The 57,540-nt window shown below is 50.3% G+C and carries 51 protein-coding genes, 7 tRNA genes and 1 rRNA gene (2 of these 59 cut by a window edge); 33 read left to right on the plus strand and 26 right to left on the minus strand.

Annotated features, from left to right (window positions below; genetic code table 11):
• From HCN83_RS00910 to HCN83_RS00965, 12 genes are all read left to right on the plus strand, one after another.
• Nucleotides 1–230, plus strand: the 3' end of a protein-coding gene (locus HCN83_RS00910; RefSeq protein ID WP_168004552.1) for an Mrp/NBP35 family ATP-binding protein. The gene continues 826 nt to the left of window position 1, outside the view; 230 of the gene's 1,056 nt are visible here — the last part of the coding sequence; its start codon lies beyond the left edge, outside the window; the stop codon is at nt 228–230.
• 152 nt (nt 231–382) lie between these two features.
• Entirely contained in the window at nt 383–1,069 is a 687-nt protein-coding gene (locus HCN83_RS00915) for a KinB-signaling pathway activation protein (RefSeq protein ID WP_168004421.1), read from the plus strand.
• A 177-nt stretch (nt 1,070–1,246) separates the two neighbouring features.
• Nucleotides 1,247–1,363 (plus strand): 5S ribosomal RNA (gene rrf / locus HCN83_RS00920).
• Between the two features lie 86 nt (nt 1,364–1,449).
• Nucleotides 1,450–1,524 (plus strand) — tRNA-Asn (locus tag HCN83_RS00925).
• Nucleotide 1,525: 1 nt separating this feature from the next.
• Nucleotides 1,526–1,601, plus strand: a tRNA-Thr gene (locus HCN83_RS00930).
• A 4-nt stretch (nt 1,602–1,605) separates the two neighbouring features.
• Nucleotides 1,606–1,680, plus strand: a tRNA-Glu gene (locus HCN83_RS00935).
• 21 nt (nt 1,681–1,701) lie between these two features.
• Nucleotides 1,702–1,777: transfer RNA gene (locus HCN83_RS00940), tRNA-Thr, on the plus strand.
• Between the two features lie 6 nt (nt 1,778–1,783).
• Nucleotides 1,784–1,858: transfer RNA gene (locus HCN83_RS00945), tRNA-Gln, on the plus strand.
• A 378-nt stretch (nt 1,859–2,236) separates the two neighbouring features.
• A tRNA-Lys gene (locus HCN83_RS00950) sits at nt 2,237–2,312 on the plus strand.
• 16 nt (nt 2,313–2,328) lie between these two features.
• A tRNA-Ala gene (locus HCN83_RS00955) sits at nt 2,329–2,404 on the plus strand.
• A 461-nt stretch (nt 2,405–2,865) separates the two neighbouring features.
• Complete coding sequence (gene sigW, locus HCN83_RS00960) at nt 2,866–3,429, plus strand: RNA polymerase sigma factor SigW (protein ID WP_168004422.1); 564 nt, start codon at nt 2,866–2,868, stop codon at nt 3,427–3,429.
• Nucleotides 3,430–3,451: 22 nt separating this feature from the next.
• Nucleotides 3,452–4,087 carry a zf-HC2 domain-containing protein gene (locus tag HCN83_RS00965; protein WP_168004423.1) on the plus strand — a complete coding sequence of 212 codons (636 nt, stop codon included), beginning with the start codon at nt 3,452–3,454 and terminating at the stop codon, nt 4,085–4,087.
• A 595-nt stretch (nt 4,088–4,682) separates the two neighbouring features.
• On the opposite strand, the gene HCN83_RS00970 is transcribed toward HCN83_RS00965, so the two are convergent.
• A complete protein-coding gene (locus HCN83_RS00970) occupies nt 4,683–4,835 on the minus strand; it encodes a hypothetical protein (RefSeq protein ID WP_168004424.1) in 153 nt (50 codons plus the stop codon).
• Between the two features lie 150 nt (nt 4,836–4,985).
• Between HCN83_RS00970 and cdaA the strand changes: the two genes are divergently transcribed.
• From cdaA to glmM, 3 genes are read left to right on the plus strand one after another with little or no spacing between them, the layout of a single operon-like run.
• The gene (gene cdaA, locus HCN83_RS00975) at nt 4,986–5,804 is read left to right on the plus strand and encodes a diadenylate cyclase CdaA (protein WP_168004425.1); all 819 of its coding nucleotides are present in this window, start codon (nt 4,986–4,988) and stop codon (nt 5,802–5,804) included.
• Nucleotides 5,797–7,230: a CdaR family protein gene (locus HCN83_RS00980; RefSeq protein WP_168004426.1), complete on the plus strand. Its 1,434-nt coding sequence runs from the start codon at nt 5,797–5,799 to the stop codon at nt 7,228–7,230. Before cdaA ends, HCN83_RS00980 begins: the two co-directional genes overlap by 8 nt.
• A 12-nt stretch (nt 7,231–7,242) precedes the next feature.
• Entirely contained in the window at nt 7,243–8,607 is a 1,365-nt protein-coding gene (gene glmM, locus HCN83_RS00985; RefSeq protein ID WP_168004427.1) for a phosphoglucosamine mutase, read from the plus strand.
• A gap of 99 nt (nt 8,608–8,706) precedes the next feature.
• On the opposite strand, the gene HCN83_RS00990 is transcribed toward glmM, so the two are convergent.
• The 4 genes from HCN83_RS00990 to HCN83_RS01005 are packed head-to-tail and all read right to left on the minus strand — an operon-like array spanning nt 8,707 to nt 13,815.
• A complete protein-coding gene (locus HCN83_RS00990) occupies nt 8,707–9,855 on the minus strand; it encodes a mannitol-1-phosphate 5-dehydrogenase (RefSeq protein ID WP_168004428.1) in 1,149 nt (382 codons plus the stop codon).
• Nucleotides 9,856–10,293: a PTS sugar transporter subunit IIA gene (locus HCN83_RS00995; RefSeq protein WP_168004429.1), complete on the minus strand. Its 438-nt coding sequence runs from the start codon at nt 10,291–10,293 to the stop codon at nt 9,856–9,858. It abuts the gene before it with no gap.
• Nucleotides 10,294–10,314: 21 nt separating this feature from the next.
• A complete protein-coding gene (locus HCN83_RS01000) occupies nt 10,315–12,366 on the minus strand; it encodes a BglG family transcription antiterminator (protein WP_168004430.1) in 2,052 nt (683 codons plus the stop codon).
• A gap of 18 nt (nt 12,367–12,384) precedes the next feature.
• Entirely contained in the window at nt 12,385–13,815 is a 1,431-nt protein-coding gene (locus HCN83_RS01005) for a PTS mannitol transporter subunit IICB (protein WP_168004431.1), read from the minus strand.
• A gap of 690 nt (nt 13,816–14,505) precedes the next feature.
• Here HCN83_RS01005 and glmS point away from each other — a divergent pair.
• Complete coding sequence (gene glmS, locus HCN83_RS01010; RefSeq protein ID WP_168004432.1) at nt 14,506–16,308, plus strand: glutamine--fructose-6-phosphate transaminase (isomerizing); 1,803 nt, start codon at nt 14,506–14,508, stop codon at nt 16,306–16,308.
• A 265-nt stretch (nt 16,309–16,573) separates the two neighbouring features.
• Here glmS and HCN83_RS01015 read toward each other — a convergent pair whose 3' ends face one another.
• The 6 genes from HCN83_RS01015 to HCN83_RS01040 form a co-directional block, all read right to left on the minus strand.
• Nucleotides 16,574–17,428, minus strand: a complete 855-nt coding sequence (locus HCN83_RS01015; protein ID WP_168004433.1) for an EamA family transporter — start codon at nt 17,426–17,428, stop codon at nt 16,574–16,576.
• Nucleotides 17,429–17,550: 122 nt separating this feature from the next.
• Nucleotides 17,551–18,405: an alpha/beta fold hydrolase gene (locus HCN83_RS01020; RefSeq protein WP_168004434.1), complete on the minus strand. Its 855-nt coding sequence runs from the start codon at nt 18,403–18,405 to the stop codon at nt 17,551–17,553.
• A gap of 98 nt (nt 18,406–18,503) precedes the next feature.
• A complete protein-coding gene (locus HCN83_RS01025) occupies nt 18,504–19,670 on the minus strand; it encodes a hypothetical protein (RefSeq protein WP_168004435.1) in 1,167 nt (388 codons plus the stop codon).
• Nucleotides 19,663–21,051 carry a vWA domain-containing protein gene (locus HCN83_RS01030; protein ID WP_168004436.1) on the minus strand — a complete coding sequence of 463 codons (1,389 nt, stop codon included), beginning with the start codon at nt 21,049–21,051 and terminating at the stop codon, nt 19,663–19,665. Before HCN83_RS01030 ends, HCN83_RS01025 begins: the two co-directional genes overlap by 8 nt.
• Nucleotides 21,052–21,206: 155 nt before the next feature.
• Entirely contained in the window at nt 21,207–21,731 is a 525-nt protein-coding gene (locus HCN83_RS01035) for a GrpB family protein (RefSeq protein WP_168004437.1), read from the minus strand.
• 323 nt (nt 21,732–22,054) lie between these two features.
• Complete coding sequence (locus HCN83_RS01040) at nt 22,055–23,329, minus strand: IS4 family transposase (RefSeq protein ID WP_168004438.1); 1,275 nt, start codon at nt 23,327–23,329, stop codon at nt 22,055–22,057.
• 606 nt (nt 23,330–23,935) lie between these two features.
• Here HCN83_RS01040 and HCN83_RS01045 point away from each other — a divergent pair.
• Nucleotides 23,936–24,475 (plus strand): GNAT family N-acetyltransferase, encoded by a 540-nt coding sequence (locus HCN83_RS01045; protein ID WP_168004439.1) that lies wholly within the window; start codon nt 23,936–23,938, stop codon nt 24,473–24,475.
• Nucleotides 24,476–24,578: 103 nt separating this feature from the next.
• Here HCN83_RS01045 and HCN83_RS01050 read toward each other — a convergent pair whose 3' ends face one another.
• The 4 genes from HCN83_RS01050 to HCN83_RS01065 form a co-directional block, all read right to left on the minus strand.
• The gene (locus HCN83_RS01050; protein ID WP_205774437.1) at nt 24,579–26,021 is read right to left on the minus strand and encodes a catalase; all 1,443 of its coding nucleotides are present in this window, start codon (nt 26,019–26,021) and stop codon (nt 24,579–24,581) included.
• A gap of 384 nt (nt 26,022–26,405) precedes the next feature.
• Nucleotides 26,406–28,607, minus strand: coding sequence for a catalase/peroxidase HPI (gene katG / locus HCN83_RS01055; RefSeq protein WP_425483575.1), 2,202 nt, complete (start codon nt 28,605–28,607; stop codon nt 26,406–26,408).
• Between the two features lie 234 nt (nt 28,608–28,841).
• Entirely contained in the window at nt 28,842–29,150 is a 309-nt protein-coding gene (locus HCN83_RS01060; protein WP_168004441.1) for a hypothetical protein, read from the minus strand.
• Between the two features lie 108 nt (nt 29,151–29,258).
• Complete coding sequence (locus tag HCN83_RS01065; protein ID WP_168004442.1) at nt 29,259–30,026, minus strand: PAS domain-containing protein; 768 nt, start codon at nt 30,024–30,026, stop codon at nt 29,259–29,261.
• Between the two features lie 144 nt (nt 30,027–30,170).
• Here HCN83_RS01065 and HCN83_RS01070 point away from each other — a divergent pair, with 144 nt between their 5' ends.
• From HCN83_RS01070 to HCN83_RS01095, 6 genes are all read left to right on the plus strand, one after another.
• Complete coding sequence (locus HCN83_RS01070; RefSeq protein WP_168004443.1) at nt 30,171–30,881, plus strand: class I SAM-dependent methyltransferase; 711 nt, start codon at nt 30,171–30,173, stop codon at nt 30,879–30,881.
• Nucleotides 30,881–31,429: a hypothetical protein gene (locus HCN83_RS01075; protein WP_168004554.1), complete on the plus strand. Its 549-nt coding sequence runs from the start codon at nt 30,881–30,883 to the stop codon at nt 31,427–31,429. The genes HCN83_RS01070 and HCN83_RS01075 overlap by 1 nt, the downstream gene beginning before the upstream one ends.
• Nucleotides 31,430–31,597: 168 nt before the next feature.
• A complete protein-coding gene (locus tag HCN83_RS01080) occupies nt 31,598–32,251 on the plus strand; it encodes a vitamin K epoxide reductase family protein (RefSeq protein WP_168004444.1) in 654 nt (217 codons plus the stop codon).
• Nucleotides 32,252–32,629: 378 nt separating this feature from the next.
• Entirely contained in the window at nt 32,630–33,814 is a 1,185-nt protein-coding gene (locus HCN83_RS01085) for an iron-containing alcohol dehydrogenase (protein ID WP_168004445.1), read from the plus strand.
• A gap of 50 nt (nt 33,815–33,864) precedes the next feature.
• Nucleotides 33,865–35,385 carry an aldehyde dehydrogenase gene (gene adh / locus HCN83_RS01090; RefSeq protein ID WP_168004446.1) on the plus strand — a complete coding sequence of 507 codons (1,521 nt, stop codon included), beginning with the start codon at nt 33,865–33,867 and terminating at the stop codon, nt 35,383–35,385.
• A gap of 41 nt (nt 35,386–35,426) precedes the next feature.
• Nucleotides 35,427–35,756 (plus strand): carboxymuconolactone decarboxylase family protein, encoded by a 330-nt coding sequence (locus tag HCN83_RS01095; RefSeq protein ID WP_168004447.1) that lies wholly within the window; start codon nt 35,427–35,429, stop codon nt 35,754–35,756.
• Nucleotides 35,757–35,862: 106 nt separating this feature from the next.
• Here the strand turns inward: HCN83_RS01095 and HCN83_RS01100 are convergent, their stop codons facing one another.
• Genes HCN83_RS01100 through HCN83_RS01110 form a run of 3 tightly spaced genes read right to left on the minus strand, consistent with a single transcriptional unit; the run spans nt 35,863 to nt 40,062 of the window.
• Nucleotides 35,863–37,281, minus strand: a complete 1,419-nt coding sequence (locus tag HCN83_RS01100; protein ID WP_168004448.1) for a sigma-54-dependent transcriptional regulator — start codon at nt 37,279–37,281, stop codon at nt 35,863–35,865.
• The gene (locus HCN83_RS01105) at nt 37,274–38,908 is read right to left on the minus strand and encodes an ATP-binding protein (protein WP_168004449.1); all 1,635 of its coding nucleotides are present in this window, start codon (nt 38,906–38,908) and stop codon (nt 37,274–37,276) included. Before HCN83_RS01105 ends, HCN83_RS01100 begins: the two co-directional genes overlap by 8 nt.
• Nucleotides 38,909–38,919: 11 nt before the next feature.
• A complete protein-coding gene (locus tag HCN83_RS01110; protein ID WP_168004450.1) occupies nt 38,920–40,062 on the minus strand; it encodes an iron-containing alcohol dehydrogenase in 1,143 nt (380 codons plus the stop codon).
• A 191-nt stretch (nt 40,063–40,253) separates the two neighbouring features.
• On the opposite strand from HCN83_RS01110, the gene HCN83_RS01115 reads away from it, so the two are divergent.
• The gene (locus tag HCN83_RS01115; protein WP_246238045.1) at nt 40,254–41,066 is read left to right on the plus strand and encodes an aminoglycoside N(3)-acetyltransferase; all 813 of its coding nucleotides are present in this window, start codon (nt 40,254–40,256) and stop codon (nt 41,064–41,066) included.
• A 461-nt stretch (nt 41,067–41,527) separates the two neighbouring features.
• Here HCN83_RS01115 and HCN83_RS01120 read toward each other — a convergent pair whose 3' ends face one another.
• From HCN83_RS01120 to HCN83_RS01135, 4 genes are read right to left on the minus strand one after another with little or no spacing between them, the layout of a single operon-like run.
• Nucleotides 41,528–42,910, minus strand: coding sequence for an ABC transporter substrate-binding protein (locus tag HCN83_RS01120; RefSeq protein ID WP_168004451.1), 1,383 nt, complete (start codon nt 42,908–42,910; stop codon nt 41,528–41,530).
• A gap of 28 nt (nt 42,911–42,938) precedes the next feature.
• The gene (locus HCN83_RS01125) at nt 42,939–43,742 is read right to left on the minus strand and encodes a carbohydrate ABC transporter permease (protein WP_168004452.1); all 804 of its coding nucleotides are present in this window, start codon (nt 43,740–43,742) and stop codon (nt 42,939–42,941) included.
• The gene (locus HCN83_RS01130) at nt 43,742–44,674 is read right to left on the minus strand and encodes a sugar ABC transporter permease (protein ID WP_343033636.1); all 933 of its coding nucleotides are present in this window, start codon (nt 44,672–44,674) and stop codon (nt 43,742–43,744) included. Before HCN83_RS01130 ends, HCN83_RS01125 begins: the two co-directional genes overlap by 1 nt.
• 26 nt (nt 44,675–44,700) lie before the next feature.
• Nucleotides 44,701–45,816 carry an ABC transporter ATP-binding protein gene (locus HCN83_RS01135; protein WP_168004453.1) on the minus strand — a complete coding sequence of 372 codons (1,116 nt, stop codon included), beginning with the start codon at nt 45,814–45,816 and terminating at the stop codon, nt 44,701–44,703.
• A gap of 150 nt (nt 45,817–45,966) precedes the next feature.
• Here HCN83_RS01135 and HCN83_RS01140 point away from each other — a divergent pair, with 150 nt between their 5' ends.
• The gene (locus HCN83_RS01140; protein ID WP_168004454.1) at nt 45,967–46,437 is read left to right on the plus strand and encodes a GNAT family N-acetyltransferase; all 471 of its coding nucleotides are present in this window, start codon (nt 45,967–45,969) and stop codon (nt 46,435–46,437) included.
• Here the strand turns inward: HCN83_RS01140 and HCN83_RS01145 are convergent.
• On the minus strand, nt 46,430–47,131 hold the full coding sequence (locus tag HCN83_RS01145; RefSeq protein ID WP_168004455.1) for a class I SAM-dependent methyltransferase: 702 nt from the start codon (nt 47,129–47,131) through the stop codon (nt 46,430–46,432). The two genes, HCN83_RS01140 and HCN83_RS01145, sit on opposite strands and share 8 nt — an antisense overlap.
• Before the next feature lie 81 nt (nt 47,132–47,212).
• Between HCN83_RS01145 and HCN83_RS01150 the strand changes: the two genes are divergently transcribed.
• A complete protein-coding gene (locus HCN83_RS01150) occupies nt 47,213–47,764 on the plus strand; it encodes a GrpB family protein (RefSeq protein WP_343033633.1) in 552 nt (183 codons plus the stop codon).
• Complete coding sequence (locus HCN83_RS01155; RefSeq protein WP_168004456.1) at nt 47,761–48,183, plus strand: cytidine deaminase; 423 nt, start codon at nt 47,761–47,763, stop codon at nt 48,181–48,183. Before HCN83_RS01150 ends, HCN83_RS01155 begins: the two co-directional genes overlap by 4 nt.
• Before the next feature lie 3 nt (nt 48,184–48,186).
• On the opposite strand, the gene HCN83_RS01160 is transcribed toward HCN83_RS01155, so the two are convergent.
• Nucleotides 48,187–48,621, minus strand: a complete 435-nt coding sequence (locus HCN83_RS01160; RefSeq protein WP_168004457.1) for a small multi-drug export protein — start codon at nt 48,619–48,621, stop codon at nt 48,187–48,189.
• Nucleotides 48,622–48,700: 79 nt separating this feature from the next.
• On the opposite strand from HCN83_RS01160, the gene HCN83_RS01165 reads away from it, so the two are divergent.
• From HCN83_RS01165 to HCN83_RS01175, 3 genes are read left to right on the plus strand one after another with little or no spacing between them, the layout of a single operon-like run.
• Nucleotides 48,701–49,288, plus strand: coding sequence for a TetR/AcrR family transcriptional regulator (locus HCN83_RS01165; protein WP_168004458.1), 588 nt, complete (start codon nt 48,701–48,703; stop codon nt 49,286–49,288).
• On the plus strand, nt 49,285–49,857 hold the full coding sequence (locus tag HCN83_RS01170) for a GNAT family N-acetyltransferase (protein WP_168004459.1): 573 nt from the start codon (nt 49,285–49,287) through the stop codon (nt 49,855–49,857). The genes HCN83_RS01165 and HCN83_RS01170 overlap by 4 nt, the downstream gene beginning before the upstream one ends.
• A 38-nt stretch (nt 49,858–49,895) precedes the next feature.
• The gene (locus tag HCN83_RS01175; RefSeq protein WP_168004460.1) at nt 49,896–50,555 is read left to right on the plus strand and encodes a hypothetical protein; all 660 of its coding nucleotides are present in this window, start codon (nt 49,896–49,898) and stop codon (nt 50,553–50,555) included.
• Nucleotides 50,556–50,645: 90 nt separating this feature from the next.
• Here HCN83_RS01175 and HCN83_RS01180 read toward each other — a convergent pair whose 3' ends face one another.
• Together HCN83_RS01180 and HCN83_RS01185 are read right to left on the minus strand one after the other, a co-directional pair.
• The gene (locus HCN83_RS01180) at nt 50,646–52,448 is read right to left on the minus strand and encodes a YecA family protein (RefSeq protein ID WP_168004461.1); all 1,803 of its coding nucleotides are present in this window, start codon (nt 52,446–52,448) and stop codon (nt 50,646–50,648) included.
• Between the two features lie 362 nt (nt 52,449–52,810).
• The gene (locus HCN83_RS01185) at nt 52,811–54,589 is read right to left on the minus strand and encodes a bifunctional metallophosphatase/5'-nucleotidase (RefSeq protein ID WP_168004462.1); all 1,779 of its coding nucleotides are present in this window, start codon (nt 54,587–54,589) and stop codon (nt 52,811–52,813) included.
• Nucleotides 54,590–54,881: 292 nt separating this feature from the next.
• Here HCN83_RS01185 and HCN83_RS01190 point away from each other — a divergent pair, with 292 nt between their 5' ends.
• The 3 genes from HCN83_RS01190 to HCN83_RS01200 all read left to right on the plus strand — a co-directional run.
• Nucleotides 54,882–56,375, plus strand: a complete 1,494-nt coding sequence (locus HCN83_RS01190) for a diguanylate cyclase (RefSeq protein WP_168004463.1) — start codon at nt 54,882–54,884, stop codon at nt 56,373–56,375.
• A gap of 242 nt (nt 56,376–56,617) precedes the next feature.
• Nucleotides 56,618–56,824: a hypothetical protein gene (locus HCN83_RS01195; RefSeq protein WP_168004464.1), complete on the plus strand. Its 207-nt coding sequence runs from the start codon at nt 56,618–56,620 to the stop codon at nt 56,822–56,824.
• Nucleotides 56,825–57,102: 278 nt separating this feature from the next.
• Nucleotides 57,103–57,540, plus strand: partial view of a hypothetical protein gene (locus tag HCN83_RS01200; protein ID WP_168004465.1) — the 5' portion only. The gene runs 240 nt beyond the window's last position; the window shows 438 of its 678 coding nt (coding positions 1–438); the start codon lies at nt 57,103–57,105; the stop codon falls past the right edge of the window.

A 57,540-nucleotide genomic window follows, 5' to 3' on the forward strand; every position in this document is an offset into this window, starting at 1 on the left:
ATTTTGAAAGTAAAACGACTGGTGAAAAAGAGTATGTGTTCGGACAGGGCGGAGGCGACAAGCTTGCTGAAGAACTGAAGACAACTGTACTCGCACAGGTGCCGCTTGGTCAGCCGGATATGGACCGTGGTGTTTTTGCTCCATCGGTTTACGAAGAAGATCACCAGATCGGCAAGATCTACAGCGAGATCGCTTCAAAAGTAATCGAGCAGACAAAAAAAGACAGCTGATCTACCCCGGTGTGAGGGCTCCCTCATACCGGTTTTTCTCTGTAGAAAGGTTTTGACCGTCAGATTGTGACAAGGCGGTGAAAACGGTGGCGGCGCCTGTGCGGCTTCTGCTACAATGGAGCGTGGACACATATGCGTTAGGAGGAACACGCGTGAATTCGAGAAAAGTCGTTTTTCTATTTAATTCCACGCTGTTAATCGGAACAGGCTTTGGCTTTTTAATGGGCTTTTTCCTCGATTTTCAGACACACATAAATGACCTGGCCAACCTTAACTTCGCCGGCCTGACTGTCGTGGCAATCACTGCTGCGATCTGGACTGTAATTGCTCAGATGGGCTTTTTCGCATACTTGACGATTCACCGGTTCGGACTTGGGATGTTCAAGTCGGCGTCTCTGTGGAACAAGGTGCAGATCGTACTCATTGCATTTGCCCTGTTTGACCTGATGTTTTTCAGATGGCTTGTTTTTGCAGATGGGGAAAGCATCGTCGGCTATGCCGTTATGCCGATTCTGCTGCTTATTTACAGCTGGATCGTAGCGGTAATTAAATCCCGTGAAACAAACTATTCGGCGTTTGTACCGACGCTGTTTTTTATGGTTGTCGTAACGACGATTGAATGGGTGCCGGCACTGACACAAAATGACATGACTTTTATCATTAACGCGATCGTTCCGCTTCTCGTTGCGAATACGTGGCAAATCCTCGTTCTGCATCGCCTGCATGAGCAGCCGAACGGCAAACAGCCTTCTACAAAGGCAGACCAGGAGCGGGACCGTAAAATCACTGCGGCAACAAAGCAGAAGAAAAAAGGAAAAAAACAAAAGCGCGCGAAATAGAATGTTCAGGAGGACGAAAGCTCGGTTTCACACTGGTTTTCGTCCGCCCATCCGGCTTCGGAAAGCGGGCGTCAGCCGGCAGATAGAAAAAAATTAAAAAAGTATGGCCAACCCCTTGCCAAGCCGCCTCACTTTATAGTAATATACTAAATGTCCTAAGGGACACCAACACCATAACCTAGTGACGACAGCGGTGAGGTCACACCCGTTCCCATGCCGAACACGGAAGTTAAGCTCACCAGCGCCGATGATAGTTGGGGGCTCTCCCCCTGCGAAAGTAGGACGTCGCTAGGTCCTTTTTTTCTTTTATACCGTCATCATCATGGACACCGGTTCCCGCACGTTGCAGGAGCGAGTGTCATCACGTTTCTTGTTTTTATTCCACAGTAGCTCAGTGGTAGAGCTATCGGCTGTTAACCGATCGGTCGTAGGTTCGAATCCTACCTGTGGAGCCATGCTTCCTTAGCTCAGTTGGTAGAGCGCATCCATGGTAAGGATGAGGTCAGCGGTTCAAGCCCGCTAGGAAGCTCCATTACGGCCCGTTGGTCAAGTGGTTAAGACACCGCCCTTTCACGGCGGTAACACGGGTTCGAATCCCGTACGGGTCACCATTTTTCTTTTTTATGGTGTGAGCTGGCCTAGCTCAATTGGTAGAGCAACTGACTTGTAATCAGTAGGTTGGGGGTTCAAGTCCTCTGGCCAGCACCATAACGCAGGGCTATAGCCAAGCGGTAAGGCATCGGATTTTGATTCCGTGATTCGCAGGTTCGAATCCTGCTAGCCCTGCCATTTTCTTTTCATGGTTGACCGCAAAAGAAAATGGGTAAAGACAGCCTTAAGAACGTAAAAGTGAGTGTACGTCTGGTACGCGACGAGAGCGAAGCAGACGAAGAGACATGCAGCTTATCTGCAATCATCAGTTGATTGGAAAGAAGCTGTAGAGATCAAGGATGCGAGAGAAAGAATGAGTGAGTGTACGTCTGGTACGCGACGAGAGCGAAGCAGACGAAGAGACATGCAGCTTATCTGCAATCGTCAGTTGATTGGAAAGAAGCTGTAGAGATCAAGGATGCGAGGGAAAGAATGAGTGAGTGTACGTCTGGTACACGACATGAGTGAGAGAGCGAAGCAGACGAAGAGACATGCAGCTTATCTCCAATCAAGCAAGAGCCATTAGCTCAGTTGGTAGAGCATCTGACTTTTAATCAGAGGGTCGAAGGTTCGAGTCCTTCATGGCTCACCATTTACATAATGAAAGCGGGGCCTTAGCTCAGCTGGGAGAGCGCCTGCCTTGCACGCAGGAGGTCAGCGGTTCGATCCCGCTAGGCTCCACCATACATATAATAGAAAGCACTTCGGACGCATGTTTTGTCCGGGGTGTTTTTTATATATTCTTTTGCAGGTGCCCCGGATTCGTGCCGACGGTTTAAAACGGTTATCGACCACCCGGGACGTCGACAGAGTGCATTACCATCCGGCGTTGTAAGAGCATGCGACAAGCTGTGCTTTTCTGATCGAGAAAACAGTTCCGGCATGAGAAACAATGTATTTCGTTAAAGAAGCTGAAAAGAATAAATAAAAAATGAAACATTTGATGCAGGTATTTCGTAAATGGATATGGCAGAAAGCTTCTGGGCCCCGTAAATGCTTTGTTTTTCCATAATATTAGTGATTTCGAATCCTGTCCCTCCGGTGTTTTCTTCCATTTCTCATGGTAAAATGAGAAAGGATTTTTTGAAACCTTATCAGGTTGCAGTCGTAAATGAAGTAACCGCAGCGAAGCGGAGGGTGCAGGGATGGACATAGTTGTTAAAAAAATCGTTCGTGAAGTAAAGCGTGGCAATCAGGATGCATTCGCTGAGCTCGTGGATTTATACAAGGATAAAGTGTTTCATATTGCGTACCGCATGCTTGGAAACGCGCATGAAGCACAGGATGTTTCGCAGGAAGCCTTTCTGCGGGCTTACACGAATATCGAATCCTATGATGAAAACCGTAAGTTTTCCACGTGGATTTTCCGGATTGCGACAAATTTGTCTATTGACCGGATCCGCAGAAAGAAACCGGATTTTCATTTAGAGGACCAAGTAAGCGGAACCGACAATCTGGATTACCATTCCCAATTTGCGGCCGATATAGACCTGCCTGAAGATCAGGTCGTGAAGCTGGAAATGCAGCAGTGGATCCAGGATGAAATTATGGCACTTCCGCCAAAATACCGCTCTGCTATTATACTGAAATACCTGGAAGATCTGTCGCTGAAAGAAATCAGCGAGGTTATGAATCTCCCGGTAGCGACAGTGAAAACCCGTATCCATCGCGGACGGGAAGCACTTCGCAAGCGGCTGGGACAAGCCTAGCCGCAGAAAGGAGACAGGCGCCATGGCGTGCACACGGGATAAGCAGCAAGTGATTAATCAGTATTTAGATGAGGAAATGACGCTGCTTGAATCAAAACAATTTGAAGAGCATCTTCACTCGTGTCCGGACTGTGAAAAGCATGTCCGGGAACTGAAAAAAACAACCGCCATCATTCAAAGTGCGTCCCATTTTGAAGCGCCGAAGGACTTTACTGCGGGGGTCATGGACAGGCTTCCGAAACAGTCAAAGACAAAGCGCTGGCAGCAGTGGATCCGCCGGCATCCAATCGTACTCACGGCAGCTGTCTTTTTCCTCGTTTTCGTGACAAGCCTCTCAGCTGGATTTGGCGCAGAAGAGGAGATCGTCGTGAGAGGCGACGGGCACTTTATTATAAACGAATCGGAGAGGACCGTCGTCATTCCGGAAGGAAGCGCCATTCAAGGCGATTTGTTTATCCGTAACGGCGATGTGGAAGTAAACGGAGAAGTAGCCGGCGACATTACGGTCGTCAACGGCCGTCATCTGCAGGCTTCCTCCGCCCAGATCAGTGGAGATATAGAAGAGATTAACCAGACCTTTGAATGGCTCTGGTTCGAAATGAAGACGCTCTGGAATGATGCAGTGCCGTTTTTAACACCGGCATCTGAAGAAGAATAGAGACGATAAGGCTGGCTCCTCAAACATGGGCCAGCCTTCAGACTGTTGACAAAGTCAATTTACTTACATGTTTATTCATTTGGTTGTATTTCCCCGCTGCTTAGCGATCATGCCGTGGGCTTGTCTTCAGCTCTTTGGGCCCTGTATGAATGGAAGAAGGGCACGATGGGAGGGCGCGACTGTTTATTGCTTTCAAGATGAATTCCAGGACGAACTGGCATCCCTATTCCACATAGAAACGTCACATAACGAAAGGTTCCATCAGCACCTAATAAGCTCTTGCCAATCATAACCAGGCATGTGAACCATACTGTCAGCTGCCGGCATCGGAGGACCTCGACTCCGTGAGGATCAGAACGAGGCGAAGATCCAGCGCTTCCGACGTCAGGAGGAAGCGGTTAGCTGAGCCCGTTCCCTCCGGAAAGCGAGTGTCCGCAGATACAGGCAGCTGCAAGGTTATTCACTTAAAAACACTTTATCGACACTCTGCAGGCTGGCTCCTCAAACAGGAGCCAGCCTTTTTTGCGATAAACATAAGGAATAAGCCAGATCATTCTAAAAGAAATGAAGGATTAGAATTGAAGCAGTTAGTCTGCTAAATCAGTGAAAGTGGTAATTCATTCGGCATTTCTCCGGAAAGTCTGCGGTCGGCAGCGAGGATGATAAATGCGTTAGTCCGCTGGCGGATGTTTAGACGCTGAATGAATTGGTTACCGCTTTGGAGAGCGGCGCAGACAATGTTCAACATATACAGTGATTTTATGTCTTTCGGATCAACGGAGAACCGCCTGAATTCTATGAATTTCCCACGGTATTTTACGATAGGAGCCCGGTTAACTGTGATATAATGAGAATCGTTGGAATGTCTTGCCTGAGTAAAGGCGCTGGGGGAAACATTATGCTGGAAGATCTCACCCTGCTGCGGGCACTCGCCATCATTGTCGATGTCTCGCTGGTAGCTTTTGTTATCTATAAATTAATTATGGTTATACGCGGTACCCGGGCTGTGCAGCTCGTTAAGGGGATTACCGTTATTTTAACTGTATGGTTTTTGAGCGGCTATTTAGGATTGAATACGCTGCAATGGATTATGCAGCAGGCAGTTACATACGGTCTACTCGCGATTATTATTATCTTTCAGCCCGAGCTTCGGCGTGCATTGGAACAGCTGGGCCGAGGCCGCTTTTTTCAGTCAACATCGTCGGCTGATGATCAGGAGGTGCGCCATTCCATTGAGCACATCATTACAGCTGCCAAGTATATGGGCAAGCGACGGATCGGAGCGCTCATGTCGATCGAACGCGATACAGGAATGACTGACTACATTGAAACCGGCACCCCGATGCATGCAGAGCTGACATCGGAGCTGCTGATTAACATTTTCATCCCAAATGCCCCGCTTCATGACGGGGCCGTTATTATAAAAGGAAACGAAATTATGGCTGCAGGCTGCTACCTGCCGCTGTCTGAAAATCCGTTTATCTCCAAAGAGCTGGGTACGAGGCATCGTGCTGCTTTAGGAGTCAGCGAAGTGACGGATTCGATTACAATTGCTGTGTCGGAAGAGACTGGAGGTATATCAATTACAAAAAACGGCGAGATGCACCGGAACCTGGAAGAGGACGGGCTACGCAGCATGCTGGAACGAGAACTGCTGAGCCGCCAGGAAACAAATGGTTCATCCCGCTGGCAGTGGGGAGGCCGCAAAAATGGATAAGCTGTTCAGCAAAGGATGGTTCATTAAGCTGACATCCATTGTGATTGCGATTATGCTTTTCCTGATGGTGAATATGGACACACAGCCTCAGCAGGCCGGAGCAGGACTGCCGATTCCGGGAGTAACGAACGGTGAACGGGTGCTGGAGGAAGTGCCGTTGAACGTCTATTACGATGATGAACAATACGTGCTGACCGATGCACCGGATACGGTGCAGGTTGTGCTGCGCGGGCCGAACAGCGCGCTTACGCTCGGACAGGCGACACAGGGACAGCAGGAAATTTATATTGATCTGGAGAATGAAGAGGCAGGAACGCACTATGAGCGAATTCAGCATCGGGGCTTTCCGCCGGATTTAAGAGTGTCGATCGTTCCCCTGACGGTGCAGGTGACACTGCAGGAGAGACAGACCGCTTCCTATCCGGTCGATATCCAGATTCTGAACGAAGAGGAGCTTGCCGAAGGATATACCATTGGTGAACCTGAGGCATCTCCGGGTACGATTGATGTAACTGCCGCATCGGGTATGCTGGAGCAGATTTCGCAGGTACGTGCCGCTGTCGACGTGAGCGGCCGGTCAGAGAGTTTTACAGATACCGCTTCTGTGGTATTATATGATGAGTCTGGAAATGAAATGGGCATCAACGCAGACCCGCCAGCCGTAGATGTGACCGTTCCGATCACAAGTCCGAATAAATCGGTTCCGCTCCGGATGAGCCGCAACGGTGAGCTTGCGGACGGAATGGCAATTGATTCGGTGAGCATTGAGCCGGAGGAAGTGACGGTTTACGGGCCAGTCGATGTTCTTAACGAAATATCCGTAATTGATCTTGACGATCTTGATTTAGATGAAATAGAAGGCGATACAACGCTGACAGTACCCGTGCCCGTACCGGATGGGGTGGAGCGTGTGGAGCCGGGAGAAGTGACGGTTGATATTGATATGACTGCAGAAGAAGAGCGGGAGTTCTCTTCTTTCTCTATTGATGTCGAATCACTCCCGAATACCTGGACATTTAATTTCCCGGGAAATGAAGACGGGACGTTTACGCTTCGGGCACTTGGGAGTTCGGAGCAGCTTGACCGGCTTAGCCGCGAGGATATCGAGGCTTCGGTAGACGTTGACGGCCTGGAAGCAGGTACTCATACTGTCTCTTTGGCGATTGGGGGCCCGCAGAACGTCCGCTTTCCACAGCATGGGTCCGACGTGGAAATCACCATTGAGGACGATAACAGCAGCGATGCGGTAAATGAGAATGAGCCAAATGCATCCGAAGAATCGCAGGAGAACGAAACCAATGAAGCTGCTGAAGAAAATGAAGAAGTGAACGAGCCGGAAAACGATCAAGAAGAAAACACCAACGATAATAACGAGCCGGATGAACCGGCAGACGATAATTCGACGATAAATGAAGATGAAGAATAGGAGAGATATTGGATGGGGAAATTCTTTGGTACAGACGGAGTCCGCGGTACAGCCAACACAGAGCTGACGCCGGAACTCGCGTTTAAACTGGGACGCTTCGGCGGCTACGTTCTGACAAAAGAGACGAGCAAGCCGAAGATTTTAATTGGCCGGGATACACGTATTTCCGGACACATGCTGGAAAGTGCTCTCGTAGCTGGTCTTTTGTCGATTGGGGCAGAGGTGATGCGCCTCGGTGTTATTACAACTCCCGGTGTAGCGTATTTAACGAAAGCACTCAGTGCAGATGCTGGCGTTATGATTTCAGCGTCGCACAATCCGGTGCCGGATAACGGGATTAAGTTTTTCGGATCAGACGGCTTTAAGCTGCTTGACGCGCAGGAAGACGAAATTGAGAAACTGCTTCATCTCGAAGACGATATGGAAGATGATCTTCCGCGTCCGGTCGGCGGCGATATCGGTGTCGTCAGCGACTATTTTGAAGGCGGACAGAAGTATCTCCGCTACCTGAAGCAGACAGTAGACAGTGATTTCTCCGGTCTTCATATTGCTCTCGACTGTGCAAACGGAGCAGCTTCACCGCTCGCAAACCATTTGTTTGCGGATCTGGAAGCAGAGGAAATTTCCTGTATCGGTTCTTCGCCAAACGGGGTGAACATTAACGAACAGGTCGGTTCCACTCACCCGGAAGTGCTTGTGGATCTTGTGAAGGAAAAAGGAGCAGATATCGGCCTTGCGTTTGATGGAGATGCGGATCGTCTGATTGCGGTCGACGAAAAGGGGCAAATCGTAGACGGGGATCAGATCATGTACATCTGTGCCAAATATTTGAACGCCCGCGGCGACCTGAAGCAGAACACGCTTGTCACGACTGTGATGAGTAACCTGGGGCTTTACAAAGCGCTTGAGCAGGAAGGCATCGCAACGAAGCAGACGGCTGTCGGCGACCGCTACGTGATGGAAGCAATGCGTAACGGCGATTACAGCCTCGGCGGTGAACAGTCCGGACATTTGATCTTCCTCGATCATTCAACTACCGGCGATGGACTGCTCTCAGCTCTTCAGCTCGTGCAGATCGTTAAAACATGCGGCAAGCCGTTATCCGAGCTTGCAGCGGAAGTACCAAAGTATCCGCAGAAGCTTGTAAACGTCCGCGTGCAGGATAAGCATGCGCTCGCAGGTAATTCGGTCATCAAAGCGGAGATCGATGCAGTAGAATCGGAAATGAACGGCGAGGGCCGTATTCTCGTCCGGCCATCCGGTACAGAACCGCTCGTCCGCGTGATGGCGGAAGCACCGACAGCTGAAACGTGTGATAAGTATGTCGCGAAAGTCGTTGACATCGTAAAGCAGGAGCTTGGCAGCCTGCAGAAATAAGGAAAAGGCCGTCCCAAATGGGGCGGCCTTTTCCATGCTGGTGACAAAGTCACGCTGACTGCATCCTTTCCGATTATCCAGCCGTTCAAGATCGAACGGCTATGAGGCTTGAATGGCTTCGTACAGTTCGGCTGCTTTTTGTACGATCGGGCTGTCCGGATCGAGGCCGCTGATCGTCCCAAGCACGAAAAAAGCAGGGCTTACAGCCAGCTGCTGGTGAAGCTGTGCTGCTTCTTCGTCCTGGAGGTTATCATAAGCGAGTGCGGCTGCAATTGTGCGGAGAAGCGCTTCCGGGTTCATGCCGCGTTCCTCCAGCTGAAGAGCAGGACTCAAAAGTCGTTCCCGTGCACCAAGCTTTTTCAATGGCTGCCGGGCAACACGGTCGATGGAATCAGACAGAGCATCGTTCTCAAAGCGGCTGATCGTTGTCTGAATATAAGCGGCATGGGTGTCTGGATCAAAGCCGTACTTTGCTGTAAGCAGTTTTCCAGTTTCCTGCAGCGCGCTTTCCACCTCACTGCGGACCTCGTTGTCTTTCATCGCCTCCTGAACGGTGGCATGCTGCCTCTGCCAGCCGTGATAGGCTGCGGCAGCGTGACCGGTGTTCACCGTGAACAGCTTGCGCTCAATGTAGGCATCAAGATCATCGACGTAGTGAATACCTTCGATTGGCGGCACTGGACCGTGAATCGCTTTTTTCTCAACGGTCCATTCGTAAAACGGTTCAACGAGCACATCGAGCGGATTAGACTGTTCCTGAATGGGAACAATTCGGTCCACGGCAGCATTTGGCCAGCTGATCAGGGCTTCTGCCTGACTGGATTCCTCTTTGGAAAGGAGTTCCTCCACGTGAGCCCGCAGCATATCGGTGCCGCCGACTGCGTTTTCACAGGCGATGACGGTTAGGGGGAGGGCAGAGTCGAGTCGCTCCTTAACGGCCTCTGCGAGCACCGGGGCAAGATGCTTTAGAACAGGTGCACCAACCGCTGTTGTAACAAGGTCTGCTTCTCGCAGCGCAGTGAGAAGTTCTTCTTTCTCATGCTGCGAATGCAGACCGGTAAAGTTCGTTATTGTTTCCGGCTTTTGATCGGGTGCGGCAAAAAAAATCTGATAGCTGTCCTCCTGCTTCAACAGCCTGATCAGCTCGTCGTTCACATCTGCAAACGTCACCTGGCAGCCTGCACGGTGCAACAGCTGGCCGATAAATCCGCGGCCGATATTGCCGGCACCGAAATGGACGGCCTTCATTTACTCTACCTCTTGGAACATGTCGAGCAGTTCCTGCTTCGTCGTCGCTTTAAGCATTTTTTCTACATTCGCTTCCTCGGAGCAGAGAATCGCGATTTTGGAGAGAATCTCAAGGTGTTCATTATCCTTGCCTGCGATGCCGAACACGAGCTTGGCAGTGTTGCCGTTTCCGTACTCCACGCCTTCAGGAATTTGCAATACAGACAGCCCTGAATAGTGAACGCTGCTTTTTGCATCGTCGGTGCCGTGCGGAATAGCCACTCCATTGCCCATAAAGGTGGAGGTAATTTCTTCCCGCTCGAACATTTTGTCGATGTAGCCGGCATCGGTGTAGCCGCCGTCTACAAGAATCTGGCCGGCTTTGCGGATGGCGTCCTTCTGATCGGCTGCTTTTACTCCAAGCTGAATGTTTTCCTCTGGCAGAATCGCTTTTGTCATAGTGATGCACTCCTTTTAATCTTAGTTAATGCCGCGGATGAGCTGCAGAAACTCTCCGCTCATAAAATCTTTTACGTCTTTTTCCGTTCCTTCTGCAAACAGGCGGAGGGAGGTGTCGTTTTTCACAATCATGCTGCTGATGCGGCTCAGCATGCTGCTTTCTATTTCGTTCATCTGCTGCGGGGCGAGCATAAGCAGGATCCGGCGAACGTAAATGGTGGATCCGTCCATGGCCTGGACCGGTTCCTCCTGTATCCGTTCGAGAATCAGAAACACGGGCTCGCGTACTTCACTCGTTCTGGCATGGTAGAGAGCAAGCTGCGTATTCGGCAGACCGACTCCCGATAGTTTTGTACGTTCCTGAAGCGCGCGAGTCACAGCTTCCGCATCGCCGACAAAGCCTTTTCCCTGCAAATAGAGCAGCGTATTGTACAAGCTCGTCCAAAACGGAACAGAGGTTGATTCCTGAATGAGTTCGACGTGCTGCATCAGATGCAGGGCAGCGTTCAGCTGTGACTGCATCGATTCAAGAGATCCTTCAGGCTCCGACTGTTGAGGCTGCTCGCGTTTTCCGGGCTTACGGCCCATGTAGCGTTCAATTGCAGCGAGCTCTTCTTCAGTGACGAACGGATTTACCTGAATATGATCGTACTGCTCATCGAGAGCGATAGTTGAGATAATTAAATCTCCCGGATCGAGCTGCTTCTGCTCTAATTCATATACAGACAGCTGTTCCATTGACGTAATTTGCGGAAACTCCCGCTTCAGCCGGGCGGCCATCATTTTAGATGAACCGATACCGGTGGAGCAGATCACGTAGGCGTGATATTCCCGGCCGTCATCCAGCTCCAGGGCGGAACCGAAATGAAGGACGAGAAAACCGACTTCGTCTTCCGGCACCGGCAGGTCGGCAAACACATGTCCGGCTGCATCCTGAACAGCGTTGAAAAGCTCCGGATACTTCGATTGGATCGTTTCCTTCAAAGGGTTGTGAATGCTCATCTGCTGCTGCATCCGGTATAAAGCCGGACTTAGGTGAGCGGTAAGCCCCTGTTCCAGCGCATGGCCGGCAAAGGTCGTGCCATACCGATCAGACACGTGCCGGATCAATCTTCCGGCGAGGAACGAGATGTCGAGATCCGGATCGGCTTGAAACTGCGTGTCCCGCTGCAGCTTGGCGCCGCGCAGATGCATGGTAATGTAGCCGATTTCGGTCTCTGGAATGGATAAGGAGAGCCTTTCTTCCAAACGAGCTGCTAACGATGCGGCGAGCGGAAATTCCTGTTTATCACGAAGCCGGGCCAGCAGCTCCTCTTTCATCTGTACCCGTTCCCCAAGCTGAATACGCTCTAATGCGAGGGTGAGATGCACGACGAGAGCGGCATAGGAAGAATCAGCGATCGGTACCGGCAGCTGACGGTTGACTTCTTCAACTGCCTGCTCCACCTCCTGGATCCGTTCCTCATCGACAAAGCCGAGCAGCTGGTCGGCAATTGCTTTCGTTCGTCCGCCTGTTTCCGCGAGCGTTCGCCGGCGGATAAAACGAAGCAGATCCGTGTCATTCAGATGATCAGCGAGCAGGGCACGAATCGCACGGCGCTTCGAAGCCTCCTCACCGGCGGCCTGAATACCAAAGCCGCGCCGGCGTAAGAGCGTGAGCTGATGATCTTCCATCCACGAAGTTAATTTATCCAGATCGTTTCGAACTGTCGCTTCAGTGATATGAAGCTCCGAGGCCAGGGCCTGCAGCTTTACCGGCTCTGTCGCTGTCAGCAGCTTATACGAGAGCAGCAGCTGACGCTGTTCGGGGAGAAAGTCGATGCTGCGAGCTTCTGAAAGGTCGTTCGTAAGTGTCTGAAGCTCGCTGTCTGGTCCGGAAAGGCGCAGACCGGTTCCTGATTTTTTCTCCAGAGTCAGCTCATACGGCTGCAGCAGGCTGTCAAATGTCGTCAGGTCGCGGTGGATGGTGCGTTCACTGACATCCAGCGCTTCGGCCAGATAGGCAACCGTCACCCCTTCCGGATGAGCAAGCAGCTCATCCAGAATGCGGCGGTCGCGGGCGGACACATACATAGACGATCCTCCAGTCTCTTACTGCTTCAGGCGTTCCACGAGCTTATCGTATTCCGGGCTGTTCAGGAAGTTTTCCACGGATACATGATCAGCTCCCGGACGCTTTTCCTTTGCACGTGGCGTGAGGTCCTTGTGAGTGATAACAATGTCAGCATCTTCCGGAAGGTTGCTAATGGAAGTATTCGTCACATCAATTTCGAGTCCTGCTTTTTTCACCTTATCACGCATGATCGAAGCTCCCATTGCGCTTGAGCCCATGCCTGCGTCACAGGCAAAAATAATACGGTTGACGTTTGCTGGATCGATTCCTGCTTCAGCGCCTTGCTCCCCTGCGGCAAATGTGCCGGAAACGCTGCTCTTCTTTCCTTTCATTTCTTCCATTTTCGCAGCTGCCCCGGACATATCATCTTCAGCGGGATTCTTCGTCGTCTTCAGAATGATGGAAGCGACAAGGAAGGAGACACCCGTGGCTGCAAACACACCGGCAAACATGCCGAGGTATCCGCCTTGTGGCGTCATCAGCGTAAACGCGATAATGCTTCCTGGTGCAGGTGTTGCGACGAGTCCGGCATCAAAGATCGAGAAGGTAAAGATACCTGCCATACCGCCGGCGATTGCTGCCAAAATTAAAATCGGACGCATCAGAATGTACGGAAAGTAAATTTCGTGAATACCACCAAAGAAGTGAATGATCGCTGCCCCAGGTGCTGTACGCTTCGCCGAGCCGACTCCGAAGAGCATAATCGCAAGCAGCACGCCGAGTCCAGGTCCAGGGTTTGTTTCCAGCATCAGCAGAATCGAAGAGCCCTGCTGGGAAGCCTGCTCCAAACCTAAAGGACTGAGAATACCATGGTTGATTGCGTTGTTTAAGAACAATACCTTAGCTGGTTCAATGAAAATACTTGCTAGCGGCAAAAGACCGAGTGATACGATCACATCTACCCCTGCACCGAGTGCCTGTGTCAGTCCGAATACGACCGGTCCAACCGTAAGGACGCCGAAAAGGGCGAGGAGCATAGCAAGAATACCTGCCGTAAAGTTGTTTACGAGCATTTCAAAGCCTTGACGAACTTTACCTTCGAGCAGACGGTCAATCTGCTTAATGAGGAGACCGCCAAGTGGTCCCATGATCATCGCACCGATAAACATCGGCACTTCCGCTCCGACGATAACCCCCATCGCAGCGGTCGCACCAACGACCCCGCCGCGTGTATCGTGGACGAGCTTACCGCCTGTGTAGGCAATGAGCAGCGGCAGGAGATAGGTGATCATCGGTCCGACGAGCGCTTCAAACGTCGGATACGGTACCCAGCCGTCCGGAATAAAGAGTGCAGTGATCAAGCCCCAGGCGATAAACGCCCCTATGTTCGGCATGATCATGCTGCTTAAAAAGCTGCCGACCCGCTGAATTCGTGTACGCAGTGTCGATTTTTGTTGTTCCTGGCTCATGTGAAATCCCCCTTCAGGATAAAATAAATAGCTTGTATCTTTATAGTAAAGCGCTCTCATGCTGTCTACAATAAAAGGAAAACGCAATTACGTCACAGTCGTTCCTGACAGGATTTCGTTTGTCGAATTTTGAGGACACACACGGCCTTCTTTAAATGGTCTCAGATTAGAAAAACGCCGGACACGCGGGCGGATGACGATTCGGCAAATTTCATGATTAACGGAGAGGGAAACAGGTTACAGAAAACAGAGGCCATTCTGTAACACTCTTAGAAGAGCAGCGACTAACACAGCGAGTCCGGCCCATTTAGATGACGGACACAATCTGGAGGCGAACACTGACACAGAACATTTCCAGAATGTGCAAAAAACGATTGACCACCGTTTTTCCGTGTAGTATGATGAGGTCATTCAAATACATGAGAGGAGGAAAGAAAGCTCTAATAAGATAATTAAAAGCGCCTGGACTGCCGATGTGCAGTTGACGAGGAGGAGGTTATCGAACGTTCGGCGGATGCCTCCCGGCTGCCTGAAATCACAGCCGCAACAAGGAGCTAAAACAGCGAGGCGACTTGCTGAACAAAAGCTTATTGACTGATTTCCTGATACACACAACCATAAAAACGAGAAAGAGTGGGGCGGACATGCCCCGGCGTGATCCTGCCCTGCTCACAGGGAGGACATTTAGCTATGTGCGGAATTGTAGGATATATTGGAACAGCAGATGCAAAGGAGATTCTCCTTCGCGGACTTGAGAAACTGGAGTACCGCGGATATGACTCTGCAGGAATCGCGATTGCCAACGAATCAGGTATTCATGTATATAAGGAAAAAGGCCGAATCGCTGCTCTTCGTGATGTTGTTGATACATCAGAAGAAAGCGAAGTCGGCATCGGTCATACACGATGGGCAACGCACGGCGTACCAAGCCAGCTGAACGCCCACCCGCACCAGAGTACGACAAGCCGCTTCACGATCGTGCACAACGGGGTCATCGAAAACTATGAGCAGCTTCGCAGAGAGTATCTTGAAGGCGTGGAGATGGTGTCTGATACGGATACAGAAATCATCGTCCAGCTTGTTGATACGTTCTCAAAAGACGGCCTGTCCACAGAGGAAGCGTTCCGTAAAACGCTCAGCCTGCTTGAAGGCTCTTATGCGACAGCACTGCTCGATAACACCGACCGTGACACGATCTACGTCGGCAAGAACAAGAGTCCGCTTCTGATCGGCCTGGCAGACGGAGTGAACGTTATCGCGTCTGATGCGATGGCGATGCTTCAGGTAACAAACGAATTCATGGAAATTGAAGACAAAGAAATCGTTGTTGTTACACGTGAAACAGCCCAAGTGAAGAAGCTGGACGGCCAGGAGATCAGCCGCGATTCCTATATCGCCGAGCTCGACTCCACCGACATTGAAAAGGGCACGTACCCGCACTACATGCTGAAGGAGATCGACGAGCAGCCGTTTGTGATTCGGAACATCATCACGAAGTACAAGGATGAGAACGAAAACATTAAGCTCGACGAAGAGATCCGCAGCGCCGTTACAGATGCTGACCGCATCTACATCATTGCGGCCGGAACGAGCTATCATTCCGGACTGGTCGGAAAAGAACTGATCGAAAAAATCGCGCATATTCCGGTAGAAACGCATATTGCGAGTGAGTTCCTCTATAACATGCCACTACTGAGTAAAAAACCACTCTTTATTTTTATTTCACAAAGCGGGGAAACAGCAGACCTCCGCGGCGTGCTCGTAAACGTCAAGGAGCTCGGACATCCGGCACTGACGATTACAAACGTACCAGGATCAACACTCTCCCGTGAAGCAGACTATACGCTGCACACGCACGCAGGTCCTGAAATTGCCGTTGCATCAACGAAAGCGTACACGGCACAGATGGCCGTGATGGCTATCCTTGCCGTCGATGCTGCCCGTGCAGTAGGAGTGGAAATCGACTTTGACCCGCTGCAGGAGCTGGGGATCGTTGCAAATGCAATGGAAATTTTCACCGAGAAAAAAGAAGTGCTCGAAGAAGTAGCGCGTGAATTCCTCAGTGTCTCGCGAAATGCCTTCTTTATCGGCCGTTCGCTCGACTATTACGTCTGCATGGAAGGTGCCCTCAAGCTGAAGGAAATCTCCTACATTCAGGCAGAAGGCTTCGCAGGCGGGGAGCTGAAGCACGGTACGATTGCGCTGATCGAAGAAGGAACACCAGTGATTGGGCTTGCAACACAGAAAGATGTCAGCCTGAATATCCGCGGAAACATGAAGGAAGTTGTCGCCCGCGGCGCGAATCCTTGCTTTATCAGCATGGAAGGCTGCGAGCACGAAGAAGATACGGTAGTGATGCCTGCCGTGCACGAATATCTCACACCGCTTGTGAGCGTTCTGCCAATGCAGATCATTTCTTATTACGCAGCGCTACACCGCGGCTGCGACGTGGACAAGCCGCGAAACCTCGCGAAGTCCGTAACAGTAGAATAACAGCTGACACCCCCAATCGGTTCTGTGAACCGGATGGGGGTGTTTTGATTGCGCACGGCGGCTAGCAGCGTTTAGTGAGAATGAACGTTTTCAACATTTACTGCAAAAGCGTTAACCTTAGCTGGAAAAGCATTAACTTTGGCTTGCAACTTTTTACGACCATCGACTTAGAACAGTAATAAACAAAAAATGGTTAAATGCCGGAGAGAAACGTTTACCTTTCTCCTGCGAACGTTCACCTTTTAAAGTCAGCTGGTGCCAAAAATTAGTTCATTTGCAGCAGAATGATCCCGATGCAGACAATCGCAAGTGCAATGGTCTGCATCCGGGTGAGGCGCTCCCGCAAATAGAGCACCGACAACAGCGCCACGACGAGGCTGTTTGTCGAAAATACAGGGGAGACGATGCTGGCAGGCCCGCTCTGCAAAGCCCACGCGTAAAGCTGCATGCCGGCAAAGGAAAACAAGCCGGCTCCGAGTCCAAATTGGAAGCTTTTCAGCCGACAAGGCGAATTTCTCTGAGGAGAACGAAGCAGCGCCTGCAGCGACCAGAGCAGGCCAACTGCATAGCCGACTAAAAGGATAGTCGTATTTGGAAGCGCAAGCTCTTCCGTTACTTTCAGACCGCCGTTACGCAGAAAAAACAACGCAGTCGCAGCAAACACGAAGATGTACCAAATCCGGTTTGGGATACTCAGTTTCTCTCGGGGGTCAAGCGGAAGCAGGCTCACGGCTGCGACAATCAGAAAGATCCCGGCGTATTCTATTGCGCCGGGGCTTTCTGCGTAAACGATAACAGACATGAGTACGATCAAGAGAATATTCGTGTTCACGAGCGGGGAGGTCAGGCTCGCCGGTCCATATTCGAGCGCCCGCATGAACAGCAGATTGCCGAACGTGGAGCCGATTCCTACAATCATTCCGCTGAGCAGAATCACCGCAGAGAGATACAGCGCGTTTTCCACGTACGCCGTTACAGCAAAGCCGGCAGTGCCGCTGGCATAAACGCCTGCAAAAAACGGCAGGAGCGGCCAGCCTTTGAACGCGTTCACTTTAAAGCAAAAGGTAGCCAGACCAAAGATAATGGCGCTGGCTGCGGCAAGTAAAAACCAGAGTGTCATGGTGAAATCCCTTCTTTAAATATACAAGTGGTTACGGAGGTACACAAATGCTTTGCGGCGTATTTTTCTGGTCATCCGAAAAGGTCGACAGCCTGTATCTAACGCTTCGACAGGTCGCTTATCTATTGATGCTCACGTAAAAAGGCGAGCAGCAGGCGGTCGGTTGTGCCGGCATCTCTGCCGAGCCAGATCAGATGCCCCCATGCATGCAGCTTTTCCAGTCTGGCATTCGGTATCATGGCTGCCGCGTGCTCTGCATGCGCAAACGAAACCGAGGCGTCGAACGGACTGTGCATGATCAGAACGGGGCAGGTAATCGCAGCGAGTGTGTCTGTTCGTGCTTCACGTGACTGCTCAAGGTCGATCATGAAGCCTTTTCCCGAGCGCTGCGAGGCCATCATTCGTGCAAATGTTTCCGCGTCGCCGGGGGCTATGCTTGCAGCTGCTTCTTGATAGGAAAGCGTGCTGAAGGAGGAAAACATCTGGCGAAAAAGCAGCTTTGGAAAACGACGGCTTATCAGCTGCAGCAGCCGCCACGTGAAGCGCTCCCGTTTTGGATGAAAAAGAACCTTCGCCGCTTTATAAGAAGGGTCTGCAGGGGTGATCCACTCTTTTGTCACAGCAGACTGCAGCGTCAACGAGGCAGTTTTTTTCGGATAAAGGGCGGCAAAGCGGATGCCGGCAGGACCGCCTGCCGAGGCAGACAGCACATGAATACGCTCTAATCCAAGATGGGCAAGCAGTCCGTCATAAAGTGAGCATGCAGCATCGAGATTGCTGATGGGAGAGGTGGCCCCGTAGCCGGGACGCGACGGAGCAATGACCGAATATCCTGCACTCAGCAGCGCCTCTGTCCCGATCGTCTCGAAGCAGCTGGCATGACCGCCGTGCAAAAACAGAACGGGAGGGCCCTCACCCCGCTGTGTATACTCGATGACCATCGCGTCCTTTTCGAACGTGCCGTACTGCTGATTCATGTTTGTTCCCTCCAATTGGATCGTTACGATGATTGTAGCGCATAGAAGCATCAGTGCCTATAAGAAAAGAGCCCGTCCGGAAGCAGACGGACTTTCAGCTAGGCAGAAGACGTGTTGCGCATGCTTTTCTTTACTACTTTTACAGCTTGATGATGGTGAGCCGGCTTCTGCCTGCGAATGAACAGCGTGAGAAGCATAAGCGGTAAAAACAAGACCGCGTAAGGAGCAAGCATCCGTGGATCATGGGGCTGCATCATCACAATCAAAAGCGATAGAAGGAAGACGGCCGTTCCGTAAGATGCTGCGGATAAAAGCGCGATCGGCAGTATCGTGATCGGCTTCACCCGTTCAAACCGGTAGCCGTAGAGAATGTGAAAGGCGCCGAACACAATCGTGGCACCAATTGTTCCGACGAGGCTGATGTCCCCGACCATGCTTCCCGACTGCATCAGCACATACCACTGATCAAGCAGCATCACTATCAGCAGCAGCGCAGTGGAGCCTATAAACAGTTGCGGCAGTCTCCATGAAAACGTGACATAGTGACTAGAATGTGTCCCGATTTCAGGCGTATATTCCGGCAGATAGGCATAGTCCTCGCGACGCTGCCGGTTGATGTAGCTTATCACGCTGCCGTTAAACGTAAACGGTTCTTTGTAAAGGTCCGTTTGAATCAGCTCGGCTGCATCAGGGTCGCGGTAAAGTTTGTTCACCGATTCATCTGTGCGGAAAAGAGACAGACCGGCGTGCTGGGCCTCAGCCAGCCAGCTGTTGGCCGATTCATCGTCCCGAAACGAAATATCCATCCATCGTGTCTGTCCGGCTTCCTGGAAGACGACAAGTACAACCGGAATGTACGTATAAAAGGTACGCTGCTGGTAGCCTTGGCCAGTTGTATACGCCTGAAGCTGCGGTGCCAGCAGGACCGTTTCGATAGTGGAAAAGGGAACTCGGATGATATCGAGCGGCTCGCTGCTGCCGTTTTTTTCATGACTCATCCATATCTCCTGCTTTTCTTCATCGATGCCGTAGGCACTGAACTGATCGAGTTTCCGGATTTTATTAACCAGCAGGACGCTCGAGAGCATGAGGACAAGTCCTGTTCCACCTAGAACGATGAGACCGGCAGCCGAACCTGTCTGGTAGGCTGCCCACACGATACCCGCACCGCCCAGAAAGAGAATGGCAGTAAGTACGTAATACATGGTGATAGCTCGTGTTGTTTCCTGCAGGTCATGCGTTTTTCCCTTCAGATTGCTACTCATTGTCATCCCCCTGGATAATATCCTGGCGTTCGTTGATGCCTTCTTCTGTGATATCCTGGCGGTTTTGAATGCCTTCATCAACTGCCTGCTGGCGGAATTGAATCATGGACTCGGTGATGTAGGAACGGATGGCGATCCCCCGGTCTGTTACAGAGGAGCGAAGAGGAATGCCCGAATAATCGTCGTTCTGTTCCTCCAGTGCCCGGCTCAGATCGGTTAAGCGATCCTGTTCGGCCCTGCTCAAATCCGTTATCGTATCCTGGAGCTCCCGGGAACGGTCGAGATAGTCGCTTTGCTGCTCGCGGCTCACGTCTGTATTCTCTGACTGCCACTCCCGCCAGGCGCTGATCAGCTCGCTTTGTTGATCGCGAAGCGTCTGCCGCAGCGTTTCTGCATCGTCTGCCTGCATGTAGTCGCCGCCGCCGGCAGAGGCAATGTCCATAAGAGCCTGGTGCTCATCATCCTCTACGTCAAACCCGATGATGTGAACGACCGCATTGATGCCGCTCTCGTTCAGATCAGCTGCTGCCTGAACGGGATCACCGCCGCACGTTTCCTCTCCGTCACTGACAATATAGACGACAACCTCGTCCCCGTCTTCTGCATATGCCAGCAGATCGTCTCCTGCAGCTTCAATCGACGCTGCAATCGGCGTGTAGCCGGTAGGTTCAAATGAATCGAGCACCTCAGTACATGCTGCTTCCTCATAAGGAGCTAACGGATAAAGCTCTTCCGTTCCAGCGCACGACTCCTCCTGATCGACGGCCAGATTGCTTCCCAGATGGCCATAGACGCGCAGCGAAACATTTGCATGCTCAGGAAGGTCAGCCGCAAAGTCATGCACGGCTTCTTTTGCCACGTCCATCTTTATCTCATCCCCGACAGACTGAGCCATGCTTCCGCTCGCATCAAACAGAATCTGGACGTGAAGTCCCTGGAGATCCTCTTCGGAGCTGCTTATATCGCCCGGACGCGCAGTAAGCTCCTCGTAGTCGATCTCCAGTGCGAGTGCTTCTTCGATATAGTCCCGGTAATCAAACGCTGTCAGATCAAGCGCCTGCAGAAAGAGTTCGTCGTCGCTCGTGCCGGATTCGATCGAATCAGAAAGGATCGTGATCACTTCATCTTCATCGTAGTCGTCCTCACTGAAGGAACCCGGCGCTGCCTGCATCCATTCCTGCGGTTCACTGCCAAACCGATCTAAATCTCCAAACGAATAAGAGGTCGAGTCGTCCTCCATCTCTTCTGTCTTCTCCTCCTCTTCAGTTGATTCGTTCTGTGTCTTGGGCTCCTGCACTTCCGTTTCCTGCTCATTTTCTGCACTGCCGGAGCAGCCTGCGAGCAGGAGGAGCATAGCAACTGTTACGCCTGATGTTTTCATATTTTCTTACCTCCGCCTGTGAATTCATACATCAGGGTACCAGAGCGAGGCGAAATTGTCCGGAATTTACACGTTTTTCCTGCTTTAGTCCAGTAAAATTTGACATTTCAACTGGGGAATAATTCGTTTGTTATAGACAAAAAGGTAGTAGATGATCACGTGCGCAGCTGATAAATACGGTGGACGAAGGCGGTCTTCTCTTCCGTATAGGCAGGAATACTGGTCGGGTGAGCGGAAGCTGCCCGTCTTTTCAGAGCGGCGTATGCACTGTGTTCAGCAGAGTGGGTGTTCATATAATCCCGGAAAAACAGCAGGTTGTTCCACAGCTCGCCGTTGTACGTCATCAGATGGAGAATATGAGTCTTCGTTTCATAGGAATCGTCTGTAAACGCCGCAAATACAATTTCCTCCTGCTTCTGAACGCGCAGACGCAGAAATCCACACTGCTTCAGCTGGCGAAATAAGTCGTTGTGATCTGCGTCAAGCTGCTCCACTCCGACGGCAAGGTCGATGATCGGCTTTGCGGGCATGTCAGCGATCGCCGTGCTGCCAATATGAGCAATACGGTGCTCAAGCATGTCAGTTAGTGCAGAAAGCTCCTTTATCCGTTCGTCTGCCATCTGGCTCCACTGCGGATCGTACGGTACAAGCCTTACATCATTACGTTTTAGTCCAAGCATATTCTCCCTCCTTCTCTCAGTATCAGTGTGAAGGAAGAATAGGAAAAGAAACAGTCAGGCAGTCTGTTGACAAAGCGAATCTGTTAACATGTTTATAAATTTTGTTACAGCCCTTCTTCGCGTATCGCCAGAAGCTTGCCGTGGGCTTGCCTCAATGTCATCAACTTTGTAAGGATGATTTTGCCATCCAAAAGGAATAAATTCCTTCGTCCCGAGCTTTTTCTGCTTCCTGCGCTGCGGGAATATCCATCAGGTGAAAAAAAGGCATCAGGATGCCCGGGGCGCAGGGCGTCCCTTTTTCGAAGCTTACTTTTTACGCTATATTAGAGGCATCGTTTTCGGTTATAGGGGTGTTTATTCACCCATTTTTTCAGCGGCCGGCCACATTTCCTTCCAGGGCGAATCGGGATTTTTTGTCGTATTACTTCCGTTATCATCTGCTGAAAAATCGCTTCCTGCTCGCCGGGGGTGCTGGCGAGCAGGATCCGAAGCAGATAGGATTTCAGGCAGCCGATCAGAAGGTTGGCATTGACTTGATACGTGTAGGTGAGCTGTTTTCCTTGGTGTTCCTGTTGGATCCACTCGTTTGCTTCATGTTTGATCAGAGCTGCCATATTGGTTAAATACACGGCGGCGTAGAAGTCTTGTTTAACCGCAATGGAAGTGGCACCAGTCACATTTTCGAGTTGCAGGGTACTTTTTAACTCCCGGTAATACCCTTCGATGCCCCAGCGTTTAAAGTAGAGTTCCTGGAAAAAGGCCCGATCGAATTCGGTTTCGAGCAAATTTGTGACGAGAATCTCTTCTTGTCCAGAATCTAACCAAAAGCGCAGGACGCGCAGGGACATGGATCCTTCCTCATCCGTTAACTCGATCCATTGATCAGGCTGGATACTCTGATTGATTTCCTGCATCGCTTGACGCGGACAACGCATTAAAAAATGGTGATCATGCGTTGTTAAATAGCGAAACATGCCGCGGGAAGGGTATCCGCGGTCGAACAGAATGAGCTCCTTTTGCGGTGCGAATTGGTTCAGCTTCTCTAACAGGTCAATCGCGACGGTTCGCTCCGGCGTGGAATACCGGGTGATGACAGATGCCAATGTCAACTTGTTTTCCAGATCGTACAGAACAGCTGCATAGGCACGGGGATAGGTTCTTTTGTCGTTTCCTGCAGCGCCGAAGGCCTCCCGTAAAGCAGGAACATTATTCAATTGTAAGACGGTGCCATCAATAGCTAACAGCCGATACCCATGGAAGGTGTTCGGGATGCCATCTGCGTAAAACCAGGTCATCACCTCATCGTTCAGCTTGATAAACGCCGTAGGCGAGAGCTTCTGTCGCGCCTGAGAAAACCCTTGCTTCGAGATACTCGTCTCGCCCGGGCGCAGTTGGTGAAAAAAATCATGTAATTCAAGCTGCAGTGTTTTCCGAACAAACGATAAACAGAACCAGACCAGATGGACAAATGGCAGTTTGTTGTTTTCTCCCTGGCGGGTGAAATACGTCGGTTTGGTACGGGATTCACATAGAAACATCACATCGTTGATCATGTCCAGACTGACCTGCACGGCTCCGAGAAATGTTTTTTGTGTCATGATGGGATTCCCCGCATTCTCCTGAGATATACCAGAAGGTATTCGCCATGATTATTGAATGCAGGGGAGAAAAGTCAAGTGTTTTTAGACGAAGAGCAACAGGAGAAAAAAAGCTCAAAGCAAATGTGATTCTCAATGAGAGAACCACCCTATTTTATTCCATCTTAAGTTGATGACATTGGGGCTTGCCTTCAGCTATTTCTCAGGGTGCCCCTGAGAAAGGATCTTCAGTCTGCGCTTCCCACCGGCGTCCCTGGCAAATGCTGCGAAGTACTGGCATAATCATTCGTATAAGAAGAGTCACATAGGGAAGGACCAATCAGTATCGAACAAGGTCGTGCCAATAGAGATAAGACGTTTCAACCATTCTACCAGTTGACGAAATTGGAGTGCCTCGACTCCGAGAGGATCAGAACGAGGCGAAGATCCAGCGCTTCTGACAGCCGGAGGAAGCGATTAGCTGAGCCCGTTCCCTCCGGAAAGCGAGTGCCCGGAGATGCAGGCAGGTGCAACATGGTTCACTTAAACCGACTTTTTCGCCACTTTTATTATGGTTTTATATTCCATAAAAGGATATAATAGATGTAGAGAAAGTGAGGAATGACCATGGAGCAACCGCCTGAATTACGAGGAGAACGAGTGCTGCTCAGGCAGCCTGTCAAGCAGGATCATGCCGACTATATGCGAGTCGACTTTGATCCGGAAATGCTGCATATGTATGGAGAAGACCGGCATCGGCGGCTTTTAAAAACCGAAGCAGATGCTGCAGCATTTCTTGAGGCAATCAGCCGTCATCCCCACGAATGGTGTGTCGAATACGAAGGACGTCTGATCGGCCAGGCCCGGCTTACCGTCCGCTGGGAAGACGAAAAAGCTAGATTTGCGATCGGTCTGTTTGACCCGTCCGTCTGGGGGAAGGGACTCGGAACAGAAATTACGAAGCTTGTATTAGGCTATGCCTTTGAAACGCTTCAGCTTCACCGGGTGGAGCTGAAGGTGCTCGCTTATAATACACGCGCGATCCGCTGCTATGAAAAGAGCGGCTTTATCAAAGAAGGAATCGAACGTGAGGGAGCGCTGGTGGAGGGAACGTTTCACGATGATATTCGCATGAGTATCCTGCGTAAAGAATATGAGGATCAGTAAAATAAGAAACGATGAATCAGCTTCCCACACAGAAAAAGAGGTGCCGGCCGTTATGGCCCGGCACCTCTTTTGATCATAAGAGATCTTGCAGAGGTACGGTTATTTACCGGTAGGCGCTGATGTCGACAGACAAATTCTCTGCGAGCTTTTCCCCTAATGCAGGGCAGCCGCGGTAGAAATTGCAGATTTGCAGTAATTGCGTGTCTTCACGCACATCCTGCAGCGCATTCGTCAAGTTAGAGACGAGCGCCTCTTTGTCGGCATCAGAATAATGATCCCACACCTGCTGCGGCTGCAGAAAATCTGCTTGTTTCTCGATCGGAATCCTGCCTGCCGGTCCGGCAGCAGGAGCCACATGGTCGATTTGAGAACGATCCTCTTTTGGTGTTTCTTCATACCGGTTAGGCTCGTAGTTGACCGGATCTGTCGGCTGATTATCCGGCATAAAGCCGTCACGCTGATAATTCTGGACGTTCGCAAACGGGCAGTTGACCGGCAGCTGCAGGTAGTTGGGACCAATCCGGTAACGCTGCGTATCGGAGTAAGAGAAAAGCCGGCCCTGAAGCATTTTATCCTCAGAAGGTTCAATGCCGGGTACAAGAACACCTGGATTGAAGCCGACCGATTCCGTTTCAGCGAAATAGTTATCGACGTTTTTGTTTAGCTCCAACGTACCGACGTGATGGTATGGGAAATCCGATTCGAACCAGTCTTTCGTAGCATCCAGCGGATTAAACTCGTAGTTATCGACTTTTTCAGGATCGAGAAACTGCACGTAGAGGTCCCACTGCGGGAAGTCGCCGCGTTCAATCGCCTCGTATGCATCCATGGTGGCGTGATTGAAATCCTCTGCCTGAATCTCGGATGCATCAGACTCGGATAAGTTTTCAATTCCAAGCTTCGGCACCCACCGCAGCTTCACGTAGACGTACTCATCGTGTTCATTTACCCATTTGAACGCATGGACGCTGGAACCGCGCATATGCCGGTAGCTTTTGGGGATTCCTTCGTCCGAAAACAGGTGCATCAGCATATTAGTCGATTCCGGGGTCAGAGACATGAAGTCAAAGAAGCGGTCCGGATCCTGAATGTTCGTGCGCGGGTCAGGCTTCAGAGAATGAATCACATCAGGGAATTTCATAGCATCGCGAATAAAGAAAACAGGAAGGTTGTTGCCGACGAAGTCGTAGTTTCCTTCTTCCGTGTAAAATTTAACCGAAAATCCTCGTGGATCGCGCAGCGTTTCCGGCGAATGGTTGCCGTGAATCACGGTGGAGAAACGGGCAAAGACCGGTGTTTCTGTCCCTTCTTCCTGCAAGAAATGAGCCTTTGTATAGGGTTTCATGCTCGCAGCTGTGCGAAATGTTCCGTGTGCACCAAACCCGCGCGCGTGAACAACGCGCTCCGGAACACGCTCCCGGTCAAAGTGCGCCATTTTTTCGATCAGCTGATAATCCTCTAATAACGTCGGGCCGTTTTCGCCGGCCGTTCGCGAGTTTTGGTTATCCCGAATGGGAACTCCTTGACCAGTGGTTAGCTTCTTCATGCACAACACTCTCCTCAGCAAATTAGTTGCCAGCAGTCATCCAGGCGCTTGCGAATCCCGCAGCACTCATAACCCATTGCGGTGTCTGGAACCGGCATTTTCAGAACAACCGCGGCAAAAAATGCCCGGCCGGAGGTTCTGTTTACCTGTTCCAATTGAACGATTAATCAAAGAATGATTATGTACAGCTTCACAACGCAAGCGATCGGATTCGTCCGGCTTGTCAAAAGAACGCACGTTCTACATTTTCCCTGAGAAACGAAGGTACAAACGAGAATCAGCCTGATCCGTGAAAAAAGATCCAGGAAAGAAGCAATGCCGGAAAATCAGACAAAAAAACCGCCTGCCGGAATGAATCCGGACAGGCGGCTGGCATACAGCTGTTTATTTCTTAACGTCGAAACGGTCAGCGTCCATGATTTTCACCCATGCGTTGATGAAGTCGTTCACGAACTTCTTGTGGTTGTCATCCTGTGCGTAAACTTCAGATACGGCACGGAGTACAGAGTTTGAACCGAATACGAGGTCCACGCGTGTTGCCGTACGAACGACATTTCCGTTCTGACGGTCGCGTGCTTCATATACACCATTGTCAGCAGGAGCCCACTCCACGCCCATGTCCAGCAGATTCACGAAGAAATCATTCGTCAGCTGTCCTGGACGGCTTGTGAAGACGCCGTGCTTTGTTCCGCCGTGGTTTGCGCCAAGTGCGCGCATCCCGCCGACAAGGACCGTCATTTCCGGTGCAGTCAGGCCGAGAAGCTGTGCTTTATCAACCATGAGCTCTTCAGGGCTGACAGCGAATTCTTTGAGCTGGTAGTTGCGGAATGCATCTGCAACAGGCTCCAGAACTTCGAAGCTCTCCTGGTCGGTTTGCTCCTGAGTCGCGTCACCGCGGCCCGGAGTAAATGGCACCGTTACATCGAAGCCGGCATCCTTCGCAGCTTTTTCAATCGCCGCGTTACCGCCGAGAACGATCAGGTCAGCAAGGCTGATGTTGATGCTTGTTTCGTTCTTAATGCCTTCAAGAACATCAAGTACTTTCGCAAGCTGTTCCGGCTCATTTGCTGCCCAGTCTTTTTGAGGGGACAGGCGAACGCGGGCGCCATTGGCACCGCCGCGCATGTCAGAGCCGCGGAATGTGCTTGCAGAAGCCCAGGCGGTTTTCACGAGCTCGTCTACAGATAGACCGGAGTCAAGGATCTTACTCTTCAGCTCGTCGATTTCTGCATCTGTCAGGTCATAGTTGCCGCGAGGTACCGGATCCTGCCAGATAAAGTCTTCTTCCGGCACTTCCGGTCCGAGGTAGCGGTCTTTAGGACCCATGTCACGGTGAAGCAGCTTAAACCATGCAGATGCGAAGGCGTCAGCAAACTCATCCGGATTTTTGTGGAAACGACGGGAAATCTTCTCGTAGTCCGGATCCATACGCATCGCCATATCGGCAGTCGTCATCATGATCGTGCGCTTCTTCGAGGAATCTTCCGCGTCAGGCGCGTGGTCCTCATCCTTCAGCTCTTTCGGCTCCCACTGGTAGGCGCCGGCAGGGCTCTTTGTCAGCTCCCACTCATAGCCGAAGAGAACGTCAAAGTAGGACATATCCCACTTCGTTGGTGTTGGAGTCCAGGCACCTTCGATTCCACTTGTAATCGTGTAGGCACCGTTGCCTGTTTCGTGGCTGCTCTTCCAGCCAAAGCCCATGGATTCAACCGGAGCAGCTTCCGGAGCATCTTCAACGGATTCAGCCGGACCAGCGCCGTGTGCTTTACCAAACGTGTGACCGCCGGCAGTGAGTGCTACAGTTTCTTCATCGTTCATTCCCATACGCTTGAACGTTTCACGGATGTCTCGTCCGCTTCCGAGTGGATCCGGTTCGCCGTTTGGACCTTCCGGATTCACGTAAATAAGACCCATTTGAACGGCAGCAAGCGGATTTTCCAGCTCGCGGTCGCCTGAGTAGCGCTCATCGCCGAGCCACTCGGTTTCAGGACCCCAGTTCACGTCTTCTTCCGGATGCCAAATGTCAGGACGTCCTGCACCGAAGCCAAGCGTTTTACCGCCCATGGATTCAATCGCAACGTTTCCGGCAAGAACGAGCAGGTCAGCCCAGGAGATTTTGTTTCCGTACTTCTGCTTAATTGGCCAAAGCAGACGACGGGCCTTATCGAGGTTACCGTTGTCCGGCCAGCTGTTCAGCGGTGCGAAACGCTGGGAGCCGCTTCCGCCGCCTCCGCGTCCGTCGCCTGTACGGTAAGTACCGGCTGCATGCCAGGACATGCGGATAAAGAACGGGCCGTAGTGACCGTAGTCTGCAGGCCACCAGTCCTGACTGTCCGTCATAAGCTTGTGAAGGTCTTCCTTCATCGCTTTATAGTCGAGCTTCTGGAACTCTTCTGTGTAATCGAAGTCTTCGCCAAGAGGGTTGGTCTTCGTATCGTGCTGTGCAAGAATATCGAGGTTCAGCAGGTTCGGCCACCAGTCTTTGTTCTTCGTGCCGCCTGTCGGACTGCTTGTCGGAATACTTGCCGTCAAGCTCTGACCAGTAACCGGGCACTTGTCCATGTTTTCGTTGTTATCCATGTTCATAACTACCCCTTTCCATTTTTAGAAAAGATTCAGAGAGCGATTGTTCCTTCGCACATAAAAAGTGAGAAAGATACAATATTCATTCTCAGATTATAATTATAATAAATTATAAGCAAAATAAAAAGCGAAACGCTGAAAAATAATTCGTTTTGCTGATAAAAACGCGGCAGAGGTGATGGCTTAGAGGGTTTCAAACAGGGGAAGACAGCGATTCTCAACGGGTGAAGCTGATTCTCAGGCAGCCAGCTGCCAGAAGAAGCGAATCAAAATAAAAAAAATCAGCAGTCCGCCTGCACTGAAGAAAACAGTCCGGCCGATTTTTTGCTTCCGGGTCGGATTTTCCCGGCGCTTTTTCGTAAGCAGCTTCGGAAAGAAGAGTGCGGTAATGAGCGGCGCGGCAAACAAGCCGGTTGTGATGCCGAGCATGATCGGCCAGTCGGGTATACCCGCTTCCAAGAGAAACAAGGTTCCAATAGCCACAAGCGTCATGACAAGCGGGCGAAGCAGGAATATGTGCTGCTTTTCTCTACGAGTCAGCTCCATGTGAATACACCCCAATAGTCATAGTTCCCATTTTGGGAAAGAGATAAACGGGCTGATGAACATGTACATTACAAAAAAGCGTCCAGCGCTTCCGCTGGACAACTTAATTTACTGCTGTTGTATCCATTCAAATGCTTGTTTAACAGAACGGAAGGAGCGGAAGCTGGAAAGGCTTTGTTCCAATTTACGGGATTTCATAGCCGTTTCTGCTGTAATACCGGTCACGATCAGCTCAATGCCCTGAAGCTGGAGAACGCTGCCAAGACGGATGATGCTGTCAGCAACCCCTTCATCCTCCATCTGAAAGCCGGTTAAATCAAGAATGAGCGTGTCAATTCTGGCATCGGCAAGTCCGGTAGTCAGACGTTCAATGATCATATCAAGCCGCCGTTCATCGATCCGTCCGATCAGGGGCAGCACCGAGGCGCTGGATGTAATAGGTACGATCGGCGTAGAAAGAAGGTCCAGCTCTTTTTGAGAAGCATCGGCCCGCGACTGCTTGTTTTTTAAGTCGGTGATTTCCTTTTGAATGCCGACGAAATAATATTGCCCCTCATCTTCTACATAGACTGGATCGATATGAAGCAGATTCCAGAAGGGTGTTCCGTCTTTTCTATAGTTCAGGAGCTCCACCGTAAACGGATCTTTCTGCTCAATCGCACGACGCATGGAAGCGACTGCCCGGCGGTCGGTATCTGGTCCCTGAAGGAAACGACAGTTTTGGCCGATCACTTCTTCTTTTGTATATCCTGTTAGCTCAAAAAAACCATTGTTTGCGTATATAATAGGATTATCAGGCTGCTTCGGATCTGTAATGAGAAACACGTGCGACGTGTGATCCAAAATAATCTCTTTCAGTCTGTCGACGTTTGTCACAGTCGAATTCGCTCCTTCCGGAAGTGCATGTACTAATGTACAGAATACCTTTCGGGCACCTAACAATCAACCGATTTGCTATGTAAAACTGTTGGACCCAATATATAGAAAAAAGAGGTAAACAAACCGATAGGAGATAAGCAGATGCCAATCAATCCGTATGATGATCCGACATTTTATGACAGGCGCTATGACCATATTCAGATGGAGGCGGAGTTATTAAAAGGTGTCATTAGAGAGGGGAGCGTTGTGATAGACCTGGCCTGTGGAACTGGAAGAACGACTCTGCCTTTGGCACAAGCAGGGGCTATTGTAACAGGTATTGATATTAATCAGAGAATGCTGGGTCGTGCCGTTGAAAAAGCAGAAGCAGCAGGCATCAAAGCCTCATTTATTCAGCAGGATGCTGCTTCCTTTTCGCTTCCTCTTCATGCTGATTTTATTATTATGACAGGACACTCCTTTCAGCATCTCCTGACAGAAGTAGAGCATAACAGCCTGCTGGCAGCAGCTTTTCGCCATTTAAAGCCGGGAGGAAGCTTGTATTTCGATACACGGACCCCGCCTGGTTCCGGAACTGAGACTCAGATTGACGAAACGAGCGGCACACGCGAAGTTGACACGTACGATTCCCAAACAGGCATGCTCGTCTCCAGCTTGTACGACGCCGATGAGCGCCTGATAGAATCACTCACCATCCGCTACACGGAGCCGGAAAAACTGCGTCCGCTTCTCGAAAAAAATGGGTTTACAGATGTTCAGCTGAGGCAGCATTGGAGCAGCAAGCCTTATACGGGAACTGGAACAATCGTTGTTTATGCGCAGAAGCAGATACGAAAGGGGGTACTAACGTGATGGATCCGGACGTGCGAAAATGGTTTGACGACTCCTCTTACGGTACGAAGGAAGCGCGCTACGAAGCGTACACCATAATTATGGAGCGAACGAAGCAGGAAGTGGACTGGGCCTATGAAGTATGGGAGGAGCTGGTGGATGATCTGCACCATGCAGACCCGCACAGACGGGCCCGGGCCGGCCAGTATCTCGCTCAGCTGGCAATCAGCGATCCGGATCAGCGGATCATCGACATTTTCCCCGATCTTTGGAAGGTGACAAAAGATGAGAAGTTTGTGACAGCCCGTCATACGCTGCAAGCAGCCTGGAGAATTGGCTTGGCAGGGGAAGAACAGCGGAATACGCTGCTTGCTTACATGAAAGAACGCTTTGAAGAAGCGGAAAGCGAAAAGAATGGATCGCTTGTTCGCAGTGACATTATCGAGGGGCTGAAGCGGCTTTATCAGCATAGTAACGATGAACGCTCAGCTGAAACCGCCCGGATCCTGATCGCATCGCTGGATGATGGAAAAACGAAAAGGAAGTGCGAAAAAATCTGGAAAAGCTGATCATCATTTTAATGATTTGTATGAACGAACAGGAACCGTCTGCCGCTGGTGGACGGTTTTTTCCTATGTACAGCCGAAGATAAACAAGAGGGGTTGACATACCTTGTGGGGTATATTAATATAATTAACAGATACCCCGTAAGGTATATAACAAGGAGGAATGAAACGATGAGTGAAATGGTACAAGAGCAAATTTGGATGAATAAGAAAAACAGCGACAGCGTTTCCGCTGATGCAGGGTACGCGTATGGAAAAGCGGTGCCGAACCTGTTCGCACTATTTACAGCAGTCGCCGCTATCGGCTGGGCTGTCAGTGTTTTTCTGACGGGTATTCATTTCTGGGTGCTGCCGCTGCCGGCAGGGTTTGATGTGACAGGAACGCCGTGGGCGGTCATGACGAGTGAATGGGCTTATGTGATGGGCATTCCGCTTGCGATGCTTGGAGCTTTCTATTATCTGACGGTGCTTTTGTTCGCAGGCCTCTGGTATCACACGAAGCATCCGCTCGTCCTGAAGGTGCTTACCCCGATTACGATCGCAGGCGTTTTCTCATCCGCTTTTTTCGTTTACCTGCAGCTGTTCGTAATCGAAGCAATCTGCCCGTTCTGCATGGTTTCTGCTGCTGCAACGACGATCCTGCTGGGACTTGAACTGCTGATGCTGAAAATGAGCAAGCTTCCTTCCATTGGTGCGATGTTCAAAGACGTAAAGCTTGTATTCCATCGTCAGACACTGACGTGGATGCTGATCATGTTTGTTAGCTCGTCCGTCGTCATTCTAAGCTTCTGGCTCGCAACTGTTGTACCTGCGCCAGGAACATAAACCGGCGAAAAGCTGAAGCAGTGCCACTATATATAAAACGAGCAGCCTAATTAATAAGGGCTGCTCGTTTTATTTGTTACAGCTGGAACAAAAGCAGGTTTTCTGCTTTGCTCAGGCAGCAAGTTAATGTTAAAAACCTTCAGGCATTCCTACATGCTTGTCCTTCGTCAGCAGGGTACTGTTTGCAGCTTGAAACGGCCGAATGATTGGCAATAGCTGCCGAAAAAATGGCAGGATACAACAGAAATTCGGCAGAAAAAAGATAAAGTCTCCCAATATTGTAAGCGCTATCAATAGATGAGTGCTGTTTAAATAGTTGGCACGGGAATTGCATTATATACCTGTGCAGCATAAAAAAATACTAAGGGAGATGAAAAAATGGTAGCTGGTTTTTACATTCCAAGTGTCAATTTGATGGGTGTCGATGCAGTCAAGGAAGCAGGAGACAGGATGAAATCGATGGGGCTGACGCATGCACTGCTTGTAACAGATAAAGGGCTCGCAGATATGGGCGTCGCGGATGAGGTAGCAGAAGAAATTCGCAAATCCGACATCAGGGTAACGATTTATTCAGGATCAGAGCCAAATCCTACAGACGAAAATGTGGCACAGGGGCTGATTATGTATAACGATCACCAGTGTGATTCGATCGTTTCGCTTGGTGGAGGCAGTTCGCATGACTGTGCGAAGGGAATCGGTCTTGTTGCTTCCAATGGAGGTACCATCCATGACTACGAGGGAGTTGATCAATCAGCCTCGCCTTTACCTCCGCTTGTGGCGATTAATACCACATCCGGAACGGCAAGTGAAATGACCAGATTTTGTATTATTACAGATTCGGAAAGAAAGGTAAAGATGGCGATAGTAGATAAGCATACGACCCCGCTTATCTCGATTAATGACCCAAAGCTGACGCTTAAAAAACCAGCTTCTTTAACGGCAGCAACGGGCGTAGATGCCCTGACACATGCTGTAGAAGCATACGTATCTACTGATGCAACACCTATTACAGACGCATGCGCCCTGCAGGCGATGCGCCTGATCCGCTCCAATTTGCGCGCTGCGGTAGCTAATGGAGAGGACCTGGAAGCACGAAGCCAGATGTCGTATGCCCAGTTCCTGGCAGGGATGGCATTTAACAACGCATCACTCGGTTATGTGCATGCCATCGCTCATCAATTTGGCGGTATCTACAACCTGCCTCACGGGGTATGTAATGCGATTCTGCTTCCACACGTGGAGCGTTTTAATCTTATGTCGAAGCCGAAGCGGTTCCGGGATATCGCAGAAGCCTTAGGAGAATATACGGATGGTTTTTCCGACCGGGAAGCAGCTGAAAAAGCAATTGATGCGATTGTAACTCTTTGCCGTGATGTTGGTATTCCAGGAGGGTTTGCTGAACTTGGAGCAAAGGAGGAAGATATTGATATTCTGGCAGAAAATGCAATGAAAGATGCGTGCGCGCTCACAAATCCTCGCAAAGCGACATTGGACGAGGTAAAGGAGATCATCCGGGGCTCCTTTTATGAAACAAGTCCGCAGAAAGAAAAAGTTCACCAGTAACCAGACTGCTGACGGGCACATTCGTGTCCGTCTTCTAAGGGGGATTTGACATGATATATGCAGCGCCGGGACATCCGGATTCAATCGTTACGTTCAAAGAAAAATATGATAATTTTATAAATGGCAAATGGACCGCACCGGTTCACGGCGAGTACTTCGATGCTGTCACACCAGTGACAGGCCACGCATTTACAAAGGTGGCCCGTTCAACCAAAGAAGATGTGGAAGCAGCTCTCGATGCTGCTCATGCCGCTAAGCACACGTGGGGGAAAACATCGGTAACCGAGCGGTCTAATATGCTGTTGAAGATTGCACAGCGGATCGAAGAGAATCTGGAAATGCTCGCAGTTGCAGAGACCTGGGATAATGGCAAAGCTGTCAGAGAAACATTGAATGCAGATATGCCCCTTGCGGTCGATCACTTTCGTTATTTCGCTGGTGCGATTCGAGCGCAAGAGGGCATGCTCAGCCAGCTGGATGACGACACGGTGGCATATCACTTTCACGAGCCGGTCGGTGTTGTCGGCCAGATTATTCCCTGGAACTTCCCTATCTTAATGGCGGTATGGAAGCTTGCTCCGGCTCTTGCAACCGGTAACTGTGTGGTGCTAAAGCCAGCCGAGCAAACTCCGGTGTCAATTATGGTTCTCCTCGAACTAATCGAAGATCTGATTCCGCCTGGTGTGTTAAACGTTGTAAACGGATTTGGTGTCGAAGCGGGAAAACCGCTGGCATCCAATACTAGAATCGATAAAGTAGCCTTTACCGGTGAAACAACAACAGGACGACTGATTATGCAATACGCTTCAGAAAATCTGATTCCTGTAACGCTGGAACTCGGAGGAAAAAGCCCAAACGTTATTTTTGAAGATGTGATGGCCCAGGATGATGCTTACTTAGACAAGGCAGTAGAGGGATTTGTCATGTTTGCTCTGAATCAGGGGGAAGTGTGCACCTGTCCTTCACGTGCCCTTATTCAGGAATCGATTTATGACGCGTTTATGGAGAAGGCGATGGAAAGAGTAAAGCAGATCGGCATGGGGAATCCACTCGATACCGATACGATGATGGGAGCACAGGCTTCCTCCGAGCAGCTGGAAAAGATCATGTCTTATCTGGATATCGGAACGCAGGAGGGAGCTGAATGTCTGACAGGCGGCAGCCGCTACGAAGCTGAAGGAGATTTCAGCGAAGGCTACTACGTGCAGCCGACAGTGTTCAAAGGACATAACAAAATGCGGATTTTTCAGGAAGAGATTTTTGGTCCGGTACTGGCCGTCACCACATTTAAAGATGAGGCAGAGGCTCTGGAAATCGCTAACGATACGTTGTACGGCCTTGGTGCCGGAGTATGGACAAGGAGTATGAATACTGCTTACCGGATGGGACGCGGCATCCAGGCCGGCCGAGTATGGACCAACTGTTACCATGCGTATCCTGCTCATGCTGCCTTTGGTGGCTACAAGCGATCCGGTATCGGCCGGGAAAATCATCGCATGATGCTGGATCATTACCAGCAGACTAAAAATCTGCTTGTCAGCTACAGTGAAAACGCACTTGGATTCTTTTAAAGGCGTCGTATGCCACTACCTTTTGACAGGAGGACGATGAAATGGAAGATATTCTGTATAAGAAATCCCATTTTTCAAGACTTGGGGAGTTAAAAGAACATGCACCGCAGGCTTTTGAAGCGTTTGTTCAATTCGATCAGCAGGCGCTGGCACCTGGGGCACTTTCTCGAAAACAAAAGGAATTAATTGCAGTAGCGGCGGCTCATATCACCGGCTGTCCATACTGCATTGACTTGCATACAGCGCAGGTTAAAGAGGCGGGAGCCTCTATAGAGGAAGTCAGCGAGGCGATTTTTGTAGCGACAGCATTAAAGGCAGGATCAGCCCTGGCTCACAGTGTGAATGCAATGAACAGTTATGATGAGGCTTAATGAATAGATAGGAATCAGCCCCTGCGCTACTCTGACAGGGGCTTTAAATATGCATGAAGTTCCACAGATGTTTTGAGGCGCTCTTTATGGTTATGGAGAGAGCCTTTTATTTTTCGTGCACGATGTAGCGCAATTTCCGGGGCGTGGTTTTTAACAGAGACGCAGCGTTGGTTCTGCTTCCGCGGGCTTTTTGAAGTGCTTTGTCTGCAAATGCAGCTCCGGCTGTGCGTTCAATTTCTCTGCTGATTTTCAAGATGTCTTCAAGAGCGGGGAGCTCTTCCTGTTCATAAAGAGACAGTAGATGATTGGTCAATTCCTTTACTGTGTCGGGGAAAGAGGCAGGCTCTTTTGTCTCTGCTGCATGGTTCAGCGTCTGAGAAACCGGAAGCTGCAGGTGACGTGGTTCAACTTCAACTGAAGTATCTTCCATAGATAAGACAGCGCGGGTGAGGACATTTTGAAGCTCGCGCATATTACCCGGCCATTCATAGGTTTGAAGCAGCAGTAAGGCTTTTGTGGAAATTGAAAGTGCAGGATTGAGCTCTTCCATCATATGTGCAGCGATCAAGGGTAAATCATCCATGCGGTCCCTGAGAGGAGGAAGGGTCATATGAATGACGTGAAGACGGTAATACAAATCCTCTCTAAATCGTTTCTCCTGTACTTCCTGAAGCAGGTTTTTGTGCGTAGCTGCGATGATTCTGGCTCTCGTCTTACGAGTTTTTTCTCCGCCTACCTGCATAAATTCCCGTGTTTCCAGTACTCGCAGCAGTTTCACCTGAATCGCAGGTGAGGCTTCGGCTATTTCGTCCAGGAAAAGCGTACCGTCGGCTGCGACCTCAAACAATCCTTTTCGATCACTGTGAGCACCAGTAAATGCCCCCTTTACGTGACCGAACAATTCGCTTTCTAAAAGTGTTTCAGATAGAGCTCCGCAGTTAATCGCAGTAAAGGGAGCAGAAGATCGTTCGCTTTCCTGATGAATAAACCGGGCGAGAACCTCTTTTCCAGTCCCGGTCTCCCCATTAAGCATGAGTGTGACGGACTTGGATGCAAGCTTTTGCGCCAAGCGGAAAAGCTGAACCGTCTGCTTGTCTCTTCCAATGATTGCCCCCGCCTGACGAGCATTCTCTATGACGGCATCTTTCGTTTCTCCGGAGTCTGAAGCAAGAAACCGGTCGAGCTGCCTTTCCAGCTCATCCAGCTCGGCAAAAGGCTTTTCAATAAAGTCATCTGCTCCGCGTTTGATTGCTTCAACAGCGGTATCAATCGTAGCATATCCAGTCATAATCACAGTTTTACAGGTGGGCTGAGCTTTCTTTATGTGAAGCAGCAAATCCAATCCGTTCGTATCGGGAAGCCGGATATCAATCAAAGCAAGCTTTAACGGATTTTGATGCAGCACTTGCTCTGCCTGTTCGCCGTTTGTACAGCTTAGTACTTTATACGGTCGCGGGCGCAGCAGGTAGTGCAGAAATGTACCAACTTCTTTCTCGTCGTCAACAATTAATATCGATTCAGTCATGATGCTCCTCCCTTTCTGCAGGAAGCGTTAATTGAAATGTGCTGCCTTCAGCGGAAGATTGTACAACACGCAGTGTTCCTCCGTGTTCCTTAGCAATGCCAAGGCTTACCGACAGCCCGAGCCCCGTTCCTTTGGACACCTCTTTCGTCGTAAAGAATGGAAAAAAGATCGATTCAATGCGGTCAGGCGGGATCCCTCCTGCATTGTCGGTAACCGTAACATGCAGCTCATCATTTTTTTCAAAAGTGCGGAGGGTAAGTCTTTTTTCAGAAACGGTGCTTTCCTCGAGTGCGTCACGTGCATTCATCAGCAAATTAATGATAATTTGCTCAATTTCCTGGCTGTTGCCGTGAAAGTCAGGCAGTGAAGGCGCAAAATCAGTTTCAATATGAATCTGGCTGCGCTCAATCTGATAATAAAGCAAAGACAAAGCTTGTTGAACAGCATGATTTAAGCTCGTGGAGGTCATCGTATATTCATCCTGCCTGGCAAAGGTCAGTAAATTACGGACAATGTTACGACACCGGTCTCCGCAGTTTTTAATATCAGTTAGCAGCTGATGTTCAGGACTTTCTGTCTGCGTATCCCTCAGTAGAAGCTGGGAATTGCCAATGACCGCAGTCAATGGACTGTTCAGCTCATGAGCGACCCCGGCAGCCATCTCGCCCATAGCAGCCATTTTTCCGGACTGGATTAACTGTGCCTCAAGCTGCAGCTGCTCTGTCCGGTCTTTGATGGAAAAGACTATTCCGGAAACGCCGTTCTCAGCATGAGGGACGGGGGCAGACGACACATCGCATACGCGTTCCTGAATCGTCAGCCGCTCATCAAGCCGCTGGGCAAGTCGTGTCTCGACACGTACGTGCGAAAAGAGCTGCGTGATGTGAACAGGCTTTTTATCCGGAACGGACTGTAAAAGCATGTCTGCCGCAGCAGGATTCGTGCGTGTAACGAATCCTTCTTGATCAGTGATAATGAGCATGTCCTGGACTGCGCTGAATGAAGCCTCCCATTCTTGTTTACCTTTAAGCACCTGCGTGTAAAGCCGGCTGTTCTCAATATGTACGGCAAGCTGATCGGCGAGCTGCTGGAGAAAAGGAAGGTCCAGCGTTTCGCTCTCAACGGCTTCTTTGCCTGCAATATTCAAAACACCGAGAGTGGTGCCGCGGCTGTACAGCGGCAAAGATACCGTGAAAATAAGATCGAGTGCTTCGAATGCACGCTTCTCCGCATACTTTGATGGCATGTCAGCGACGAGCATGTGAACTGGAGTCCGGGCATGAACGGCTTCCCAATAGACAGAGGCGCCTTTGGTAAACGTGGTTCCAACCGGAAAAACTTCGGTGTCGGGCGGGTATACTTGTGTCAACTGGAGGCTGTCATCATATAAAAGACTCAGCGAAATGCGTGCAACTGGATACAGCTGATCGAGGCTCTGCAATACCATCTCCAGCATTTCTTCCATTGGCATTGCAACGTGAAAGCCTTTCGTCACATTGTTGATCATAGACAGCTTGGTATTTTTATTTTCCAGAGCTGAAACGGTCTGCTTAAGCTCCGAGTAATAATTATTTTTAGAGGAGTTGACTCCCGTCAGACTGTCGATCAGCGCTTGTTTATTTTGCATTTTACGCCTCCTTAATAGGCTTCATGCAGAATGTCCAGCACATCCTGTTTGGTGATATCTCGAGGATTTGTGACCATGCAGGCGTCTTCCATTGCCATATCTGCTATGACGGAGAAATCTTCCCGTTCGACTCCAATATCAGCTAACCGCTGGGGAGCTCGTACATCCGCTCCGAGCTTGGTAACAAGTTCTACAGCAAGAAGTGCACATTCATCGGCAGTGCGGTGTGCAGTAGTAATTCCCATCTGTTCTGCAATTTGCTTAAACCGTTCTGGAGCTGCAATCCTGTTGAAGTTCATCACATGCGGAAGCAGAATCGAGTTAATATCACCATGCGCGAGAGAAAGACGACCGCCGATCGCATGAGAAATGGCGTGTACGGCTCCGAGAATAGCATTGGAGAATGCAAGTCCTGCCTGCAGACTGGCCATTGCCATCTGCTCTTTGGCGTATACGTTCGATTTAGCAGCGACGGATGGTCGTAGATAATAGGAAACAAGTTTGATGGCATGGAGCGCCTGAACATCTGTCAGCGGTGTAGCTGCCAGGCTTACAAATGATTCAATCGCATGGCTTAATACATCCATACCGGTAGATGCGGTCAGACTGCTGCTTTTGGTGGAGAGAAGAACAGGATCAATAATCGCAATGTCCGGAATCAGCGATTTAGATACAATCGTCATTTTCTTGCGTCGTTTCGAATCAATAATAATGGAGAATTGAGATACCTCCGATCCGGAACCAGCGGTTGTGGTCACCATTACGAGAGGCGGCAGCGGCTTTGCGATCAAATCGACACCTTCATAGTCAGCAATTCGTCCCCCGTTTGTTGCGAGGATGGATATCCCTTTCGCAACATCCAGTGCACTGCCTCCGCCTAATCCGAGTACAGCATCACAGCCTGCCTGTTTATAGGCGTCGACTCCCTGTTCTACTTCTACATCACGCGGATTAATACCGGCACCGTAAAAGCGAGAATAGGGAAGGTCGATATCTTCACAGCATTGTTCAATCTTGTTGGTCCAACCGGATTCCTGCAGTCCGGGGTCGCTTACAATTAATACGCGTTTAGCACCAAGCCGCAGACAGCTCTCGCCGGATTTTTCAAGTGCCCCGTTGCCAAAAATAATTTCAGGTGTCATGTATTTATACATACAGAGGTCCCCTCATTTCGTCAGGCATTTTCATGTATCAGAATCAAGTAATGCTTATTTGTTTCCATAAGAAATGGATAAACTCCTTCCTGCTTACAGAAAGTCCAGGCTCGAAATAGATAATTAAGAGGAAGTGCCCACGGAAAAAGAGTTTCATGCTACTGTATAAGGTAAAACAGGGAGGTAGACACATGTCAATGGAAAACATCGTGAGCAGGTCGAACGAGCTGCAAACCGTACATACGATAAAGAGAGATTTAAGCGTGATCGGAATTGAATCAGGGAGCACAGTTCTGGTGCATAGTTCATTATCCAGCATCGGCTGGGTAAACGGGGGAACACAGGCCGTAATTCAGGCGCTGATGGAAACGGTAACGGATGCTGGTACCATCGTGATGCCGAGCCAGTCCGGGGACTGGAGTGACCCTGCTGACTGGAGCAACCCGGCCGTTCCCGAGCAGTGGTGGAACGAGATCAGAGCGACGATGCCAGCGTACGATCCATCGGTGACACCGACGAGAGGCATGGGAAAGATACCCGAGCTGTTCCGGACGCTGCCGGACGTAAAGCGAAGCGCTCATCCGGCTGTATCATTTGCTGCATGGGGAAAGGATGCTGAAAAGCTGACGGCCGGCCATCAGCTTAACTGGAGCTTCGGGGACGACTCTCCGCTTGGAAAGCTTTACCGAACGGGTGCCGATGTGCTTCTGATCGGAGCAGGCTACGATTCCTGCACAGCGTTTCATCTCGGCGAATACCGGGCGCCCGGCGGGAAGCGAATCGAGTCTGGCGCGTCGATTCAAACCGATGCGGGTCCGCAATGGGTCACATATGAGGATATCGAGGTGGACAACGAGGAGTTTGAACAGGTAGGGAAGAAGCTTGAAGCAGAAAAGCAGGTGCATACCGGGAATATTGGTCTCGCACCGGTGAAGCGCTTTTCCGTTCAGGACGCCGTGGATGTATCCGAAGCCTATTTTTCAGAAATGCGAAGCCTAACATAAACCAATCGCTTCTGAGATGCTTTCCATACCATACGTGATGACGAAATAAGAACGCTGTGAGCTGCGCGCATTTATTGCTGAGAGTCCGTCTGTGGCAATCAGAAAAGTTGAACGTTTGAACGGGAAAGTTGATCATTTGGTCAGACAGGATGAACGTTTCTTCGTTATAGCAGTCCTAAGTTGATGCTCGTGAACATTTGCCGGCCGTTGTTAATGCTTTTGCGGCCAAAGTTGAACATTTCACGAGTCAGGTTAATGATTTGCCTGTAAAAGTTGAATACTTTCACAAGCGCTGGTTTTTGAAAAAAGTGGTCCGCTCACAATAGATGTCATATACCAGATAGCCGTCTGCTGAACCGCCTCTACAGCAAGAAATCCAGCCGGATGTTTCCGGCTGGATCGCAGCAAACGTTTGAGCTGCAGGTTGATTTCAGTACTGCGCTGAACATGCAGGTGATAGTTTATTCAGCTGCTCTACCGGACACGTCGATCGCCCGGTTCGAGCCCTCGACTGCCTGCTGCAGCGCTTCCTCCGGAGAGGTTCCTTGGTAGAGCGCCTCGAGCGACGTGACGACCTGTTCGCGTGACTCAGGGAAAACGGTGATCAGAGCGCCCTGCGTAGCCGTTGATGGAACGGTTTCCTGAAGTTGGTCGATCGGAACGGTCAGCTGCGGGAACTGCTCGTGCTCTTCTGCAACAATTTCCTCATCGTAGGCGTCCGGATGCGTAGAGAAGTAGCCGGTGTTGACGTGCCATTCAGCCTGTACGTCAGGCTCATTGAACCACTTCATAAACTCCCATGCGCCGCGCTGTTCCTCTTCGCTGATGCCGCTTCCCATCCATACCGAAGCTCCGCCTACGACCACGCCGTTCGGATCGATGTCATCAGCGTGGGGCACAAAGGAGAGATCCACCTCGAATGGAGCATCCTCTACTGCCTGCTTGGTGCCGGCAGAGGAATCCATGTACATAGCAACGTCCCCGTTTTGGAATGCAGCCCGCAGGTCATCCCAGTCGCGTCCGAAGTATTCAAAGGTTCCGGCTTCATTCATGTCGTTCAGCCATTCATATACCTTCAACCCTTCTTCACCACCGAAGGTCACTTCCGTCGCATCACCGCTGCGGCCGTTATCCATATCGACATATTCCTGGCCCTGCGTCGCGATCAGCTGTTCAAAAAACCAGCCGTGACCGAGCATCGAGAATCCGTACGTATCGTCATCGGTCAGTGCTTCCGCAGCTTCCGCAATTTCAGAGAAGGTGCGCGGCGGGTTGTCCGGGTCGAGCCCGGCCTCTTCGAATTTATCGACGTTAAAATAGAGAGCTGGTGTAGAGGAGTTAAACGGCATCGAGTAGAGCTGGTCATCTACTGTATAATAGCTGAGAATATTTTCTTCCAGCTGATCGACGTCATAGTCCTCCGCGTCGATCCATTCCTGAACCGGGGTGATGTAATCACTTTCGATCATGTATTTTGTACCAACTTCAAACATCTGCACGAGAGCCGGAGCCGTTTCTGTGCCGCCCACGGTACGAAACTGAGTGAGCAGCTCCTCATACGATCCCTGATATTCCGGCTGAATATGATAGTCATCCTGGGATGCGTTGAAATCATCGACGAGTGCCTCCAGCGTATCGCCAAGTCCGCCTCCCATGCCGTGCCAGAACTCAATTTCCACCGTATCATCCGAAGCTTCTTCGCTTGTATCCTCCGCTTCTTCTGTATTCTCCGGCTCGTTTGCCTCGGCAGCCCCGCTGTTTTCCTCACTGTTGTTCTCCACATTGTTGCCGCAGGCCGCTAAAAACAAGAGCGGCGCGCTCCAGAGCATGATTGATTTTTTCATCGTAAAAACTCCCTTTCCCTGAGTCATTTTATTTGATGGCACCCTTCGTCAGTCCTTTCTGCAGCTGTTTTTGGCCTGCTGCAAGCAGAATGAGCGTCGGAATGATCACAAGCACAACGCCTGCCATAACGAGGCCCCAGTTGGTGGCGACTTCATCAGCCTGTAGTCGGCGCAGGCCGATCTGAACAGTACGGACCGTGTCATTTGTCGTAACGAGCAGCGGCCAGAGATACATATTCCACGTTGTCAAAAAGCCGAAAATACCGAGTGTGACAAAGCTTGTTTTCGCATAGGGAACGACAACTTTATAAAAGAACTGAAAGTGGGATAACCCTTCTACCTGAGCGGCTTCATAGAGCTCGTGCGGCACGGTTTTAAAATGCTGGCGCAGCAGAAACGTTCCAAAGGCGAGAGCGAAAAACGGCACGGTGAGTGCTAAATAGTTGTTCATCCAGCCGAGCGACTGAATCGTCAAAAAGTTTGGGATCATCGTCGCTTCCCACGGGATTAATAAGGTGGAAATAAAAAGCAGGAACACGGCCTGTCTGCCTTTGAAAGGAATAAAGGCAAAGATAAACGCCGCGAGGGCACTGACGATCAGCATGCCGAGCGTAGCCGTGGAGGCAACGATGAAGCTGTTCATTAAGTAGTGCAGAATCGGTACGGATTCCAGCACACCGCGGTAGTTATCAAGCGTTGGCGCTGAAGGAATCACCTGCCGGTTTAAAATATCCTCACTCGTCATGAAGCTCACGGAAAACGCATAGAGAATCGGAAAAAACATCACCAGCGCCGCAATGCTTAACAGCGTATACAGAATCGTTTTGCGCATCACTGATAATGCACCTTCCTTTCGCCGAACTTGAACTGAAGTAGCGTCAGGACAAGGACAGCAGCGAACAGTACAATCGCCATCGCACTGGCCGGACCAAACTGATAGTAAATAAACGCTTCGCGGTAAATCGAGTAAATAATCAGGTTTGTCGCCTCAGCGGGACCGCCTCCGGTCAGAATATCGACCTGACCGAACGATTGAAATGCATTAATAAACGAAATGGTAATAATGAAGAAAAGCGTCGGTGAAAGCATCGGTACGGTAATTCGCCGGAGCTGATAAAAGTAGCCTGCGCCATCAATTCGGGCACTTTCGTACAGATGTTCATCTATATTTTGCAGACCGCCGAGCAGGATCAGAAATGAAAAGCCGGTGTTCATCCAGACGGTCGTGATCGCGATGGAGACGAGTGCCATCGTCGAGTCCTGAAGCCAGGACAGAGCCGGCAGATTCAGACCGAGCAGCATAGCGTTCAAAATACCTGCAGTCGGATGAAACATAAACAGCCAGATAACAGCAGACGCTGCGACGCTCATCCCGAGCGTTGAAGCGAATATCGTCCGGAAAAAGCCGATACCGCGCAGTTTCTCATTTGCAATCAGCGCCAGAAACAAGGCGAGCACGACCCCTGCAGGTACGGTCATGGCAACGAACAGAAGTGTCACAATGACGCTGCGCCGGAAGGAAGCCGATTCCCACAGGTAAGCATAGTTCTCAAGGCCGACAAATAACGCAGGGGAACCTTGAGCATCAGTAAAGAAAAAACTTAAGTATAACGAATAGATCATCGGATAAAACATGAACACGCCGAACAAGACGAGCGAAGGCAGCAGATACAGCAGAGCAAGCCGGTAGTTTCGCGATTTCTGCCAAACGGACTTAGCTGACGGGACGCGGTAGCGTTCAACTGCCTCCTGGACCGATTTCACTCGGTGCGGGAGTTCTTCTGCCTGCTTCACAGCGACGCCTCCTCCTGCATTTGGACATTCACTTGTCCCGGCATTGCAGTGCCCGTTTCTGCATGAAAGACGTGCAGATCGGCGCTGTTTAAGTAAACGGTCGCCTCGCTCTCCTGCTTAAAGTCCCACTGGCCGGGCAGCTTCGCCTTCCACCGGTCAGGTCCGGCACTCATCGTGAGCAGTGTCTCATTGCCGAGTATTTCCTCCGTCCGGATCACAACGGGAAGCGACCAGTCTGTTGAGGCAGAAGGTTCAAGATGCAAATGCTCCGGCCGGATACCGAGGCGAACCTTCCCGGGACGGTTCCACCTTTCATCCGGCAATAAGCCGCGGGTTCCGTGCACGTGGAGCTCTCCGGCGCCATCAATAACCGCTTCGGTGAGATTCATTGGCGGAGCTCCGATAAAGCCGGCGACAAATTCATTGGCAGGCTGATTGTATAAATCGAGCGGACGTCCAATCTGCTGTACTTCACCGTCTTTTAATACCATCATACGGTCGCCCATCGTCATTGCTTCCACCTGATCGTGGGTGACATAGATCATCGTAATGCCGAGCTTTTGCTGCAGCTGGCGGATCTCCGTCCGCATTTGGGCGCGCAGCTTCGCATCCAGGTTTGAGAGCGGCTCATCCATTAAGCAGACCGGCATTTCACTGACAACAGCGCGGGCCAGCGCCACCCGCTGCCGCTGTCCGCCGGAAAGCTCGCGCGGCTTACGCTTCAGGTAGTCTGTCATGCCGAGCATGTCGCAAGCTTCAAGGCAGCGCTTTTTCTGCTCTTGCTTCGAGATTTTGCGGACCTTCAGTCCAAATAAAATATTTTCTTCTACAGATAAATGCGGGTAGAGTGCATAGTTTTGAAACACCATCGACAGTCGCCGTTTGCTCGGAGCCGTATCGTTCGCAGACTCTCCGTGCATATAGATTTCGCCGGCTGTAAGCTCTTCAAGGCCGGCGATCATGCGGAGCATTGTACTTTTCCCGCAGCCGGAGGGGCCGACGAGCACGAAAAATTCACCAGGTTCAATCGTCACTTCTGCATCACGAACGGCGAACGATTCGCCGTTGTAGCTTTTTGTTACGTGCTTAAGCTGCACGCTTCCTTCCGCCATAACGCATCCTCCTTCTTTCCTGTTTCCTGTTCCATCGTACCGGCTGGATGTTAACGTGATATGAAGCGCGTGTTAGGAAGATGTAAAAAAGTGTAAACGTTTCTTGAAGATCATGAAGCAGTTTATACTGAAGGAAAAGGAGGAGATAGCTTGAGCGTCTTAATAGAAGAAATGCAGGAGCCTGTTGCAATCAGGAGGGCGGCCGAAGCCGTGTTACGAGACTTGCCGGAGTGGTTCGGGATCGAGGAGGCGCTGCAAACCTACATTCATCGGTCAGCGGAATTGAAAAGTCTGAGAGCTGTCCAGGGACACGAAACGCTTGGCTTTATCAGCATCGAGAGACACAATCCGCAGTCAGCGGAAATATATGTGATGGGCGTAAAGAAAAGCAGCCACCGTCAAGGGATCGGACGGAAGCTGCTTGAGGCGATGGAAACAATACTCACGAAAGAAGGGTACCGGATGCTGCTCGTTAAAACGCTGTCAGCTTCTCATCCTGACCCGGGCTACAGGAAGAGCAGAGCGTTTTATACGGCGAACGGTTTTATCGCCTTGCACGAATTTCCTGAGCTCTGGGGAAAGGAGAATCCGTGCCTGTTGATGGGGAAACCGCTCAGCTGAACGGTTTTTGCACGACGTACGTCAGCGCCTGCGTCTGAAAACCGTCGTCATTCATGTTTTCGGGGTCGGTGGAAAAGGAAAGTGTTTTCACTTTTTCGTGCAGCTTTTCCCAGTCGGAATAGCCGTTATTCAGCAGCTTCAGGGCTTCATTCGTGCTCATGTTCACCTCTACGGACAGGTCCTTGTTGCCATCGACTTGTTCATCCTGGGTGCGTGTATTCATAATAAAGCAGTGAATGCCGCCCGGCTTCGTGCCAAGCTGCAGCTGATCAAGAAGCCGGCGCAGCTCCTCTTTTGACTTCACGTGCTCAATACTAGAGACACCAATGATATAATCATACGTACCGGCTTCAATCGGAAACGCTTCAATCTCAGACTGAACGGCCTGGATCCGCTCTGCAACGTCATACTTCTTTGCATAATGCTTCAGCTGAGAGACGGCCCGTTCTAAAAAGTCAACGGCCGTCACAGAGCCGTTATCTGCCAGCTGCGCAAGCGGAATGCTGTTACGTCCTACACCGGAACCAAGGTCGAGGATTCTTGCCGTGGAAGGTGCGGGAAGCTTGTGAAAGTATGTTTCCACGACGCCGGCGGGCTTAGCCAGCCACGAGCCCTCTTCAAACAGCGGCGTTTTTTTATATAAGTCATCATGGTAGTCAATCTCTTTTTGACGAATGCGGTCAATGCGGTCCATAGGCGTGCTCCTTTCGATGATCATCTGTAAGACCCTTTAGCCCTGAAGCAGTTAAACTAAACGTAGAAAGGATGATTACCAGTGCGTACGGATAAAGAAATGAATGAGATAACCGTCGGCGAACGAGAGCCGCATAACGCCCATGTTTTTCTGCAGGAGTATACGCCGGAGTGGCGCAGGCTTTACGAGCAGGAAGCAGCATGGATCAACAGAGCGCTGGCGGACCGGGTGAAACTGCTGGAGCACACCGGCTCTACATCCGTGGAAGGACTTCCTGCAAAACCGGTGATCGATATCGTGCTCGAGGTGGAAGATGCGGCCGATGAAGCAGCGTATGTGCCTCCGCTTGAGCAGGCAGGATTCCGTCTGCACATAAGAGAACCGGACTGGTATGAGCACCGTCTGTTCAAAAGCAGCCGGACAGACGTCAATCTGCACGTATTTTCGCAGGGGGAAGAGGAGACAAAGCGAATGATCGCCTTTCGGGACAGGCTTCGCAGCTCTGAAGATGACAGGGAGCGCTACGCTGCAGAAAAGCGCCGGCTCGCTGCAAAGAAATGGCGTCACATTCAGGATTACGCAGATGAAAAAACCGCCGTCATCCAGTCCATTTTAACAGGGGCGGCGCGATGAGTAAGCTTCATACGAGGCCGCTCGCAGCAGCTGACCATGAACTGATTGATGCAGCAGAACGGGTGATTCAGCAGAATTATGCATATGGATGGCATCACGTCGGGGCAGCGGTACGAACGAGTTCGGGGAGCATCTTTACCGGCATTCACCTGGAAGCGAATGTTGGCCGCATTGCGGTGTGCGCGGAGGCAGTGGCGCTGGGAAAGGCGCTTACAGCCGGAGAGAGGGAGCTGGAGGCGGTCGTTGCCGTAGCTCACCCGCATCCGCATGAAGAAGGCGGATGCTGGGTCGTAGCGCCATGCGGGATGTGCCGGGAATTGATCAGCGACTATGCTGCAGATGCTGAGGTGATTATTCCGTATCAATCTAAAACGGCCGTATGCAGCATGCTGGACCTGCTGCCGGAAAAATATTCGTAACATTTACTGCACGAAATCAATACCGAAGCGGGTCAGCACGGCGAGAATGAGGCCGAAGATGGCGATGCTGACAGCAGAAGACGTAAATAAGCGGCCTCGATCCATACCGATAACTTTACCGGCAACGCCTACCGCCCAGGCGCCGATCACAGGAGTGGCGAGCAGCACCATCGTGAATCCTCCTTTGTTCATGCGCCGGGCTGACCGGGAGGAAGCGAGTCTGGTGAAATACCGATTTATTTTTGGGAAGCGAGTCAGCCAATCGTAAAAATAAGCAATGAACGGAATCACAAGAAAATTACCGAGCCAGGACCAGAAAAGCGCGGAATACATATCCAGTCCCATCGCCATTGCGGCAGGAACCGCAATGTAAATTTCAAACAACGGAAAAAAGCCCATAAACCAGGCTGTAAAAGCAAGCCATATATAGTCAAACATCACGGCACCTCCTAAGGACAGTAGACTACCTACCGTTCGTTAGGTAGATTATAGCACAGCTTTTAAAGGAAGTGAAACGATGAAAACGCGGGAGAAGATTTTGGAAGCGAGCATAGAGCTGTTTACGGCCTCAGGCTATGAGGGGACTAGCCTCGGAGCGATTGCGGATAAGGTTGGGATTAAAAAGCCTTCGCTCTATGCTCATTTTAAAAATAAAGAAGCGATCTTTTTAGAGGCTGTCGAAATAGGGGAAGCAGGATATCATGACTTGTTGAAACGAATGATCAATGAACAGAAGGGGACAGCGGCTCATATTTTGCGCTCACTGCTGGAAGAAGCGGTGGCAGCGTTTGAAGAGGAGCATCTGCTCAGTCAGTTTTATTACCGGTTTCTCTTTTTTCCGCCTTCAGCACTGGAGGAAAAAATACGCAGCATTACCACCCAGGGAACCCGACGGCTGGACGCCCTCCTGGCTGACATTATTGAACGCGGGCAAGAAGAAGGCGAGCTGACGACGGAGCTGACGATTGAGCAGATGTTGCGAAGCTATTTATGCATGCTGGGCGGCACAGACTTTGATATCCGCTACTACCAGCACAGCTCGGTCGACCGGAAAGCGTATCTGGAGATGATCTGGAGCGTGTTCTGGCGCGGAGTAAAAGCATGAGCAGGCTGAAACTGAGTCCAGTCTCAGAAGAAGATGCTCCCGTGTACCATCGCTGGCGCACGGATTGGGAGGTCATGCAGCATACGAGCATGACCACGGCCGTTCCCACCTACTCGGAAACCGTTCAATTTGTGCAGGAGGTTCTCATCGGGCAAAAAGCAGCGGAAAGCTGGATGCTGGAGCTTTCCACCGGCAGAACGATCGGTATCGCCTCACTCATTCAGATCGACGTTGAGAATCAGTCGGCAGAATGTATTCTTGATATTGGAGAAAAGAATTGCTGGGGACAAGGATTCGGTCAGGAGGCGATGCGGCTGCTGCTTTATCGTGCCTTCGAGGATCTTACCCTGCACCGGGTTCAGCTCCGAGTGTTTGCAGATAACGTCCGTGCTGTCGGTTTATACAACAAAATGGGATTTTTGGAAGAGGGGCGAATGCAGGAAGCGCTGCTGAGAAACGGCAGACGGCACGACATCCTGCTCATGCGGCTGCTCCGGCCTGAATGGGAAAAAATAGATTTTTTACGGTCGGAAGCACCAGAAAGTGTTGATTCCTCACTGGAAGACTAGCACCATCAAACTAGTGAGCATGCGAGGGGGAGTCAATGATGAAGAAGTGGATAGCTGCAGGTGCGGCAGTATGTGCAGCCGGCGGAATGGCAGCAGCTGCGGTTTTCGGACCGGATCTTTTGGGAGAGCCTCGGGCAGCAGGACAGGCGCCGGAGCGGCAGGCAGTGGAAAAGCCGGATGGAATGGCGGAAGAGGCGGAAGCAGCTGTACGTGAGCTGGAAGAAGCATATACAGAGCTCGATCTGACGTTTTCTGATGCAGATTACAGCGTGGGCATTCGGGACGGCAAACAGGAGGATGCGCTCGCTGCTCTGTATGATTTGCACGAAGCGTTTAACAATATCACCGGCTACGGTGCGGTTGAGGTGTTTGCCTATGACAACATTCAGGATGAAGACGCAGGCTACGAAGGGGAATACTACGGAGATATGACAGAAAACATCTATTACATGAGTGAGCACCTGCTTGAGCCGTCGCTATTGCAGCACGACATCGATAAAGGGGCGGAGCTGTTCATTTACGGCGTGCAACAGGAAAATCAGCGGGCACTCCGCTACGCGCACCGCATCTTTCACGATTTGGACGTTCATTTGAATCACGGCGGCGAAGAGTCTGGGGAAGACATCTGGCACGTTACCGAAACGTTTGGCAAAGAATCTGTGGTGGAGACAATGCACAGCGCCCTGAATGGAAATTGACGAGCAAAAAAGCGCCGGATGGGCGCTTTTTTGTATGGAATAGAACCATTGGCCAGCTGAGGTCGAACAAAGGCTGTCATACATCGATTCCTATTTCACGTGGTTACGCATCCATTTATCCAAAACGTGCAAGTAAATACTCCAGGCGCGATAAGAGTCCAGGTGATAGTGCATCGCTTCTTCTTTGGAGCCTGGCTGAAACGTGTCAGGCAGGTGGGAATAGCGCCGCTTTCCAATAAGGTAGTCATATACATGCGGATTCGCACGATGAGCCTTTTTGACAAGGGGACCAGGATCGTCTAAGGGTTTCATCAGTGGAAGTTCTTTAACCGACAGGACCGCCTGCAGAAGCACCCTGGAATACGCATCCCATGTCTCTTCAAACACATGAAAGTTCAATAGATGGTCGGCTTTAAACAGTTGATCTGACTGCACATACTGCGGGAACAATAAATAGCGGGCTCCAATATGGTCTAATTCGTCCAGCTTCATTAAGTTCTCGAGAATGGGAATACTTTCATCAAATTCTCCCTCCTCTGAGTAGAGCACCGCAAGCTCATACTGCATCGTCATGTAAGGACGGGCCTCGTGGTTCGTCCATAAGTGAGGCTCGTTCGGCTCGGCTATATGCCGAAACGCCAATTCACTGGCTTTCGTTAAGTAATGGCGTTTCATGTCAGCATCCTGTTCGACCTCTGCCAGGCACATCCAGCCTACATACGCCTCTGGAGCATAGTCGACCATATCGAAGGCCGTTTTTTTTCGGAAAGCCTCATTCCCTGCATGTCGGAACTGGCTGTATAGCTCTGCAAGAAACGGAGACATCGCATTTGACGGCTGTGCAGGAGCTGGAACAGCATCCATATCAGCGAGGAGCAGGTTGATCATTTGCCTGAGTTCGTTTACTTTGTTGCTGATAGCAGATACGGAAACGCCGTAGCGGTGGGCCAATTCTGCTTTCGAAAGCCGATCCACAGGAAACGTCGCGAAAAAATGACTTTCGAAAACGTGGTGAAGCGCCGCAGCCATGACTTCAGGCTTTTGAATCCTTGGACGCATCGTCTGCACCGTATCAATCCAGAAACGATGCAAACTGTAAATGGCATTCTCCTTTTCTGAAGAGGTGCCCTGATCCAGTTGTAATGCTTCGATAACGGCAGCTGCTTTCCCGGACGGATCGATTTCATCCAGCAGGTCGAACATATACTCCTCGGAATCATAGAAAAAGTGATCCGTATATAAAAGGTCTTCGATTATATCAATGGTTTCCAAAAAGTGCGCTGCCGCGGCGTCAGGCAGACGGAAGCCATACCTTTTTGCCTGTTCTTTCATCATGTCCTGAAACGCCGTAGCTTCCGCCGGGATAAAATTGTAACAGCCCGGAATAAAGGTGAATGTATCACCTACAGGAAGCGCAATTCCGAAGGCGTAGGGAAGTTCCGCCGTCAATACGTCCTTATTGGCAGGTGGAGCAAACCGTTCTCCTGTCCAGAGGTTTTCAATGAACGTTTTCTTTCCTTCCACCTTGCGTACGAAAAGCCCTGGCCGCACATCCGTCCACCTGGAAGCGGCTTTTTTCAGCTCAGCATGCTTGACGGTAGGAAGCAGACGTTTCATGATTTTGTCAATCGGACGTTTACCTGACGGCGTATTGGGAGGGTAAAAAGCAGCACCTACAATTTCCATATTGTCACGCATCTCATCCTGGTCGTTCGGCAGCGTGGGTCCTGGCGGAATAATGTCAAAAATCGATTTGATTACGGCTTGTATCAGTTTCTCAAGCTCATCTTCTAACCGCCGTACTGGCATAGCAATGACATTCGTTGCGCCGCAGCACTTTTTATACTTTTTTCCACTCCCGCAAGGGCACGGTGCATTCCGGGAAACGGTCATAGAATCTCCTCCTGTCCCAAACTAACATCTGTCTACATTGTACCGGATTTGAGGTGTGGTTAGGGGGTTAGTAGAAAAAAGATGCTTGAAAAGGGTCAAATGGTTCTTGCAGTCCTCAGCAGGTGCGAAGGAAAGTTTTCATTTGGACTGCTGAAGTTATCAAGTCGAGGTGCAAACATTTCAAGCTCGACGCTCAACTTATTAACCTCAGGCTGAAACTTATTATGGTTATCAACTTTCGTTCTTGATAGCGAAAATCTTATCAAACTGGTACCGGAATTTTTCATTCTCGACTACCAACTTATCATTTCAAACCGCATTCAAAAAAGCCGACGGGGAGATCCCGCCGGCTGCTCTTGCAATTAGTCTGCTTGTTCAATGGAAATGCGGCCTTCGCCGTCTTCATAGTCGACTGCGCCTTCTGTTTCCATAAGGAAGTCAAGGTGCTGGAACATCGACATTGTGACGTAGCCAGCTTCCGGCTGCACGATATCGGCGTTAGAGAAGTCATAGCCGTCTCCGCCTTCAGCCATAAAGTTGTTTGTGATGAGCGTATACGTTTCATCCGGCTGAACAGGCTCTCCATCTACGAGAAGTTCAGCTTCAACCACTTCGTCTGCTTCATCAACGTAGAACGTAAAGGTCAGACCAGATGTCTGCAAATCATTTCCGCCATCATAAGAGTCTTCAATCAAGCGCTGCAGCTCGTCACCGGAAATTTCAATTTCACTGAGCTCGTTCTGGAACGGCTCGATCACGTAAATGTCGCCGGCGGTAATGTCGCCCGGTTCGATGCTGGCGCGGATGCCGCCGTTGTTCGTGATTGCTATGTCACCGTCGAGCGCTTCCTTCATTGCATCCGTCCAGAAGTTCCCGAGAGACGTGTCGCGTTCCCAGCGGCCATCGCGGCTGAGACCGGTGTTGGTAACACCGACAACTTCACTGAGGAGTTCTTCTGCCTCTTCATTATACATATCGATCAGTTCCTGCACAGATTCATTCGTTTCTGACAATTCGTCAACGTCCTGCAGGTAAAAATCGTTGAAGCTGACATCCCCATTATCGTATTCCAGATTAAAGTGACCAACAAAGAGGGAATCGGCACCTGCCTGGACGACCGGCGTATCATTTACTACGACTTCCTCAAACGTCCGTGTATGCGAGTGTCCGCCGATTATTACATCGAAGAAATCAATTTCTTCAGCAAGGGCGATGTCCGCGCTATGCCCGATATGCGTGAGCGCAATCAGTACGTCGGTTTCCTCTTCCAGATAGGCATACTGTTCGGCTGTTTCCACGTAATCATGGAAATCAATACCTTCAATGCCGGAAGGACGGGTGGATGGTGGATTTTGCGTCAATGCGAAGACGCCAACTTCAACGCCGTCGACCTCATAGATTTCATACGGCTCCGGCTGTTCAATCGGCACATCCGGATCGACAATTTCCGTGTTCGCACTGAGCCAGTCAAACTCCGATTCATTTACACGATCAGCAAATGCCTGCTGGCCGTAATCAAATTCGTGGTTTCCGATCGCCATCGCATCCAGATTCATCTCGTTCAGGATGTCAATAATCGGTGCGCCCTCCTGCAAATCAACGACGGCATTTCCGCTGAAAATATCGCCGGCATCTAAGTAAAGGTGGTTATCCGCGGCTTCTCCCTGCTCATTAATAAATTGGGAAATCAGTCCGAGATTGTCAATCTTCGAGTGGATATCATTGGTATGGAAAATATCGATCGTCACCGGCTCGTCGGCGTAGCTGAAATCAAGCGTGACATCGTTTACAGAGAGCGTGCCGTTAAGGCCGTCCAAATCATCTTCTGCGTGCGCCACCGTAACCTGGGATCGGTCACTGCTGGAGACGCTGTAATCTGTTAATTCAGGCTCGATTACTGTGCCATTCTCCAGCTCTACTTCTACTTCAATCATCCGGTCAATGTTAATGCCGGCAGGATAGGTTTTGTCAAAATTAACCGTGAAGCTTGTGCTGTCTTCAGCAGTCACCCCTTCTACCGTTCGGTTTGGCCCCTGGCCGTTATCAGCAGCGGCAGCTCCTGTGCCGAATGCTGCAGCCAGCAGAGCCGTACTAATAACCGACAGGGAAAGCTTGGTTGAACGCTTCATCGTTGTTTGCATACACGTACCTCCTCGAATAATCAATGTAACGGGTTCAGCGTAAATTACTAAGGGAGACGAAGTAAATGCTCAGCAGTAGATGACTAGCATCGATTCAGACAATGTCACAAAACAGGAAAATACAAGGGTGGATTTTGCGAAGAAAAGGAGGGGCCGTGTTTACGAGGATTGTGTAACTGTATGTAAAAGAACAAGATAATAAATCACTACATAAACAAACTTCTTTAGGTCTAATTCTTTTGTCTTAATCTGTCGATATAATGAAAAAAAGAATAGAAATGAGGGGCAGACGATGAAAATTCGTACGTGGGCACTTCTCGTCGTCAGCGGGCTTTTGGCAGGGGCTGTCTTGATTATGCAGGTGATTATTGCACCAATGCTTTTAACAGAGGCGAACGAGGCAGATCGCAATGCAGTGGAAGAAAACGTTCTCCGCACAACAAATTTTCTGGAAAAAGAAAAGGATGGTCTGCTTCGGCAGACGATCGACTGGGCTGAGTGGGATGATTCGCACCAGTTTATTACCGGTGACTTTGACAATTACGAGGAGCTTAACCTCGATGACGATATGCTGGCCAACATCCGGGTGCAGCAAATTGTATTTCTGGATCAGGACGGGGAGCTTTTTTTCGAGAAAGGGATTGACGGGGAAGGGGATCGCCTTGATCAGCCTGAAACGTTTTTCCGAGAATTGGAGGAACATGCGGTGGCAGGTGACACATCTTTCTTTGAGGAATCGAATCATGGGCTGATGATGATGACAAGTCATCCGATCACACGCAATGACGGATCTGATCCTCAGGGGACACTGCTCATGGGAAGGCTCGTGGACGAGCAGTATACCGCGATGCTTGCAGATACTCTGTCCGTTGACGTAGCGCTGCTGTCGGATGAGCGTCTGATGTCTCTGCAGGAAGCGAATAAAATAAACAGCACATATGCGATTACAGAGGGAACGGTTCTGAGCGTTGCGGGAGAACGGTTTTACTACGATTCCCAGTCCGCTAACCTTATTCATCTGCAGCTGACGGCTGGAGCGGCGCTGCTCGTCATTGCAGGACTCTTTTTCGCGGCGTTCCGATATTTCATCGGCATGCCGGTCACCAGGCTTGCGGAACAGGTGAAGCAAATCGACCCGGCAGTTGGCGGAGAGGTGAACACGTATGGCAGGAATGCTGAAACGATTCAGCTGGAGCGTGAAATTAATACGATGCTCGCGAACATCCGGGAAGCCAATCAGGAAATATCCAAAATGGCCTATCGCGATCAGTTGACCGGGCTTGGAAATCGATTTTATCTGACCAGTCAGTTTGATGCGTTTCTAACGAAGCATGACGGTCGTGCGGCACTGTTGTTTTTTGATTTGGACGGTTTCAAAAAAGTGAACGATACGTGGGGACATGATACAGGCGATAAACTGTTGCAGCAGGCTGCCAGACGGCTTGAGGAGCATTTCGACGTTTCCCGGTTTATTACAGCGCGTGTCGGTGGAGATGAGTTTGCGGTGCTGATGGCATATGACAGCGAAGAGGATATTCGCAAAGCGGGAGCGGAGGTCATCGAGATGATCGAACGCGTCTACAGCTTTGGCACTTACCTCGCGAGCGTTTCAGCAAGCGTCGGTATAAGCATGTACCCGAATGATGCCGGTTCATTGTCCGAGCTGTTAAAAACAGCGGATGCTGCTATGTACGAGGTCAAACAGTCCGGTAAAGGTCGGACGATGCTTTATCAGGAGCTGAAGGCACAGAGTGAAAAGCGGAAACCGATGGATAGAAATGCCTGAATGCTGGAGGCGGAAGAGTACGTTTAAAGAGAATAAGAGTGCCATCACTCCACTAAAACGATCGGGGGCCTGCGCCTTCTGATCGTTTTTTATTTTCAAAACATTATCCAGCAAACAATAACAGGACTTTTAACTGCTGATTTCAGTGAAGTTTTGACGAATGAGCTATTTTCAACTGTCACTGAAAAGAGGATACTTACAGTATTCATCATATTACATAATAATGGAAGTGGGTGGGCGCTATGTTTAAAGAGTATCTTTATGATCGGAATAAAGAGCTGAAATGGAACTGGCGGGCAGATGAACTGATCGAAAGAGGGGAAGAGATCGACCTTTATTTTAAAGGGGAGTTTTATGGCCGCTGCAGCAGTTACGAAGAAGCGTTTCATTTACTTACTATTCAACACGCGTTTATCGACGTCTGGACTAATCAAAGCCGATTTGAATGAGTCGATCGATGCCGCAAACTATTCCATTATAAGGAAAACGACCGTGAGCAATAAATGTGCTGGTACGTTTAAAAGGACTCTTTTTAAATATATTGAAAAAGAGTGGTACAAAGGTTTTGCAGTAAGAATAGGTCCTTTGTATAATCAACGTACACGTTAAACACGTTGTACAACCCGGACATCACTTGAATCGTAAGCAGCACGATCAACAGGAAGGTCCGGACTGCCGAGAAGGCAGTCCTGTTTTTTGCGGTTGTTTCACGGTCAGGAGGGATCGTATGAAAGAAGGATATATGATACAAGAAAAGTACGATCATGCAGTCCTGTTCGATGTGCCAGGCTGGACAATGCACGCTGGAACGTTTCAGCAATATGCAGGCGACGTGAGCGCATACGATGCCGTTTTTCTATTTATCGATAAAGCTGACAGCGCTATTAGAATCCTTGCTGAGGACACGGGACATTGCATTCTCAATAATCCGCTTCTCCTGATCGTTCCGAAAGAAGCAATCGTCTCGTTCTTGCCGGCGCTGCAGTTTCCGATCGCTGGAATATTCAACCGGGAATTCTTCTTAACTAATGCGGAGGGTATTTTGCAGGACCTGGACACGTATCCGGCGGGTCTTTGTCCGGAGGGGCATGAAGGACTGGTCACTAACATGTACGCACTGCAAGCACCCGGAACGCCGATTGAATATTTTGTACTGGAGGAAACC

It is taken from the genome of Alkalicoccus luteus (genome assembly GCF_012034335.1).
GTDB lineage: Bacteria > Bacillota > Bacilli > Bacillales > Salisediminibacteriaceae > Alkalicoccus > Alkalicoccus luteus_A.

What these genes read in the sequence shown, in the direction of transcription:
- HCN83_RS01110 (WP_168004450.1), bottom strand. Translation starts at nt 40,062, where the DNA reads ATGTATAAATACATGACACCTGAAATTATTTTTGGCAACGGGGCACTT.
- HCN83_RS01045 (WP_168004439.1), top strand. Translation starts at nt 23,936, where the DNA reads ATGGAGCAACCGCCTGAATTACGAGGAGAACGAGTGCTGCTCAGGCAG.
- HCN83_RS01100 (WP_168004448.1), bottom strand. Translation starts at nt 37,281, where the DNA reads ATGACTGAATCGATATTAATTGTTGACGACGAGAAAGAAGTTGGTACA.
- HCN83_RS01060 (WP_168004441.1), bottom strand. Translation starts at nt 29,150, where the DNA reads ATGGAGCTGACTCGTAGAGAAAAGCAGCACATATTCCTGCTTCGCCCG.
- HCN83_RS00990 (WP_168004428.1), bottom strand. Translation starts at nt 9,855, where the DNA reads ATGAAGGCCGTCCATTTCGGTGCCGGCAATATCGGCCGCGGATTTATC.
- glmM (WP_168004427.1), top strand. Translation starts at nt 7,243, where the DNA reads ATGGGGAAATTCTTTGGTACAGACGGAGTCCGCGGTACAGCCAACACA.
- katG (WP_425483575.1), bottom strand. Translation starts at nt 28,607, where the DNA reads ATGAACATGGATAACAACGAAAACATGGACAAGTGCCCGGTTACTGGT.
- HCN83_RS01040 (WP_168004438.1), bottom strand. Translation starts at nt 23,329, where the DNA reads ATGACACAAAAAACATTTCTCGGAGCCGTGCAGGTCAGTCTGGACATG.
- HCN83_RS01175 (WP_168004460.1), top strand. Translation starts at nt 49,896, where the DNA reads ATGAAGAAGTGGATAGCTGCAGGTGCGGCAGTATGTGCAGCCGGCGGA.
- HCN83_RS01025 (WP_168004435.1), bottom strand. Translation starts at nt 19,670, where the DNA reads ATGAGTAGCAATCTGAAGGGAAAAACGCATGACCTGCAGGAAACAACA.
- HCN83_RS01195 (WP_168004464.1), top strand. Translation starts at nt 56,618, where the DNA reads ATGTTTAAAGAGTATCTTTATGATCGGAATAAAGAGCTGAAATGGAAC.
- HCN83_RS00970 (WP_168004424.1), bottom strand. Translation starts at nt 4,835, where the DNA reads ATGTTGAACATTGTCTGCGCCGCTCTCCAAAGCGGTAACCAATTCATT.
- HCN83_RS01080 (WP_168004444.1), top strand. Translation starts at nt 31,598, where the DNA reads ATGAGTGAAATGGTACAAGAGCAAATTTGGATGAATAAGAAAAACAGC.
- HCN83_RS01085 (WP_168004445.1), top strand. Translation starts at nt 32,630, where the DNA reads ATGGTAGCTGGTTTTTACATTCCAAGTGTCAATTTGATGGGTGTCGAT.
- HCN83_RS01105 (WP_168004449.1), bottom strand. Translation starts at nt 38,908, where the DNA reads ATGCAAAATAAACAAGCGCTGATCGACAGTCTGACGGGAGTCAACTCC.
- HCN83_RS01095 (WP_168004447.1), top strand. Translation starts at nt 35,427, where the DNA reads ATGGAAGATATTCTGTATAAGAAATCCCATTTTTCAAGACTTGGGGAG.
- HCN83_RS01050 (WP_205774437.1), bottom strand. Translation starts at nt 26,021, where the DNA reads ATGAAGAAGCTAACCACTGGTCAAGGAGTTCCCATTCGGGATAACCAA.
- HCN83_RS01180 (WP_168004461.1), bottom strand. Translation starts at nt 52,448, where the DNA reads ATGACCGTTTCCCGGAATGCACCGTGCCCTTGCGGGAGTGGAAAAAAG.
- sigW (WP_168004422.1), top strand. Translation starts at nt 2,866, where the DNA reads ATGGACATAGTTGTTAAAAAAATCGTTCGTGAAGTAAAGCGTGGCAAT.
- HCN83_RS01070 (WP_168004443.1), top strand. Translation starts at nt 30,171, where the DNA reads ATGCCAATCAATCCGTATGATGATCCGACATTTTATGACAGGCGCTAT.
- HCN83_RS01125 (WP_168004452.1), bottom strand. Translation starts at nt 43,742, where the DNA reads ATGCGCAAAACGATTCTGTATACGCTGTTAAGCATTGCGGCGCTGGTG.
- HCN83_RS01075 (WP_168004554.1), top strand. Translation starts at nt 30,881, where the DNA reads ATGGATCCGGACGTGCGAAAATGGTTTGACGACTCCTCTTACGGTACG.
- HCN83_RS01035 (WP_168004437.1), bottom strand. Translation starts at nt 21,731, where the DNA reads ATGCTTGGACTAAAACGTAATGATGTAAGGCTTGTACCGTACGATCCG.
- HCN83_RS01000 (WP_168004430.1), bottom strand. Translation starts at nt 12,366, where the DNA reads ATGTATGTGTCCGCCCGCGACCGCCGCATTCTGGATGAGCTGCTTGCT.
- HCN83_RS01030 (WP_168004436.1), bottom strand. Translation starts at nt 21,051, where the DNA reads ATGAAAACATCAGGCGTAACAGTTGCTATGCTCCTCCTGCTCGCAGGC.
- glmS (WP_168004432.1), top strand. Translation starts at nt 14,506, where the DNA reads ATGTGCGGAATTGTAGGATATATTGGAACAGCAGATGCAAAGGAGATT.
- cdaA (WP_168004425.1), top strand. Translation starts at nt 4,986, where the DNA reads ATGCTGGAAGATCTCACCCTGCTGCGGGCACTCGCCATCATTGTCGAT.
- HCN83_RS01115 (WP_246238045.1), top strand. Translation starts at nt 40,254, where the DNA reads ATGTCAATGGAAAACATCGTGAGCAGGTCGAACGAGCTGCAAACCGTA.
- HCN83_RS00995 (WP_168004429.1), bottom strand. Translation starts at nt 10,293, where the DNA reads ATGACAAAAGCGATTCTGCCAGAGGAAAACATTCAGCTTGGAGTAAAA.
- HCN83_RS01165 (WP_168004458.1), top strand. Translation starts at nt 48,701, where the DNA reads ATGAAAACGCGGGAGAAGATTTTGGAAGCGAGCATAGAGCTGTTTACG.
- HCN83_RS01120 (WP_168004451.1), bottom strand. Translation starts at nt 42,910, where the DNA reads ATGAAAAAATCAATCATGCTCTGGAGCGCGCCGCTCTTGTTTTTAGCG.
- HCN83_RS00965 (WP_168004423.1), top strand. Translation starts at nt 3,452, where the DNA reads ATGGCGTGCACACGGGATAAGCAGCAAGTGATTAATCAGTATTTAGAT.
- HCN83_RS01185 (WP_168004462.1), bottom strand. Translation starts at nt 54,589, where the DNA reads ATGCAAACAACGATGAAGCGTTCAACCAAGCTTTCCCTGTCGGTTATT.
- HCN83_RS01135 (WP_168004453.1), bottom strand. Translation starts at nt 45,816, where the DNA reads ATGGCGGAAGGAAGCGTGCAGCTTAAGCACGTAACAAAAAGCTACAAC.
- adh (WP_168004446.1), top strand. Translation starts at nt 33,865, where the DNA reads ATGATATATGCAGCGCCGGGACATCCGGATTCAATCGTTACGTTCAAA.
- HCN83_RS01005 (WP_168004431.1), bottom strand. Translation starts at nt 13,815, where the DNA reads ATGAGCCAGGAACAACAAAAATCGACACTGCGTACACGAATTCAGCGG.
- HCN83_RS01020 (WP_168004434.1), bottom strand. Translation starts at nt 18,405, where the DNA reads ATGAATCAGCAGTACGGCACGTTCGAAAAGGACGCGATGGTCATCGAG.
- HCN83_RS01190 (WP_168004463.1), top strand. Translation starts at nt 54,882, where the DNA reads ATGAAAATTCGTACGTGGGCACTTCTCGTCGTCAGCGGGCTTTTGGCA.
- HCN83_RS00980 (WP_168004426.1), top strand. Translation starts at nt 5,797, where the DNA reads ATGGATAAGCTGTTCAGCAAAGGATGGTTCATTAAGCTGACATCCATT.
- HCN83_RS01155 (WP_168004456.1), top strand. Translation starts at nt 47,761, where the DNA reads ATGAGTAAGCTTCATACGAGGCCGCTCGCAGCAGCTGACCATGAACTG.
- HCN83_RS01170 (WP_168004459.1), top strand. Translation starts at nt 49,285, where the DNA reads ATGAGCAGGCTGAAACTGAGTCCAGTCTCAGAAGAAGATGCTCCCGTG.
- HCN83_RS01015 (WP_168004433.1), bottom strand. Translation starts at nt 17,428, where the DNA reads ATGACACTCTGGTTTTTACTTGCCGCAGCCAGCGCCATTATCTTTGGT.
- HCN83_RS01160 (WP_168004457.1), bottom strand. Translation starts at nt 48,621, where the DNA reads ATGTTTGACTATATATGGCTTGCTTTTACAGCCTGGTTTATGGGCTTT.
- HCN83_RS01145 (WP_168004455.1), bottom strand. Translation starts at nt 47,131, where the DNA reads ATGGACCGCATTGACCGCATTCGTCAAAAAGAGATTGACTACCATGAT.